This is a genomic window from Novosphingobium sp. BL-S-19 (genome assembly GCF_055521675.1).
This window is the reverse complement of sequence record NZ_CM145498.1, coordinates 568287-620179: the sequence shown is the minus strand read 5'-3', so window position 1 is coordinate 620179 and position 51893 is coordinate 568287. Positions and strand designations below refer to the sequence as shown.

Here is a 51893-nt window from a genome sequence, read left to right as displayed (position 1 = left end):
CCGTAACCGCGCCGCTCGTAATAGGCGATCAGCTCCAGCCGCCGGTCGATCACCGTCATTTCCATGGCCCGCGCGCCGAACACATCGCGCGCCAGGCTTTCCGCCGCGACAATCATCGCGCGGCCCATGCCGCCGGCCTGAAGCAGCGGATCGATGCAGAGCAGGCCGAGGTAGCACAGCCCCTCTCCCCGATTCGTAACCTGTACGCATCCGATCGGCGCGCCTTCGTCCGACAGCGCAACCAGCAAGCGATCGGCGGGGCTTTCGAGAACGGCAGTCAGTTCTTCCAGATCGGTGCGTTCGCCGTCCAGCAGATCGGATTCGAAGGTCCAGCCCGCCCTTGCGCTGTCCCCCCGATAGGCCCGCTCGATAACCGGGTGGAGCGCAGGCAGGTCGGCGGGAACGGCAACGCGGATTTGCATGACAGGCTCCTGAAGGGGGCGGATCGGACCGGATTGAATATGCGGGTGAGCAGTGGCCACCGCGCGGTCTGCGTGGCTCAGCGGCCCTTCCACTCGCGGCGTTCCTCGGCCGCGCGCAGCACTTCGTAGGCCAGCTGATAGGTCTGGAAGGCCTTGGCCGCTTCCGCATCGCCCGGCTTCACGTCCGGGTGGACTTCCTTGGCCTTCATGCGCCAGGCCTTGCGCACGGCGTCGAAGTCCGCATCGGGGTCGAGGCCCAGCGCTTCCAGCGCGCGAAGTTCGTCCCGGCTGCGCGTGCCGTCACCCGAACCGGCCCAGCCATAGTGCGCCGATTCCTTGTAACCTTCGGCTTCGGAGCGCTCCTCTGCCTCGCGCCGCGCGGCTTCCTCGGCATCGAGGCCGGCGAAATAGTCCCACCCAGCGTTGTATTCGGCGGCGTGCTTCTGGCAGAAATACCAGCGATCGGGGCTGTTCGGGCTCTTCGGCGCGGGGCAATCGCCCGGCTCATTGCAGCCGTGCCGGTCGCACAGGCGCACCTGCGCCGCCTCGCGCGAGCTGCCATAGCTGCGCCAGCGCGGAAATCCCCAATCCATGGAACGACCAGCCCGACTCATTCGACCGCCGATACCTGCCGACTCGAAACCATTGCAAGCCCCATGTGGGCGCACCGTAAAAGCGTCAGAAATGAAAAGGCCCGGCTCGCACTTGCGAACCGGGCCTTCTCGGAAATCATCGGATCGATCAGGATCAGTCGATCGTCACGGTCACCGCGCGGCGGTTCTGCGCCCATGCCGCCTCGTCCGAGCCAAGCGCGATCGGGCGTTCCTTGCCGTAGCTGACGGTGTTGATGCGCGCAGCATCGACGCCCAGGCTGACGAGGTAGTTCTTCGCCGCATTGGCGCGGCGCTCACCCAGCGCAAGGTTGTATTCGCGGGTGCCGCGTTCGTCGGCATGGCCTTCGATCGTGGCGCGCTTGTTCGGGTACTGCATCAGCCACTGCGCCTGCTTCGACAGCGCGGCCTGGTCTTCCGCGTCGATGTCATAGCGGTCGAGCGCGAAGTGGATGGTGTCCGAACCCATCATCTTCGACACGAAATCGGCCTGGCTGCCCGGAACCGGGCCGCTCGGCTGCTCGGGGCCCTGGGTGGTGGTGGCCGGGCCCGGCTCGGGCGGAAGCTGCTTGGGCGCCTTGGTGCCGCATGCCGACACGGCCAGCGCGCCGGCGACGAGGAGCATTGTCGTTCCGGTCTTCACGTATCCGGCTTTTCGCGGGAGGGGGGACATGAGGGCAGGCATGAGGCAATCTCCTGTGGTGCGCAGCCATTTAAATGGCCTGCGTCTGTTGAGGTTCCGTGTAATTTTAAACACTGTCAACCTGAACGGTTGCCGACCGGGGGCCGGCAGCGCTCAGGCTGCAGCGCAAGAAAGGCTCAGGGGCGAACGGGGCCCCAGGCCGGATCCGAAGCGCCGACGGGGGTCGGCAGCTTTCGCTCGTTCTTACCGGTAAGGTCCACCTGCCAGATCGACGACTTGCCCGTGCTCTTCTCGGTACGGAAGAACTGGACGATGCGGCCGTTGGGCGACCAGGTCGGCGCCTCGTCCTGCCAGGAATTGGTGAGGTAGCGCATACCACCGCCGCTGGGGGTCATCACCGCGATGCGCAAGTTGCCGGCGATGTGGGTGAAGGCGATCTGGTCCCCGCGCGGGCTCCATTCCGGCGTGGCCGAACGGCCGCCGAAGAAGCTGATGCGGCGCTGGTTCGAACCGTCCGCGTTCATCACATAGACCTGCTGCGAACCCGAACGGTCGCTTTCGAACACGATCTGGTTGCCGTCCGGCGAATAGGACCCGCCGATCGAGATGCCCGGCGTATTGGTCAGGCGCGAGGGCGTGCCGCCGCTGGACGAGATGCGATAGATGTCGGTGTTGCCGCCGGTGGACATCGAATAGAGGATCCACTTGCCGTCCGGCGACCAGCGCGGCGCCATCGTCGGCGCGCCGGTGCGGGCGATCAGCTTCTGCGAATCGCTGGCAAGGTCATAGACGTAGATGCTCGGCTGCCCGTTGAGGTAGGACAGGTAGAGGATCTTCGAATAATCCGGCGAATAGCGCGGCGTCAGCGCGGTGGCCTGCCCGCTGGTCAGGTAGCGGTGGTTGGCGCCGTCCGAATCCATGATCGCCAGCCGCTTCATGCGGTGGTCCTTCGGACCTGTCTCGGCGATGTAGGCGATCTTCGAATCGAAGAAGGGGCTTTCGCCCGAAAGGCGCGAATAGACCATGTCCGCGCACTTGTGCGCGGCGCGGCGCCAGTCCGCCGGGCCGACCTGCCAGCCGCCCTTGATCAGCTGCTGCTTGAGCTGCACGTCGTAGAGGTAGCAGCCGATCGTCAGGTTGCCGTCCGCACCGGCGCGGACGTAGCCCTGCACCAGCATGTTTGCGGCACGCGCGGACCAGGTGGGGTAGTCGGGCGCCTGCACTTGCGGATAGGCCGGCTGCGGCAGGCCATCGGGGCCCGAAGGCTTGAACAGGCCGTTGTTGCGAAGGTCCGATGCGACCACTTGCGAAAGCGCACGGCCCAGCGCGGCAGTCGATCCGGCGTTGGTGCTGGTCGGCACATCGTTGTCGGTCGCGAAATTGGTGATCGCGATGCCAAGGTCCTGCCAGGCGCCGTCGGCCGAAACCGAGCCGGTCAGGCCGCCATCATCCACATCAAGGCCCTGATCGCCCTGCGGTGCGGGCTGACCGGAGGCAGATTGGGCCGGGGCGGGTTGCGCCGGCGCCGGCTGCGATTGCGCATAAACTTCGTAGACGGGCGCGGCCGAAGCCAGGGCGAACGACAGGACGAACCTAAGAGGACGAGAAGTCATTGCGAAAGCCTCAAGTCGAAGCGGAAGGATGAAACGCGTTTCCACGAATCATAGTATTCCGAGGGGAGATTGAAAGGCGAAGCGAGTTGCACCGCCCGGATCGCCTGTTCGGCATGGCGCTGCGCCTGCGCGCGGTTGGCATCGGTGATGCCCATCTGTCGTACGACCGTGGGCTTGCCGGCAAGGCTGCCGTCCGGATTCAGGTTGAACGACAGGATCGTTACCAGCTGATCCGCATCGGCGCCGTCTGGCGGATTCCAGTGCGGCTTGAGCTGGCGGGTAATCGCGCCCGACAGGGCCGAGCGGACTTGTGGCCCCACCGCCGCGGCGGGCGCGCCCTTGCCCTGGGTGCTGGTCGCGCCCGAAACGCCGGCAAGGAAGTCCGAGCCGACCTTCGATCCGCCAGCTTTCGTCGGTTGCGTTGCCGGCTTGGTGGCGGTGTTGGCCGAACGTTCGGTGCCGGCCAGGATATTGTCGATCGGGCTCTTGCGCGGCTGCGTCTGCGCGGCGGGTTTGGTGGCAGGCTTGGGCGCCGGTTTCGGAGCGGGCTTGGCCGGCGGAACCGGCGCAGGCTTGGGCGCTGGCTTCTGGACCGGCCGAGGAGCAGGCTTGGGTGCCGGAGCCGGCGGAGCGGGCCGGGGCTGCGGGATCGGCTTGGGCGCCGGCGCAGGAATCGGTTCCGGCGCGGGTGCCGGTTGGGGCGCCGGTTCGGGAGCCGGGGCCGGCACCGCCTCACCCAGTTCCGGCGCGATATCGGGTGCGGCCTGCTCGTTGGGATTGGGCGAAGTGGACGTCAGGCCGACATCGTCGCTGAGCGTCACTTCGATCCGCTGCGGCGGGGTGATGACGGGCGGCCTGGGTGGATGCAGCACAAGCGCGGCCAGAACCGCCGCGTGCAGCGCAATCGCCACCGCGAGGCCCAGCCCCTCTTCCTTGCGTAGTCCCTGAGTTGCCATCGCGATCAGCCTAGCTCAGCCGCCTGAACCGCCGCTGACACCCGTCACCAGCGAGATCGACGTGAAACCGGCATGGTTCAGCTCACCCATGACTTCGATGACGCGGCCGTAGTCGAGCGACTTGTCCGCGCGCAGCGTAACCTGCGGCTTGCGGCCGTCGGAACCATTGGGAACGCCGGCAAGGCGTTCGGACAGTTCGCCCGGCGCCAGCGCCTCGGTCTCGTAATAGACGGTGCCGTCGCGCTTGATGGAGATCGTCAGCTGGTCGGTCTCGTCATTCATGGCCTGCGCGCGGCTGTCGGGCAGGTCCACCGGCACGGCCGCCTTCAGCAGCGGGGCGGTGACCATGAAGATGATCAGCAGCACCAGCATGACGTCGACCAGCGGCGTCACGTTGATTTCGGCCATCGGCGTGCGACCGCCGCCGCTGCGACGGCCCCCTCGCCTGCCTCCGCCGGAGACGCCCATGCCCATCAGCGCTGCTCCAGCTCACGCGTGAGCGCGGAGTGCAGCTTGTCGGCAAAGCGCTGCATGCGCGATTCGAACAGGTTCACGCGGTGCGAGAAACGGTTGTAGGCGATGACCGCCGGGATCGCCGCGAACAGGCCGATGGCAGTGGCGAACAGCGCTTCCGAAATGCCCGGCGCGACCACCGCGAGCGAGGAATTCTGCTGCTGGCCGATCTGGAAGAAGCTGTTCATGATGCCCCAGACGGTGCCGAACAGGCCCACGAACGGGGCAACCGAACCGACCGTCGCCAGGAAGTTCAGGCGGGCGGAAAGATTGTCCGCCTCTTCACCGACGGAGGAGCTCATGGCCAGGGCAATACGTTCGCGCGCGCCTTCCGGATCGATCTGCTTCATCGCGGCATTGCGGCGCCATTCGGCAAGGCCGGCACCGGCCACTTTGCCCATCGGCACGTCGCCGCGGCGGCGATCCTTCTGGTAGGCTTCGAAATTCTGGGCCTCCCAGAAGCCTTCCTCGTAATCTTCCGAGGCCCGCGAGACGCCGCCCATGCGCAGGGTGAAGCCGATGATGATCGTCCAGACCCAAAGGCTGGCCAGCAGCAGCCCGCCCATAATCGCCTGCACGACGATATCGGCGTGGAGGAAGAGTGCGATCGGGTTCAGGTGATTGGAATCGCTGCCGATGGAAATGGCGGAGGCGAGTATTTCGAAAGTCATTCTTGTCCTTCCGGGCCGGGCTGGAGGTCCTGCGAGGAGCTTTGGAGGATGGTCTTGAAGGCCTGTTGCCAAGCCTCGGGCTGTTTGCGCGGTCGTCCCTCAGGACTGATGAACCCGACCTTTACCATAGCTTCGGCAAGGCGGATTTTTCCGCGTCGGGCGGTCTGGCGCAGGGTGCAACTGACCCGGCCGACCTGCACGGCTTCGGTATCGATCACTACGGAATCGCCAAGGCGGGCGGGCGACAGGTAGCGGATATGGACCTCCGCCACGGTGTAGAGCCCCTCTCCCGATTCCAGCGCCGCGCGCTGGTCGATGTCGAGCAGGTCGAGCAGGTCCGACCGCGCACGTTCGAACCAGCGGATGTAATTGGCGTGATAGACCACCCCGCCCGCGTCAGTATCCTCATAGAACACACGCAGGGCATAGCGGTGGACCGGGCCGTCGAAGCTGCCGCTTTGGGGGCGCGGGTCCAAGGAAGGGGGATCGTCGCTCATTGCGGCGGTTGTGTAACGGCAGGGGCCCGGCCTGCAAACCCTGCGGGGGAGAATTGCCGACGTGATGGCAGATGACCGGGGCGAAAACCCCGGTTATCCCCCAAAAACCTCAATCCGCGATCATCTGGAAGAACTGGCGCCCACCGAAGATATGCACGTGCAGATGCGGCACTTCCTGATGGCCGTTAGTGCCCATGTTGACCATCAGGCGGTAGCCGGGGCCGTCCATTTCCAGCTGCCGGGTCACGTTGCCCACCGCACGCATGAAGCCGGCGATTTCCGCGTCATCGGCCTTGGCGGTAAAATCGTCCCACGACACATAGCGCGCCTTGGGGATGACCAGCACATGGACCGGCGCTTGCGGGCGGATGTCATTGAAAGCAAGCGCGAACTCGTCCTCATAGACCTTGGAGCACGGCAGTTCGCCGCGCAGGATCCGGGCGAAGATATTGTTGTCGTCGTAAGGCTCTCTGGGGTCGATCGGCATCGGTATCTCCGCTTATCAGTCTTGTGGACGCGCCGCCTTTTCGGCGATGCCCGAAACGCCTTCACGGCGGTCCAGCTCGGCCAGAACGGCACTGAACGGCACGTTGCGGGCACCTAGCAGCACCATGAGGTGAAAGATCAGGTCCGCCGCCTCGCCGGTCAGCGCCTTCTCGTCCTCGGTCAGCGCGGCGATCACCGTCTCGGTCGCCTCCTCACCCAGTTTCTGCGCGATCTTGCCCAGCCCCTTCGTGTGGAGCTTGGCGACATAGCTGCTTGCGGGATCGGCATCGCGGCGCGCGGCGATGGTCGCTTCGAGGCGAGCCAGTGTATCGGAAGTGCTCATCGCCAGCAGCCATGCGCAAGCCGGTGCCGTGGGTCAAGCGCGCTGGCGCTCAGTCCTCGCTCTTCCCGCGTGAGAAGCGCCGGCCGATCCACACGCCGGCCACGCCGATGCCGAACAGCACGAGGCCGCTGGGTTCGGGCAGCACCGTGGCGTCGGCCGCGAACGCGGGCACGGGCGCAAGCGTCGCGACCAGCAGGACCGGGATCCGGGGACCGGGAAGCCAGCGCGCGCGCGGCGATGGAAGCGTATCGATCAAACGGGGGAGCAAGGGGGGCGACTCCGGCAGTTTCGACTTGGTGTTCCCCCTTGTGGCCCACCCACCCGCAACGACAAGTTGCGAGGTGGGCGCGTCCCGATCCGGGGCAGGTTTTCGGCGAATATTACAGCAGCTTCATCCCCGCGCCGGCAGCCCCGCCGCGCGCAGCGCCGCATGGGCTTCGGCGATCGAGTGCTTGCCGAAGTGGAAGATCGATGCGGCCAGTACCGCACTGGCCTTGCCCTCGGTCACGCCGGCGACAAGATGGTCGAGATTGCCGACGCCGCCGCTGGCGACCACCGGAATCGACACCGATTCCGCAATCGCGCGGGTGAGCGCCAGGTCGTATCCGTTCTGCGTGCCATCGCCGTCCATCGAGGTGACGAGCAATTCGCCGGCGCCGTAATCGGCCAGCTTCACCGCGTGTTCCAGCGCGTCGATCCCGGTCGCCTTGCGGCCGCCGTGGGTGAAGATCTCCCACTTGCCGGGCGCCACCCGCCGCGCATCCACCGAAGCAACGATGCACTGCGATCCGAATTTCTCGGCAACGTCCGCCACTACTTCGGGGCGCGAGACGGCGGCGGAATTGACCGCCACTTTGTCCGCGCCGGCCAGCAACAGCGCGCGGGCGTCTTCTGCCGTGCGCACGCCGCCGCCCACGGTCAGCGGCATGAAGCAGACTTCCGCCGTGCGCTGCACCACGTCGAGCAGCGTGCCGCGCCCTTCGTGGCTGGCCGAAATGTCGAGGAAGCACAGTTCGTCCGCGCCGGCCTTGTCATAGGCGCGCGCCTGTTCGACCGGGTCGCCGGCGTCGATCAGGTCGACGAAGTTAACGCCCTTCACCACGCGCCCGTCGCGGACATCGAGGCAGGGGATGACGCGGATTCGAACGGTCATGACTTACTCTACCGGCTTGAAGAACAGCATCACGCACAATGCGCCCAGCGTCAGGCACACGGCAAGATTGAACGCCGAATAGCGCCAGAACTTGGTCGGATTGTCCGCCAGCGTGGTCTCGATCTTCGAGCGCGCACGGCTGAACAGCAAGAGCTTCGCCTTGCCCTCGCGGAAATCGCGCAGCGCCCAGAGCGCGCTCGGCACGAGAATGACCATCGCCAGCACGGCCATAAGACGGTTTTCGTTCATGGACGCACCGCCACGAAACGCATAGCAGCGACGCCGACAGCCGGAACCGGCGCGCCGCTCACCCTTCGCGCTCGGCCATCTGGATCGCGGCGGCGAGGTCGAGACGCCCATCGTAGAGCGCGCGCCCGGTGATGACGCCTTCGATCCCGTCGCGGGCATGAAGCGCCAGCAGGCGGATGTCGTCGAGGCCCTTCACGCCGCCCGATGCGATCACCGGCAGGTCGGTGCGGCGCGCCAGATCGACGGTGGCGTCGATATTCACGCCCTTCAGCAGCCCATCGCGGCCGATGTCAGTGAACAGTAGCGATGCCACGCCGGCATCCTCGAACCGGCGGGCCATGTCGACGATCGACACGTCGGAGACTTCGGCCCAGCCCTCGGTCGCGACCATGCCGTCGCGCGCATCCACGGCGACGACGATGCCGCCGGGGTATTCCTGGGCCATGTCCTTGACGAACTGCGGGTCCTTCAGCGCGGCCGTGCCCATGACGATGCGCGAGACGCCAAGCTCGAACCAGCCCGCCACGGCTTCGCGCGTGCGGATGCCGCCGCCGAGTTGCACGTGGCCGGGGAACACTTCGAGGATGGCTTCCACCGCCTCGCGGTTCTCGGCCTTGCCTGCGAAGGAGCCGTCGAGATCGACGACATGGAGGTATTGCGAGCCCGCTTCGGCAAACATCATGGCCTGCGCGGCGGGATTGTCGCCATAGACGGTGGCGCGATCCATGTCGCCTTCGGCGAGGCGGACGACCTGACCCTGCTTGAGGTCGATGGCGGGAAATACGATCATCTTGCGATCCTGACCTGTACTACTTCGTCGCCCCCGCGAAGGCGGGGGCCCCGCTGGCGGCAGGGCGGGACGAGAGCAGAAGAAAAGCGGGATCCCCGCCTGCGCGGGGATGACGAAGAAGGTGTTTGGTGCCGAAGCTCACGGCTTCCATTCCAGAAACCGCGACAGCAGCGAAAGGCCGTAAGCCTGGCTCTTTTCCGGGTGGAACTGCACGCCCACGACATTGTCCCTGGCCACCGCCGCGACAAGGCCGCCGCCATGGTCGGTCATCGCCGCCACATGTGCGCCGTCATCGGGCTGGAAGTGGTAGGAGTGCAGGAAGTAAGCCTCGCCTGCGTCGATCAGGCCCTGCGCCGGGTCCTTGCGGCCCAGCGACACATCGTTCCAGCCCATGTGCGGGATCTTGATCGCGGGATCGGTGCGCTCGATCAGCTGCACCTGCCCGCCGATCCAGTCCAGCCCGCGCGTCACGCCATGCTCCAGACCGCGCGTGGCCAGCAGCTGCATGCCCACGCAGATGCCCAGGAACGGCGCCCCGCCCACATGGACGCGCTCGTTCATCGCCTCCACCATGCCGGCAATGCCCCAGAGCCCTTCGGCGCAGGCGCGGAAAGAGCCGACGCCCGGCAGCACGATGCGGTCCGCCGCGCGCACGACATCGGGATTTGCAGTGATCGCCACGTCCTCGGCCCCGGCCGCGCGCAAGGCGTTCGCCACCGAGTGCAGATTGCCCGCGCCGTAGTCGATCAGCGCCAATGTCATCCGGCGAGACCGGCCACGCTGTCATCCAGGAAGCCCGGCGCCCATTCGATCACGTCCACTTCGGCAACCACGCCCGCCACGAAGGGATCGCTGGCGGCCAGCGCCACCATCGCCTCGCGGCTGTCGCCCTTGGCCAGGATGATCCCGCCATCGCGCGGCACCTTGCGGCCCCAGCCGACGAAGCGGCCGGCGGCATGGTTGGTGCGCAGCCACTCGACATGTTCGTCCAGCAGGGCATCGACCTGTTCGACCGGCGCGATATAGCGAAGCGAGAAGATGAAGAGTGCCATTAGAGAGTGTCTCCGCCGAGGATGCCCTTGGTCGAGGGGATTGCGCCGCCCTTGCGCGGGTCCAGTTCCACCGCCGTGCGCATGGCACGGGCAAAGCCCTTGAACAGGCCTTCGCAAATGTGGTGGTTGTTGGTGCCGTAAAGCAGTTCCATGTGCAGGGTGATGCCCACGGCCTGCGAGATCGAATGGAACCAGTGTTCGACCAGTTCGGTATCGAATTCGCCCAGCTTTTCCTGCGTGAAACCGGCCTTCCACACGAAGTAGGGGCGGCCCGAAATATCCAGCGAAACGCGGCTCAGCGCCTCGTCCATCGGCGAATGGACGTCGCCGTAGCGGCCGATGCCGGCCTTGTCGCCCAGCGCCTGGCTGATCGCCTGACCGATCGCGATGGCGCTGTCCTCCGCCGTGTGGTGCTGGTCCACATGGAGGTCGCCCTGGATATGGCAAGTGATGTCGATCAGCGAGTGGCGCGAGAACTGCTCGATCATATGATCGAGGAAGCCGATCCCGGTGGAGACGTCATAGGCCCCCGTGCCGTCGAGGTTCACCGAAACGGCGATCTGGGTCTCGTGGGTCTTGCGATTGATCGAGGCGGTACGCATGGCAAGGGCCTATAGACCTCTATCGCGCGGAATCAATTGTGCGCGTTGCCATGCGGGCGAGCAATCTTAGTACGCGCCGGGTACATGGCGGCCATCGGGATTTACACCTAGGGCGGCCACGCAGGAGTCGCGGTCCAGGCCGGGAATCAGGTGAAAATCGTGATTTCGACCGGTCCGGGCATCAAAACGACCTAGGGAAAACACGCCCGGTCATGCTATTTTATCGCCGAACCCGCTTGACCGGCAGGTCTTGCGCAAGCACCTAGGGCGCGATGAACGATACGCCTCAAGACAGCCTGATCCCCTACGACGAGATCGTCCAGGAGGCCCTGCGCGCCGTCGTCGGCCGCGTACTGGGCCAAGTGGAAGCATCCGGCGGCAACCTGCCGGGCGGCCACCACTTCTATATCACCTTCAAGACCGGAGCGCCCGGTGTGTCGATTCCCCCCGAATTGCGCACCCGCTTTCCGGACGAGATGACGATCGTGCTCCAGAACAAGTTCTGGGACCTTTCGGTGGGAGAGGATGGTTTTTCCGTCAGCCTCAGCTTCAACCAGCGTCCGTCGAATCTGGTGATCCCGTTCTCCGCGATTACCGCCTTCGTCGATCCGGCCGTGGACTTCGGCCTGCAGTTCCAGGCGATTTCGGACGACGAGCTGGAAGACGAGATCGCCGCCGAACCGGGCAACGATGCGGAACGCGACGTGGCCTCGCGCATTACTCCCAGTGAGGATGGATCGAACGTCGTTTCGGTCGACTTCGGCAAGAAGAAGTAGGCGGGCCCAGCTGCCCGGGAAAGCGTAACGGCTATGGCCCTGGGCAAGTTGCAACGGGCAATCAAGGACGAGCAGGGACGGTTAGCGGCCATGGCCGAAGCCGCCGTTCCTGCGCTTCCGGATGCCGACCCCGCTGACGAAAAGAAACCCAAGGGCCGCGCCGCCAAAGTGAAGGCGCGGATCAAGGGCAAGGCGGCCGACCTGCACGGCCCCAGCCCCAATTCCGCCACCAATCTGGTCATCGCCGACATTGCCCTGCGCGGCGGTGCCGCCATCGCGCGGCGCGCGGTGGAACACGCCCTGCTGGGCAAGGCCTATGCCCCGCGCAAGGCCACCGCGATCCTGAAGGGCCGCTCGCTGGGCGAATCGCTCGCTCACGGCGTGCTGGCGCGCGTGGCGCTGACTTCGGTGCCCGGCGCCATCATGGTGGTCGGCGGGCTGGCCGCAAAGACGCTCTACGACCGTTCGCGTGCGCGCAAGGCCAAGGCGCAGGGCAAGAAACAATTGAACGATATGGCCGAGGACGGCACGGATAGCTGGTAAGGGCCGGTGCCGCTTTCCCGCAATGCAGGCGGGGCAAACTAGGCACTTTCCCGCGATCTGCAGCTGCCCTCTTGATTTGCGCGCCATGCATCGGCATCGGGGCACATGGTCAATTCTCCCGAAAACCCCGCAGATGCGCTGGCCCGGCGCGGCCTGATGCTGATCATGTCCTCGCCATCTGGCGCGGGCAAGACGACGATCTCGCGCATGCTGCTGGAACACGATCCGCATATCCGCAACTCGGTTTCCTGCACCACCCGCGCGCCGCGCCCCGGCGAAGTGGACGGCAAGGACTACTTCTTCGTCAGCCAGGCCCAGTTCGACCGCATGGCGGAAGACGGTGAGTTCCTGGAATGGGCAACCGTCTTCGGCCATTCCTACGGCACCCCCAAGGCGCACGTGAAGGCGGGCCTGAAGGACGGTGAGGACTATCTGTTCGACATCGACTGGCAGGGCACCCAGCAGCTTTACCAGAAGCTGGAGCGTGACGTGGTGCGCGTGTTCCTGCTGCCGCCCAGCATCGACGAACTGCGCCGCCGCCTGACCGGGCGCGGGACCGACAGCGTGGACGTGATCGCCGCCCGCATGGAGCGCGCCCGCTCCGAAATCAGCCACTGGGACGGCTATGACTACGTGGTGGTCAACGACGATATTCAGGCCTGCTTCGAAAAAGTGAAGAAGATCCTGGCCGCCGAACGCATGCGCCGCGCCCGCCAGACCGGGTTGATCGGCTTCGTGCGCGAGCTGATGGCGCCCTGATCGCGGTTTTTTCGCCTCCTTGCGGGCACCGGCGCGCCGTTCGCGCGTAATTCTCCGCAAGGGGGCGGCCCCAGCCAGCCGCCTCCGCCAGAATCGGGGAGACGGGGATGACCAGACCTTTCGCTTATGCGCTGTCGGCCTTTGGGTTGCTTGCCATCGCGGCCTGCGGGCCCCGCGATCGCGAGAGCACGGGCGATTCCCCCTCCAGCCAGACGGCGGCGCAGCAGATCGCCAGCCAAGTGCCGACCCCGGCCCAGACCGATCCCGTACCGGCCTCCACCACTCCGCTGTCCTGCGCCGACGAGATCGGTGCCACCGCCGCGCAGAAGCGTGCGGATGTCTGCCGCAACGTCTCGCCCGCCACGCATCCGCCCTGCAATGTCGCCAACAGCTGCGCGATGATCGAGGACGAGATTGCCCGCAGTTGTGCGATGACCGGCCCGGATGAAAAGCCGATGGCCGGCTGCGCACTCGACCCGCGCAGCAAGGAAGCCGCAGCGGCAGTCGTCCAGCGTTACTACTCCGCGCTGAACGCCCGCGATTTCGACACCGCCTGGCAGCAATGGGGCGAGAACGGCCCGCCGAACCAGACACCGGAGAAGTTCCGCGCCGGCTTCGCGCATACGCGCGCCACGCATGTCGTGATCGGCACGCTGCAGCCGGGCGATGCCGGAGCGGGATCGATCTACCAGCCCGTGCCGGTGACCGTGGACGCCACGCTGGATGACGGCACCCACCAGCGCTTTCGCGGCACTTACGTCGTGCGGCGGGTGAACGACGTGGACGGCGCCTCGTCCGCGCAGCTGCGCTGGCACATCGATTCGGCCAAACTCGCCCCGGCCCCCTAATCGTTTCCGGACACGTCGCTTATAGCTCCTGCGCCCTTCCTGCTTGTCCTGCCCGCCCGCACCCTCTAGGCGCGCGGGCGACGATTTATACTAGCAGACTTTCTGGAGACGCGAACATGTCCGAACTCGAAACCGCGATCGAAGCCGCCTGGGATGCGCGCGACACCGTCACCCCCGCCAGCGCCGAGGTGCGCAAGCTGGTGGATGAAGCGCTTGGCCTGATCGAATCGGGCGCCGCCCGCGTTGCCGAGCCGGACGGCAACGGTGGCTGGAAGGTCAACCAGTGGCTGAAGAAGGCCGTGCTGCTCTCGTTCCGTCTGAACGACAATGCCCCCGTCGCCCACGGCGCCGGCGGCGCGCCCGCGTTCGACAAGGTGCCGGTGAAGTTCGACGGCTGGGCCGATGAAGACTTCCGCAAGGCCGGCTTCCGCGTGGTTCCGGGCGCCGTCGCCCGCCGCGGCACCTTCATCTCGAAGGGCGTGGTGCTGATGCCCAGCTTCGTGAACATCGGCGCCTATGTGGGCGAAGGCACCATGGTCGATACCTGGGCCACCGTCGGCTCCTGCGCGCAGATCGGCAAGAACGTGCACATCTCGGGCGGCGTCGGCATCGGCGGCGTGCTTGAGCCGCTGCAGGCCGGCCCGGTCATCATCGAGGACAACTGCTTCATCGGCGCCCGTTCGGAAGTGGCCGAAGGCGTCGTCGTCGGCGAAGGCGCGGTGATCTCCATGGGCGTGTTCCTGGGCGCATCGACCAAGATCGTCGACCGTGCGACCGGCGAAGTGCACATCGGCAAGGTTCCGCCTTACTCGGTGGTCGTCCCCGGCTCGCTGCCCGGCAAGCCGCTGCCCGACGGTACCCCCGGCCCGTCGCTCTACTGCGCCGTGATCGTCAAGACGGTCGACGCGCAGACGCGTTCGAAGACGGGCATCAACGAACTGCTGCGCGACTGATCGCCCGCATCGCGGAATTTCCAAGGGGTCGGATGCAGAGGCATCCGGCCCCTTTTTTCCGCGTGCCATCCCGCGGATAAAACGCCGCTTTATCCCGGGAACAGGCACCCCGCCCAAGCGTTCTCCCGCCGACAGGGTTTCCGATTCGAGACGCCCGTCACCGATCGGGAGTCGCGATCCGTGAACAATCGTAGCGAAGATGCACAACCGGCACGCGCCGCCCACCCCCGCTCGCCCGAGGCCATGCCTGCCGTGGTGCGCAAGGCTATCCTGATCAGCTTTATGGCATCGGTAGCCGTGCTGGGCATGCTGGGCATCGCCCATCGGCTGCAATTGTCCGATTCCTCGCCCCCGACGCAGACGGCGCGCGAGCCTCGCCCACAGCAGTCCGCCTTCCGCGCCGGACTCGGCTGATGCCGATGGATGGCCTCCAACGCTTCGTCGATGCGCAGGCGGCAATCTATCCCGATATCGTCGCCGAACTGGAAAGTGGCGCCAAGCGCAGCCACTGGATGTGGTTCGTGTTCCCCCAGATCGCCGGCCTGGGCCTCAGCCAGACCGCGCAGATCTACGCCATCGCAGGACTGGCCGAAGCCCGCGCATACCTTGCCCACCCCGTATTGGGCGCGCGGCTGGACGAATGCACGGACACCATGCTGGGCTGGGCGGGAGAGCGCAGCGCCGCCGCGATCCTGGGCGAGGTGGACGCAATGAAGTTCCGCAGTTCGATGACGCTTTTCGAGGCGGCCGGCGGCGGGCAGCGCTTTTCCCGCGCCCTCGACGGCTTTTGCGACGGCCGGCGCGATGCACGCACGCTGGACCTGATCGCGGCACCGGACTGACCGCGCAGGTCGCTGCCGGGAACTTCGCACCCCGAACGCGCGTTACCCGATTGGCCCGTGGTCTACTGTGGGCATTATCGCCCCCTTTGCCCGCGCGAATGCGGCCAGGAACGCCGCCGGCCTGCGGGAGAGCCCTGATGCAACGCGTTGGCGACGAAGTTCACCTTGACGACGATGAAGCCCGTTCGGGCAGCACCCCCCACGTGGTGCGATGGATGCTGGTTTTCGGCCTGCTTCTTGCCGTTCTGGCGATGTCCGCGATCTGGATCAGCCGGGCGGTCTACGAGCAACCGCGCCAAGGCGATCCGGTAACGGCCGAAGAACACGCGCTGGGCAACTGACCAGGCCCCACCATCGACGGCATTCGCGCAAGCGCTAAGGCCGCCTAAGCGTGGTGACTTCGGCTGCCATCGTAGCCGCTGAACAGGTTGGGCAATGGTGGAAAAAAGAGCCGCCGGCGAAGGCGGGGCACGTGAGGCGACCTCATGCTCGTGTCCGTTCTACCTTGCCGGAAATGGATCGCCCCCCGACGTCCAATCCCAGCCAAGCACCGACGGCTCCCGTAAAAATGGCGACGCATCGCCATCCCCCTATGGCTTGACGCATAGGTTCATTCACTTGCGCAATGGTTAAATGGGCTTGCGTATATCGCAAGATGTTAGAGAGATTAAATTCCGTTAATCCGGAACTTTATCCCGGGTTTGCCGTTCAGCCGTTCACCCCAACGATGTCTCGGGGCCCCGATTTCGATCGGCCCCGCCCCCAATCGCACCACAGAGCATCACCGAGCATCACCGAGCATCACCGTGCATCGCCGGGGCGGGTTTGCCTCCCCCCTCTCCCCTCCACCAGCTTGATCCCCCCTGCCATGCAGCCTAGCCCATGGGGAATGGGAGAGTTCGACTACATCGTGGTGGGCGGCGGCAGCGCCGGCTGCGTGCTGGCCAACCGGCTGAGCGCCGATCCGCGCAACCGCGTGCTGCTGCTGGAAGCGGGCGGCAAGGACGACTACGTCTGGATCCGCGTGCCGGTGGGCTATCTCTATTGCATCGGCAATCCGCGCACCGACTGGTGCTATGCCACGCAGGCCGAACAGGGCCTTGGCGGGCGCGCGCTGAAATATCCGCGCGGCCGGGTGCTGGGGGGCTGCTCCTCGATCAACGGCATGATCTACATGCGCGGGCAGGCGGCCGATTACGACCAGTGGCGACAGGCGGGCAATCCCGGCTGGGGCTGGGACGACGTGCTGCCCTATTTCACCCGCGCCGAAGACCATTACGACGGCGCCAGCAGCTTCCACGGCACCGGGGGAGAGATCCGGGTGGAACGCCAGCGACTGCGGTGGGACATCCTCGAAGCGTTCCGCGATGCCTGCGAGGAGCAGGGCATTCCCCATAGCCACGACTTCAACACGGGCGACAACGACGGCGCCGGCTTCTTCCAGGTGACCCAGCGGCGTGGCTGGCGCTGGAGCGCATCCGACGCCTTTCTGAAACCGGTGCGCACGCGCGCCAATCTCAAGGTCGAAACCGGCGCGCTGGTGGACCGTGTGGTGTTTGAGGGGACGCGCGCGGTGAGCGTGGCCTATTCGGTGGGCAACGAACCACGCGAAGCCCGCGCACGCGGCGAAGTGGTGCTGGCAGCAGGCGCCATCGGCTCTCCCGCGATCCTCGAACGCAGCGGCGTGGGCGATGCGGCGCATTTGTCCGCGCTGGGGATCACCACGCGACTGGACCGGCCCGAGGTCGGCGCCAACCTGCAGGACCATCTGCAATTGCGCTGCGCCTGGCGCGTCACTGGCGTCTCCACCCTGAACCAGCGGGCCGCGACTCTGTTCGGCAAGGCGCTGATCGGCATGGAATATGCGCTTCGCCGCAGCGGACCGATGGCGATGGCGCCCAGCCAGCTGGGGGTCTTTACGCGCAGCGATCCGCACTATGCGACGCCCAATCTGGAATACCACGTCCAGCCGCTGAGCCTGGAGGCGTTCGGCGGGGCGCTCGACCCCTTCCCCGCCTTCACCGCCAGCGTCTGCAACTTGCGGCCCGAAAGCCGGGGCACCACGCGGATCGCCGCCGTGGACCCGGCGGCGCCACCGGCGATCCGGCCCAACTATCTTTCGACCGAGGAGGACTTGCGCGTCGCCGCGCAGGCGATCCGGCTGACGCGCGCGATCGCCGCGCGGCCTGCCCTTGCCCGTTATGCGCCGCAGGAACTGCGCCCCGGCCCGGCGTTCGAAAGCGAGGCGGACTTGCGCCGCGCGGCGGGGGAGATCGGCACCACCATCTTCCACCCGGTGGGCACGGCAGCGATGGGCCGCGTGGTCGATGCACGCCTGCGCGTGACCGGGCTGGACGGCTTGCGCGTGATCGATGCCTCGGTGATGCCCACGATCACTTCCGGCAACACCAATGCGCCAACGATGATGATCGCGGAAAAAGGGGCGGAGATGCTGCTGGCTAACGCCCGCAGCTGACGCGTCAGGCCAGCAGGGCCCGGGTCCGCGCGACGATCTCGCCCACGTAGTCCCGCGCCGCCTCCACGCCGATCGCGGCTTGCGGCAGGGTCACGTCTATGCCCAGCGTCTTGCCGCGCGGCAGGGCATCGACGAATTCGCGCAGCGGCAGTTCGCCCTCCCCCGGGATCAGGCGTGGGCTGCGGGTGTCGCTCTCGCCATCGCCCAGCGCCCCGTCGCAGATTCGCACATGGCCGACTAGCGCCGAATCCAGCTCCGCGATCTGCCGCACCGATCCGCCGGTGCGGAAGAAATAGAGCGAATCGATCGTCAGGCTGGCTTTGTCTTCCCCGATCTCCCGCACGAGGGTGAGCGCATCGCCAAGGCTGCGGGTGGTCAGCACCGGCGCGAAGATGATCGACAGGTCCATGCCGCGCGCCTGCGCCATCGTCGCCAGTTCGGCCAGTTGATCGCGTGCACGGTCGCGCTCCAGCCCGTTGTCATGCGCGCCCAGACGCTTGGCGCCAAGCTCTGCAAACAGGTCGAAGTCGCCCGCGCGGTCGGCCGGGGCGATCATGTCGGACGCGGCCAGCCCTTCGCCCAGCTTGATGCAGATGCCGGTATCGGCCAGCGCAGCCTTGACCTCCCGCCGCAGCGCCGCGTCCTCCCGCAACGACCATGCGGGGTAGCCGGCGTGGCTGTCGCGCAACTGCTCCAGCCCCAGCGAAACGCGGGTGCAGCCCAGTTCGGCCGCCAGCCGAATGTGCTGGACCGGCCCCATTCCGGCGAGCGTGCGCGATTCGATACCGAGCGGATGGGGCATGATGGGATCCTCTCGTCTCTGAAAGCTTGGGATTTGCGCACTTGTAGACAGTCTGCGAATGCCTCCAATATCGCGCCCGCATTGCCAATGCACGCGCGAAAGCCGCGCCTAAGGTTGAAAGGACAGCATGACCGATCCCGCCGCAATCATCTCCCGCCTCGATCTTGCCCCGCATCCCGAGGGTGGCTGGTATCGCCAGACTTGGCGGGCCGAGACCGGCATGGGGCGGGCCGAGGCGGCAGACAGCGAGCGGCCCACGGCCACGATGATCCATTTCCTGCTCGAAGCCCACCAGCGATCGCACTGGCACCGGGTGGACGCGGCGGAGCTGTGGTTCTGGCACGCCGGCGCACCGATCGCGCTGTCTATCGCGCCGGACGATGCCGGCCCCGTCACCCGCATCGTGCTGGGCGGACGGGTTCTGGAGGGAGAAGCGGCGCAGGCACTGGTACCCACCGGCCACTGGCAGGCGGCCGAGCCGCTGGGAGGCTGGGCGCTGGTGAGCTGCGTGGTGTCCCCGGGCTTCCATTTCGGCGGGTTCGAACTGGCCGCGCCCGACTGGTCCCCCGGGGCTCCTTGCTGATCAGCCGATCGAACAGCCGTCGCCTTCGCTGGTCTTGGTGCCGTCGGGCTTGAACCAGGTGGCGATCGGCCCTGCCTTTTCGTCATAATAGCAGACCGAGGAAACGCGGTTGGTCACCGCGTCGACATGCACGGCATAGTTGTGTGCGCCGCAGTTGTGCAGTTCGCAGCGCGACGCGGCGATATCGCCGCCCACCTTCTTTACCGGGCCGACCGGGCCCTTCATCGCAGCGATGGCGGCGGCGGCTTTGGGATCGGTGACGGCGGCGGCGACGCCGGAAACGACGACCGGATGATCGAAGAAGGCGTAGTTGCCTACTTTATCCAGCGGGTACTTGCCGACATAGACAGAGAAATCGGGCGTTGCGCCCGGTGCCGGGGCGCCGGTGCCATTATCCGAACTCACCATGCCGGTCTCCACCACCACCGGGGCGACCGTTTCGGTGGCGACGGCCGTGGTTTCGATGACGGTCGGCTGCTTGCTGCCGCAACCTGCGGCCAGCAGGAGCATGGCCAGCCCCGCCCAGTTCCGCCTGTCGAGGCGGCGACGACGAAGAGGGAAATCACGCAGTTGGGGATCATGCATCGCATCGTCTCCTGTCCGGAAGGCTTCAGCCTCTCCCGTGAAAGTCGCGAGCCCCCATATCGGCTCCCATCCGGAGCCCGCCCCGACGCGCGGACTATGCCCATGCGCCCTCTTCGGTGTCCAGCACCCTTGGCCAGCCAAAGGCACGGACCGGAAAATCACCCCCGGATCGCGGGCTTCCAGCGCAGGGCCAACATGATCACCGTCGGCCAGAACAGCGTGGCGATGAAATCGCGGATCGTGTCGGGCCAGTTCCACGAACCATGGGCCAGCCGATCGACGCACTCGTTGGCCACTTCGCACAGCAGCACCACCATGACCGGCCAGCGCGAACTGAGTTTCCGCTTCAGCAGGATCGCGGAGACCAGCCAGATCGTCAGGCCGGCATAAGTATGCGCGAACTTGTCGGGCTGGGGACATAGGGAGACGATCCAGTCGATCGCCTGCTCGTAATAATGAACGAAAGCCATGGCGCGGGGTTATGCTGCAAGGCAGCATGGCGGTCCAGACCACCTCGTCTCAGGCCTGTGTAATCCCGCCCGCAAGAGCGCCCATCCGCAACAGGACGCGGCGGCTGACCTGCATCCGTGCACGGCCGCCCGTCAGGCAACCTTGCGCTGAAGCTTCGCCAGAGCGCGGTCGATCGCATCGCGCGCGGCGGCGTTCACCGTGCCCGATACGACGCGGTAGACGATCCGCCGCCCCTCCAGGGAATAGGCCACCGTCGCCATCCCATCGTTGAAACTGGACACGTAGAGCGCCGGCTTGCGCTGGATCAGCGCCACGTCGTCCGCCCGGGGCACCAGACTGTCGCGCATGAAATAGGCGCCCGTCATCGCCTGGACATCCGTAGCTGAGGCGTCGGGTGCCGCGGCGGCATCCGGGGCGCCAAGGCCTTCCGTCGATCCGGGTAGTTCGCGGGAATCCAGCCCCGCGCCCTGCGCCAGCGCATAACCGGGGCAAAGCAGAAGGAAGGCTGCAAAACATGCCTGAAGTGCTGTCAGGAATCGCTTCATGACACCGCCTTTCGATGGCCTCTTCCATGGGCGGGACCGTCTGCGCGGCACGCCTTACTTGTTGGGAAACCATATCAGTCGATCAGGGAAATCGAAAGCGCTCGTTGGAATTTCCGCAGCGTTCCGGCGATGTTCGCTCGGCACCCGATGGACGGCTGGCTCAACCTTAGGTATTGCTAATGAGACGCGATATTGCAAAAATGCTGACGTACTTGTGCGTTCACCTGACGGTGGGCTTCACGGTGGCTTATGTGATGACCGGCTCGCTGGCACTGGCGGGCGGCATCGCCTTGATCGAACCTTGCATCAATGCGGTGGCCTTCTGGTTCCACGAACGCGCATGGAAGCGTCTGGACACCTCGGAACCGTCCGACAGGCGGGCGAGCGCGTCGTTGAATGCGCTGCATCCGGCCTGAAGACCGGCGGCCGGCGCCTCCGGATCGCCCGGGAATCATCCTGTCATGACTCGGTCCAGTTTATGTGCGAGGAATTGCCCGCGCGCCGGATCCGGTGCGTTTCCGGAACCCGTGCACCAGGCGGCGGCGCCGAATGTCCCATGGCCCGCCCGCGTGAAGGCAGCACCGAAAGGACCATCCCGATGACCACCAATTCCGCTTCCGCCCGTTACGAAGGCTTCGGCAAGGAAGGCAAGGGTTCGATCACCACGCGTTCGGGCGTGCTTTCCGGCCAGCCTTACGGCTTCGGCACGCGGTTCGAAGGGCAGCCCGGCACCAATCCGGAAGAACTGATCGCTGCCGCCCATGCCGCCTGCTTCACCATGGCCACCAGCTTTGGCCTTGCCCGCGCGGGCCACGCGGATGGCACGTTGGACACCCAGTGCACCATCACCCTCGATCAGGCCGATGGCGGGTTCAAGGTGTCCAAGTCTGCCCTGGTCCTGAAGGGCAATATCCCCGGTATTTCGGCCGAAGAGTTCGCCAGCATTGCCGAGGATGCGGAGAAGAACTGCCCGATTTCCAAGCTGCTCAATTGCGAAATCACCTTGGACAAGTCACTGGAAAGCTGAGGGAACAGCCCCAGACCCGACGCGTTGAACGATGAGGAGGGGCAAGCGGAGGCCGCTTTGCCAAGATACAAGCCGATATCCATCAACGTGATCGGGGCCGTGGCCGGCGCTGTCGCCATCGGCGTGCTGGCCGGTGCCTGCCTGCCCGCAGGAAGCGAGGGCGACAGCGACAATCGCGGTACGTCGCCCGCGGTTACAACCACGCGGGCCCGCACCATCGCCTCGCGCGATTGGGTGCCGCCGATCGGCGACGGCGGCAATCAGGGGGTCGGCGATGCAGGATCGGGCTCGCCCGTCCCCATGGCCCCGTAAGTCTCCACGATCCCCGATTCGGCGGCCGACTGGGTCGCCGACTGATCGGCATTTCGGCCTTCGATCATCCGGGCGGGCCGACGGTCACTCCAGGCGCAGCCCTTGCGCACCTCTGCGCCGATCTTGAGCAACGCGTTATAGGGATAGTGGCGGTCCGACATTCCTTCCGTGCAAGGTCCCGGCCCGATCGCCAGCGTAAAGTCGCGCCCGGCCAGCGTGCCGCTGAACGATACGCCGCCCCGCCCCGCGAAGCGCCGCACGGTCGCCTGATCGCCGGCCGGCCGCTCCGGCGTGCGATAGGTGATCAGGCCATCGCGCACTTCCGCGTTCCAGAACGGCTCGGTTCCCGAAACGCGAATCCGTTCCGCAACCGAGATCTCACCCCACGGCTGATTGTCGTCGCGATCGCCCGGCACGTCATTGCCGGCATCGTTCCGGCCATGGCATGCTGCAAGTGCGAGAATCGGCAATGCGATCGCGGCAGATCGCATCCGAAGGCGGCGGGACGTGCAAGTCACGGAATGCATTGGCATCTTGGCAGGGTAACCGGGGTCAACACCCCCCGCAAGATGGCTGAATTGCGCCCCCCGCACCTCGTTCGGATGGCCAGATGGCTCATTTGCAAGGCGCAAATTTATCCGAAATAGGGAGAATCTGGCAGCTTTAGCGCTAACTACTTACCTTGCTGAGCTTTTTGGATGTGGTTGCAGTTTCTGCAACACCGGTGGCATCTATTGCCATTGCGAACGCAGCGCCCTGACCTCATGTTGCAATGCAACAAGATAAGAGATGCCCCGAGGCAATCTCCTGCTTCTTGAAAAAGGATATTGCCATGTTCAAGACTGTCTTTGCCGGTGCCGCCGCTCTTGCTGCCGTTTTCGCCACCTCCGCCCAGGCTGAGGATGCCCGCAGCTTCCAGCATGACGGCGTCCACTACAACTACACCACTGCCCAGAAGGGCAAGGTTACCGTGATCCAGGGCACCGCTTCGGGCCAGGTTCCGTTCCGCCTCTACGTCAGCGGCAACCGCGTGACCGGTACCTACAACTCGCGCAACGTCGACTTCCGTCTGGCCGATGCGCGCAACGCGCTGGCCGTCGAACAGGCTGTCGACGCCAAGTAATCCGATTTCGGCCGGGCTTCGGTCCGGTCGTACGCACACGAAAAGGGCGCCGCTCCACTGGGAACGGCGCCCTTTTTCGTGTGTGTGTACGGGGTTGGTTTGAAAATTCGCGGCATGCGAATTTTGCGGCACCGGCCCACTCCCCCACCCTGCCACCCGCAGGATACTACCGTTGGGTGGCAGGGTGGGGGAGTGGGCCGGTGCCGCGTTAAAATGCCCGCCTGAACATTTTCAAACGACCTCTCAGTGCCGTTTGTCCTGCATCGCCTCATGGCTGATCAGGCGGACTTCTAGATCGTCGCCCGGCACAATGCCGTGCTTTTCGATGATGCGATCGCGCAGCGCGGCAATGTCATCCTCGTCCGCCCCTTCGGGTAGCGGATAGCGGGCGATCACCATGTCGCCGATCGCATCGACCACGCTGAAATGGCTGGACATGCACGATGCCGCCAGCGCGTCGAGGTCCAGCCCCTCCGCCAGCCGCCAGGTCTTGCCCTCGCGCGATCGGATCTCCTTGCGGCAATGCCGGCAAGTGCAGAGGATCGTGCCGTCTTCCTCACGGCGCCGCCGACCGGCCGGTTGATGGTCGCCCCGATACCAACAGGGCGTCATCGCAAAGGAATCGCGGCGCGTATACATCTGCTAAAATAGCCTCATGGATCAGGCTTAACCGTCTCACAATCCTGATTGCTGAATGGTTGCCGGCCGACCTCGTAGAAATGCGTAGGACCGGGCGAGCAACCTTCCGTTCACCGCCCCGACAGGGCGGTCCACCTAGGCGGCGCGCGGGAAGCGGCGGAATCGATTCGGGATGTGAGTAACGATGGGTGCTGGTAAGTGGATGGTGTTCATGCTGGTGGCGGGCGTGGGGATCGGCGTGGGTGCGGCCAACCTGGCCAACGGCGGAATGCGCCAGTGGGCGGAACGCTTCGATCAGCACCAGGGTGCCGCCGATCAGGGCCTTGTCGCGCTTGAGGGGGCCGACATGCCGCTGCGCGGTGCCGCGCGCCATCACGAATACAATGACGAGGAAGGCTACCCGCTCGAAGGCGGTGACGGCGGCGAGTTCGCCTATGCGCCCGAACCCGCCTTCCGCCCTGCCCCTCCCGGACAAGTCGTGATCCTGCGCGCGCCCGATTGGGGCTATGACGAGGGCCACAGCGATGCGGATGATGGCAACTATGCGCAGGCCGCGCCGCGTGCCCGCGCTTATGCCCCGACACCGCAATATGCGCCCGCCGCGCCGCCGCGCACCGCTTCGCCGCCCCCGCAGGACGCCGCTGCTGCCGCTGCCGAGCGTGCCCGCGCTGCCGCAGCCGACGTCGCGGCGGCGGAACGCGGGACGATCTGAACGGTAGGCCCGGCCCTCAGGCCAGCGTCAGGAACACTTCCGCCTCGATCACCCAGTCGCCGCCAAGGTCGCGCCACTTGGCGACATAGCTGCCGGATGCCAGCATGGCGCCTTGGCTGTCGAGGCCTTGCCACGCGCCATATTCCATGGCGATCGGCTCTACCGGAGAGGTTTCGATACGCTCCGGTTTGCGCAAGTAGACCATGCGCGCGGGCGCGGCGAATTCGCGCTTCCACACTTTCACTTGCGCCATGCGGCCGGCGATCACCGCGCTGTCGGTGCCGGTCACCATCACGCAATCACGCGCCAGAACCGGGCCGATCGCCGCGGCATCTCCTTCGGCAATCGCACGGTTGAATTCGGCACGGCGGGCACGGACCGCCAGTTCGGCGCCGGCGTCCGCCCCGCTCACGGATGCACCGGATTGGCCGCCAGCGGACCAACCACGGTGTTCCACGGTCGCACCGTCCAGCGCTCGACCAGCCCCTCCATCACATAGGGATCGGCCTTGGCGAAGGCTTCCGCAACCTCGCGCCCCTCCCCCGCGAACAGCAGGCAGGCGGTGTCCACCGGGTCCTCCAGCGCGCCTGCCAGTATAAGTTCGCCGCGCTCGGCGGCTTCCAAGGCCAGCGCCAGATGGGCGCCCCGAAATTCCGGCCGCCGGTCGAGATAGTCGGCACCGAGGTGATAAGTGAGCAGAAAATGAGCCATTCACCGCTTGTGCCATCAGCCCGGCCGGGTTTCCAGTGCGGCGAATTTCCAGGGTCTCGCAGGGTTCCCAGGAAATCCTGACAGGGCCCGTTAAGCGCGGGTTACAAAACCCGCGTCCATGGGGTAGAGAGCGCTCGGACCGTCCGGTCCGCATAAGGGATCTGCACCTAGAAAATGGCCAAGAATACCGGCCGGAGCCGCTCGTCCGGCGGGCCTTCCTCCTCGAAACCGAAAGAATCATCGTTCCTCGGTCGCCTTGCGCGGCGCGTACTCATTTGGGGCGGCGCGCTGACATTGCTGGCCGCCATCGGCCTGGGCACTGCCGTGGCCGTGACGATGAGCGAGCTGCCCGCCTATGACGCGCTGAAGAGCAGCCAGAACGGCCAGATGATCGTCGTGCGCGCGCGCGACGGCAGCGAGCTTGTCTCGCTCGGGCCCAGCTATGGCCGGTGGCTTTCGTACAACGAGATTCCGCCCGTCATGCGCGGCGCCATGGTTTCCGTCGAGGATCGCCGCTTCCGCGAGCACATCGGCGTGGATGCGCTGGGTCTGTTCCGCGCGGTCTATGTCTCGCTGACCACCGGCGGCCGCGCCAAGGCGACCTCCACGATCACCCAGCAGCTGGCCCGCAACGTGTTCCTGAACAACAGCCGCTCGATGGGCCGCAAGGCGCGCGAAGCCGTGCTGGCACTGGCGCTGGAACGCAAGTTCACCAAGGACCAGATCCTCGAACTCTACCTGAACAAGGTCTATTTCGGCGGCGGCGCCTATGGCATCGACGCGGCCAGCCGCAAGTTCTTCGGCCATCCGGCTACCGAGCTTTCGACGGCCGAGGCCGCGATCATCGCCGGCCTGGTGAAGGCGCCTTCGAACTATTCGCCCACCGCCGACCTCGACGCTGCCAAGGGCCGCGGCGAAGTGGTTCTGGGCCTGATGGTCAAGAACGGCGCGATCACGCAGGAAGAGGCCGACCGGGCCGACATCGCCGATGTCGCCGTGACGCATGAGAAGGGCCAGAACTCGGTCCGCTACTTCACCGACTGGGCGCTGCCCCAGCTGGACATGCTGCTGCCCGACACCAACGAGCCGATCGAGGTCTGGACCACGCTCGACCCGAAGATGCAGCAGGCCGCGACCAATTCGATCGCCGCCAATGCCCCCAAGGGCGCACAGGGCGCGCTGGTCAGCCTTGACCGCGACGGCGCCGTGCTGGCCATGGTCGGCGGCACCGATTACGTGAATTCGAACTATAACCGCGCCACCAACGCCGTGCGTCAGCCCGGTTCGGCGTGGAAGCTGTTCGTCTATCTCTCCGCGCTGGAAGCCGGCTACACGCCTGACGACCGCGTGATGGACGAACCCGTCACCATCGACGGGTGGAGCCCGCAGAACGACGGCCGCAACTTCGCCGGCCAGATCGACGTGCGCACCGCCTTTGCCTATTCGAAGAACACCGTGGCCGCGCAGCTCGGCAACGAAGTGGGCTTCGGCACGGTCGCCTCGATGGCGCGCCGCTTCGGCATCAGCACCCCGATCAACACCAAGCCGGCGATGGTGCTGGGCACGTCCGAAGTGCGCGTGATCGACATGACGCGCGCCTTCGCCGCGATCTCCGCAGGCGGCACCTCGGTCGAGCCCTATGGCATCGTCAAGGTCACCACCTCGTCCGGCAAGACGCTCTATGAGCACAAGTCCACGCGTGGTCAGGTGCTGGTGCCGCCTAATGTCGCCGCCGGCATTACCGACCTGCTGCAGACGACCGTCGCCACCGGCACCGGCCGCGCCGCGCAGATCGGCCGCCCGGTCGCGGGCAAGACCGGCACCACCAGCTCCAACAAGGATGGCTGGTTCCTGGGCTTCTCCAGCGGCATCACCACCGGCGTGTGGATGGGCCGCGACGATGCCAAGCCGGTCCCTGGCCTTTCCGGCGGCCACGCCCCGGCGCGCGCCTTTGCGGATTACATGAAGGTCGCCGTCTCCACTCGCCCGGTCGAACAGTTCCAGACCGAAGTGAAGCTGCCCGAATGGCAGCTGGAACCGGACGACGAAGCGATGCAGGGCAGCCCCGACGACTATTACTACGTCGACGAGAACGGCAACGTGGTCCACCCCGGCGCGGGCGATCAGGGCGATGGCCAGCCGCGCTACGACGATGGCAGCGTCGGCCCCGGACCGGGCCCCGGCGCGCCGCAGATGCCGGATTACGGCCCCGGCGGTTCGCCCGCCGGTTCCCCGGGTGGTGGTGCCCCGGCACCGCGCGCACCGGGCAATGGCGCCCCGCCGGCCGCGAGCGACGACTTCCTCAATCGCGCCACCGGCCGCACTTCCAATGATGATGGTCAGCAGCGCGGCAGGCAAGGCGCGGCCAATGGACCCACGCAGCGCCCCAATGCGCAGAGGACGCCCGCCCCGGTGCAAACGCCGGGGAACTGAGGATAGGCAGATACGAGAAAGGGACCGGATTTCCGGTCCCTTTTTTATTTATTGCCGCACGCATCGATTGTGCCGTCTCCGCCATACGGGTGCAGTCTGGCCGTGTTAGAAGGCCTGGAAATACATTCGCGGACTGGAATACATTCGGGGAATTGCCAATGCGGCAAGCGCAGGAACAAACGCCGGCTCTGGGTCCGGGGCTGATCTGGGGCTTCGAATTCACCGCCGAGGGAAGCCGGCCGGTAGAGGATTGCGACAGCCCGCATGGCGATCGGCTGCGCTGGTTGCATCTGAACCTGGCCGATCACGGCACGCGCAAATGGGTGGAAGCCACCCCGGAACTGCCCGCCGCCGCGCGCGAAGTGCTGCTTTCGCAAGACCGGCACCAACGCGCGCTGGTCGATCCCACCACCGTCGCCTGGGTGCTCCACGATCTTGAGCGAGACTTCGACAAGGATGATACCGGCCGGATCGGCGCGCTGCACATGGCGCTGACGCGCAACCTGATCGTTTCCGCCCGCCACCACCCGATCGGTTCGGCCGATATCGTCTATCGCCGGCTGAGCGCGGGCGGGATGATCATCACGCCGCCGCGCGCGGTGGACCTGATGGCCAGCGCCCTGCTTGAAAACTTCGGCCGCGTGATCGCCCGCCTCTCCAGCGAAGTGCAAGGGGCCGAGGATGCCCTGGTGGAGGATCGGCAGGCACCCGACAGCCACCGGCTGATGGACGTCCGCCGCCGCCTGGCCCAGCTTCACCGCATGCTGGACGGGATGAAGAGCGTGTTCCGCCGTCTTGAGCTCGACAGCGACCTGCCGGCCGACCTGCTGCCGACGATCGAGAAACTCTCGCAGCGCGTACAGGGCGTCGATGGCGATATCGTCAGCGTGCTCAACCAGTTGCGATCGGTGCGGGACGAGATCAACGACCAGTCGAACCAGCGGATCAACCAGAACCTCTACCTGCTTTCGGTCATGACCGCGCTGATGCTGCCCACCACGCTGGTGACCGGTATCTTCGGCATGAACACCGGCGATCTGCCGCTGACGGGCCACGGCGGCACCATCGGCGCCACCGTGATCGCGGCCGGCTGCGCGCTGGCGACATTCGTGTTTCTACGCGGACGCGGGTTCTTCCGCTGACGCAAGGGGGAGCTTTCCCCTGCCCTTACCTCGTCATTGCGAGCGCAGCGAAGCAATCCAGGGGCGGTTTACACCGCACTGGATTGCTTCGCTGCGCTCGCAATGACGAAACGAGGGTGCCGTGCCGCAGCGTAAGCGGGATCCCCGCCTTCGCGGGGATGACGGCATTAGAGCTATGCCTGAACCCTAAAGCCCCGCGTAAAGCGCCAGCATCCGCTGCCACGCCTTGTCCGCCGAATCCGGATCCCACGAAGGCGAATCGGGTACGCACCAGCCGTGATCGGCGGGATAGACTTCCACCTCGGCCGGACGGGCGGCAGCTTCGGCCGCCTTTTTCAGCTCCGTCTTCTGCTCGGGCTGCTTGGCATCGTCGTTACGGGCGATGGCGAAGAGGAAAGAAGCCTGCGTCTTGGCGATCAGGCGGTGCGGGCTATCGGGATCGTCGGTGACAAGGCCGGCGCCGTGCAGTGCCGCCGCCGCGCGCACATGGTCCGGCTCGGCCGCCGCCGCGCGCACGGTGAACGGGCCGCCCATGCAATAGCCGTGGCTGCCGATGCCGCGCTTACCGTCCACCGCCGGATCACCGCGCAGAAAGGCAACATAGGCGCGGGCATCGCGGGTGATCGCATCGGGCGTCAGCGCACCGCGCAGCGGGCCGACCTTGGCCTGCCCTTCCGGCGTGCGGTAATCGGAAAAGCTCTCGAACGTCGGGGCCGGGCCGCCGCGATAATAGGGGTTCACGCATAGCACCGCGTAGCCTTCGGCGGCGAGCGAGCGGGCCATGATCTTCATCGCTTCGCGCAAGCCGGCAATATCGGGCCACATGATAATGCCGGGATGCGCGCCCTTGGCGGGATGGACGAAGAAGGCATCGGCCACGCCATCAGCCGTGGTGATGGAGATCATCTTCTCCTTCACGTCGCTGCCCCCGCTCTTGGGCGCGAAGCTGCCCGCGCAGCCGGCCAGCGCGGCGCTAGCACCCAGCGCGGCAAAAGTCCGGCGGTCAAGCCCGCGACGGGCGAGGTTCGCGTCTTCGGTCAGAGCCGTGAAGTCGTCACACATCGAACGGATGCTCCATTGTTGCCGGCCCGCTGTTGTTTTGGAGGCGAAATTCAGGCTAGCGAGGAGGCGGGCTCATGAACAGTCCCCTCCGTACAGGAAAGGCACATGATCGTATGGCCGACCCGGAACAGATCGCCTGCTGGCAGCGCATCGACGCGCGCCTGACGACATCCGGCAAGCTGGTTGCTGGCGATCCGCAGCGACTTGCCGCGCTGGGCGTGCACCGGGTGATCAACCTTGCGCTCGCCAGCCATCCAGAGGCTCTGCCTGACGAAGCCGGCCAGTTTGCGGGCCTGGGGATCGACTATTTGCACATCCCGGTGCCGTTCGACGCGCCGGACGAGAGCCACTTCGCCGCCTTCGAAAGCGCCCTGGCCGAGGCTGGCGAAGCATCGGTCCATATCCACTGCATCCTGAACTGGCGCGTTTCCGCCTTCGTCTATCGCTGGAATCGCACACACGGCATGGCGGAAGCCGACGCCCGCGCATTGATGCGCCAACAGTGGGAACCGGAAACCAGCGACAACAAGGATGCCCCTGCCTGGGCCCGCTTTATCGCCGTCTGAATCAAACCTCGCCGTTGAAGTTCAGTTCGAGGTTCACGGCGTTGGGATCGACCAGGAAAATCTGCGCGAGGCCAAGCTGCGGGTGCTCCATCGCGCGGTGCGGCAGCCCCAGTTCTTCGATCCGCGCAAGGGTTTCGGCATAGCCGGAACAGCGAAACGCGAAATGGTGCAGCGCGTTGGTCGGTTCGCCCGGATGATAGGCGTCATAGCGGCCCGGCGCGGTCGTGCGGTCCACCAGATGGACGATCGCATTGCCCTCACCGTCGCGCATCCAATAGCCGGCGATATGCGTGGCCACGGTGGAATTGGGGCTGCGGGTAAGGCCCAGCACGCTTTCGTAGAAACGCGCCGTGGCCTCCAGATCGTCGGTCAGGACATTGACGTGATCGATACCGCTGACCTTCATGACACCCTCTCTCTTATCCTCTAAACACCACCGTGCGCGCGCCGTTCAGCAGCACGCGGTCCTCCAGATGCAGCCGCACCGCCTCTGCCAGCACGCGCCGTTCGATATCGCGGCCCTTGCGCACCATATCCTCGGGCGTGTCGGCGTGAGTCACGGCTTCCACATCCTGATGGATGATCGGCCCTTCGTCGAGGTCCGCCGTCACATAGTGCGCCGTCGCACCGATCATCTTCACCCCGCGCGCATGCGCCTGATGATAGGGCTTGGCGCCCTTGAAGCCCGGCAGGAACGAGTGGTGGATGTTGATGCAGCGGCCCGAAAGGAACGCGGCCATCTCGTCCGAGAGGATCTGCATGTATCGCGCCAGCACCACCAGTTCGGCGCGCGTCTCATCCACCAGCGCGCGGATCTGCGCTTCCTGCGCAGCCTTGGTATCCCTGGTCACTGGCAAGTGATGGAACGGCAGATCGCCGATCATCGCCGAATCGATCGCCTCGCGCGGATGGTTGGAGACGATGCCGACGACGTCCATCGGCAGTTCGCCGATGCGCAGGCGATAAAGCAGATCGGCCAGGCAGTGATCGAACTTGCTGACCAGCAGCAGCACGCGGCGCGGGCGGTCGCGGCGCGTCATCGACCAGGCCATGCCGTATTCGTGCGCGATCGGCCCGAAGCCCTCGCGAATTTCCTCGCGATCTGCACTGCCCGGATCGAAAGCGACGCGCATGAAGAACTTGTCTTCATCCAGATCGTTGAACTGCTGCGCCTCGATGATGTTGCCCCCGGCTTGCGCGAGGTAGCCGGTCACCCGGGCGACGATGCCCGGGCGATCGGCGCAGGACAGCGCGAGGATCAGCGGTTCTGCCATAGGATCAGGCCTCAGGCAGCAGCACGGTTGGACAGCGCGGCCTCGGATTCGGCCATGAGCGCGGCGATGATCTCCGTCACCGGCTCTTCCTTGCTGACCATGCCGACCGACTGGCCCGCCATGATCGAGCCGTTCTCAACGTCGCCCTCGATCACCGCACGGCGCAGGGCTCCGGCCCAGAAGTGCTCGATCTTGAGCTGCGCTTCGCCCATGTCGACCTCACCGGCGTCCAGCAGGCGCGCCACTTCGATCTGCTTGGCGGTGAATTCTTCGGTGCCCTTGTTCTTCAGCGCGCGCACCGGGATCACCGGCAAGCGCGGATCGACCTGCACCGACGCCACGGCGTCGCGGGCATTGGCGCGGAAGAAGGCCTTCTTGAAGTCCGGGTGCGCGATCGATTCGCTGGCGCAAGCAAAGCGCGTGCCGAGCTGCACGCCCGCCGCGCCCATTTCCAGATAACCGGCCATCGCCTCACCGCGGCCGATACCGCCGGCGACGAACACGAGGTGCTCTTCGGCCAGCGCGGGCAGGATTTCCTGCGCCAGCACCGAGGTCGAAACCGGGCCGATGTGGCCGCCGGCTTCCATGCCCTCGATCACCAGGGCGTCCGCGCCGGAGCGCAGCAGCTTCTTGCCCAGCGCCAGCGTCGGCGCGAAGCAGATCACCTTGGCGCCTGATTCCTTGATCGCTTCCACGCTGCCCTTGGGCGGAATGCCGCCGGCCAGCACGACATGGCTGACATTGTGCTTCGCGCAGACTTCGATCAGATCGAACAGCTGCGGGTGCATGGTGATCAGGTTCACGCCGAAAGGCTTGCTGGTCAGCGCCTTGGTCGCGGCGATTTCGGTGTCGAGCAGCGCGGGCGTCATCGCCCCGCAGGCGATCACGCCGAAGCCGCCGGCATTGCTGATGGCCGAAACGAGGTTACGCTCGGACACCCAGGACATGGCGCCGCACAGGATCGCATATTCGCTGCCGAGGAATTCACGTCCCCGCGCCATCAGCGCGGAGGTCTTAGTGGTGGCGGCCATTGATGCTCCCATAGCCCGCAGTCATAAATCAGCCTGCGCCATAGGATGCCCGCACGCGCGGCACAAGCGGCGGCTTTACGGCCCCGGCTCCGCGGCAGTTCGGCGATTCGGCAACATCCGGAAACTTGATCTCCGCTGCGGAGGATGAGACCCATGGGATGATGGATGCCAAAGCCCTATACCAAGCCAAGCTGACCACTGCCGACAAGGCGGTGCAGGCAATCGACAGCAACAGCGACCTTGCCCTGGGCATGGCCGTCGCAGAGCCCCCCGCGATCCTGGCCGCCATTGCCCGGCGGGCGGAGGCAGGCGCGCTGGCCGACTTGCGCGTCTGGTATCTACTTTCGCAGGCCCACGCCGGATCGACGATCTTCCGGCGCGAGTTGCTGGGCCGCATTCGCCCGCAATGCCTGTTCGTGAGCGGGGTGGAGCGCGCGCTCATCAAGGCCGACCCTGCTGCCGAGGCCCTGATCGACTTCGTGCCCACCGCGTTCAGCGGCTCGCCCCGCGTCATGCGCGACGAAGTGGGCATGGACGCCTGCGTGCTCACCGTATCGCCGATGGATGCGGATGGCTATTTCAGCTTCGGCGCCGCCAACGACTACACCTCGCTGGTCGCACATAGCGCGAAGATCGTGATCGTCGAGGTCAACCCCGCCATGCCGCGCGTCGCCTGCCCGGCCCCGCTTCATGTCTCGCAAGTTTCCGCGATCGTCGAGAACCACGTGCCGCTGCTCAGCTTCGGGGAGGCCGACGCCGCGCCGGAGGACGAGGCCATCGCCGCGCTGATCGCGGAGATGATCGATGATGGCGCCTGTCTGCAAATGGGCATCGGCAACCTGCCTGGCGCAGTCTGCCGCCGCATCGCCGATCGGCGCGACATGGGCATCCACACCGAACTGCTCACCCCCGCGCTCGCCCGCCTGGCGCAGCAGGGGCCGGTGAACAATCGCCTGAAGGCAACCCAGCCGGGCCTCAGCGTCTATTCCTTCGCCATGGGGGACGAGCCGTTCTACCGCTGGATGGACGCCAATCCGCATGTCTATTCGATGCCGGTGGACGTGGTGAACGATCCCGCCGTGATCGCGCAGAACGACAAGGTCGTCTCCGTCAACGCGACGATTCAGGTGGACCTGCAAGGCGCCTGCAATTCCGAATTCATGGGCGGACACCAGCATTCGGCGGCGGGTGGCCAGCTCGATTTCGTGCGCGGGGCCTATGGATCGAAGGGCGGGCTTTCGGTGATCGCCTGCCGCTCTACGGCAAAGGGCGGCACCGTCAGCCGCATCGTCCCGAAGCTGGATGGACCGGTTACGACGCCGCGCAACGACGTGCAGTGGATCGTTACCGAACACGGCGCTGCCAATTTGCGCGGCAAGACCTTGCGCCAACGGGCGGAACTGCTGATCGGGCTGGCCGATCCGAAGTTCCGGGATGAACTGGCCAAGGCGCTCTGACGGGACCGGCCTTTCCACCGTCCGCAACGACGACGACGCCCCCAACACTCACCTTACCAAACTGCCTTTACCTCAAACCACTTCGTCGCCCTCGCGAAGGCGGGGGCCCCGCTTCCTTTTCGCCACGCCCGAAGAACAAGCGGGATCCCCGCCTACGCGGGGATGACGAGGGTGTGGTTGGGCTGTGGTGCGTAGGGATCAGATCGCCGTCGCGCTCAGCCTCTCGCACCAATCCGAATAGCGCTTCTTGAGTTCGCGCTCCCAGCCGAGGCCGATCTTCTCGACATCCAGCACTTCCAGCACATCGAAGACGAAGGCATCCGCCCCATGCGCGTTCCATGCCTCCTGCAACGAACGTTGCGGCGTCGAGCCCAGGCGCAGGGTGAAGAATATCCGGTTGCGGATCGCCGGAAGGTTCGGCGCCCGGCCCACCCACACCTCCCCGCTGGCGTTGCAGCGCAGGGCATAGATGCCCGGCTCGGGTTTGCGTTCGCGATATTCGGCAAGGGCTGCCTTGCGATCGGCACGATCCATGATTCGATTCCCTGAAGTCATTTTTACCCGGATAAATTGACTCGCCTACAATTTCAATTTACCCGGACAAAAATACTTCAGGACCCCTTCCATGACGCAGACCTGCACCGCCTTCCTCGGCACCACCCGCGTCGGGCGTGGAACGCCCGCCGAACTGATCGCCGCACTCTCGGGAGAGGAACAGGGCCTGTTGGTGTTCGACGACGCCACCGGAAGGCCCGTCGATCTCGATTGGCGGGGCATCACCCCGATCTCGGAGGAAAGCGAGGCACCGCGCCGTCGCGGCCGCCCAAAACTGGGCGTCACTGCCCGCGAAGTGACCTTGCTGCCCCGCCAGTGGGACTGGCTCGCCCAGCAACCCGGCGGCGCCTCGCAAGCCCTGCGCCGCCTTGTCGACGAAGCGCGCAGGGCCGATGGCGGACGCACCGCGAAACGCACAGCCCACGAACGCGCCTATCGCGTTATGTCCGCGCTCGGTGGCGATCTGCCCGGTTTCGAGGAAGCGAGCCGCCTGCTCTTTGCAGACAAGCTGGAAGAATTCGCCGCCGCCGTGGCCGCATGGCCGGTAGACTTGCGCGATCACGTCCTCGAACTCGCGCAGCCGTCTCTGGACGAGTGATACGAAAAAGGCGACGCTCCCGCGCCGCCTTTCCCTAATTCACGCTATCCCGCCGAATTACGCAGCAGCGTCGAGGCCGTAAGCCGTGTGCAGCACGCGCACCGCCAGTTCGGTCTCGTCGGTGTCGATCAGGACCGAAACCTTGATCTCGCTGGTGGAGATGGCGATGATGTTGATGCCGCGATCGGCCAGCGTCTTGAACATGGTGGAGGCAACACCGGCGTGGCTACGCATGCCGACGCCAACGACGCTGACCTTGGCCACGTTGCTGTCGGCGATCATGCGGTAGTAGCCGATCGATTCCTTGCGCTCTTCCAGCAGCGCCTGCGCGCGGACGAGATCGGCCTGCGGCACCGTGAAGGTGACGTCGGTCTCGCCCTTATCCTTGGCGACGTTCTGGATGATCATGTCGACGTTGATGTTCTGCTCGGCCAGCGGCGCGAAGATCGCGGCCACGGCGCCCGGACGGTCCGGCACGCGGGTAAGGGTAACCTTGGCTTCGTTCTTGTCAGCGGCGATGCCGGTGATCAGCTGGCGTTCCATATCGCTTCCTTCAAGTTCTTCGTCGCTGACGATCATCGTTCCGGGGAGGGTGTCTGCCGCAGGGGCATTCTCGTCGATGAACGAGGACAGCACCTGCACGCGCACGTTCTCCTTCATCGCGAGGGAGACCGAACGGGTCTGCAACACCTTCGAGCCGACCGAGGCCAGTTCGAGCATTTCTTCATAGGTCACCAGCGGCAGCTTGCGCGCCTTGGCAACGATGCGCGGGTCGGTGGTGTAGACGCCGTCGACATCGGTGTAGATGTCGCAGCGATCGGCCTTGACCGCCGCCGCCACGGCCACGGCCGAAGTGTCCGAACCGCCACGGCCCAGCGTGGTGATGCGATTGTCGGGCGAAACGCCCTGGAAACCGGGGATCACGGCGATTTCGCCGGACGCCATCGATGCCAGCAGCGCTTCCGAATCGAAGTCCTCGATGCGGGCCTTGGCATGGGCGTCGTCGGTCTTGATCGGCAGCTGCCAGCCCAGCCAGGAACGCGCCTTGCAGCCCATCGCCTGCAGCGTCAGCGCCAGCAGGCCGGACGTGACCTGCTCACCCGAAGCGACGACGACGTCGTATTCGGCGGGATCGTAAAGGGCATTGGCCTCACGGCAGAAGTTGACGAGCCGGTCCGTCTCGCCCGCCATCGCCGAAACGACGACCGCGACTTCGTGGCCGGCTTCCTGCTGACGTTTGACGATACCCGCCACGCGCCGGATTCGCTCGGTCCCGGCCATGGAAGTGCCGCCGAATTTCATCACGATACGTGCCAAGGTGCCGTTGCTCCCCGTGAGTTTGCGCGCATGAACGATGCGCGTGTGGATAAGAGTTCGGCGGGCTGTTAGGGGGGAGTCATGGATAATGCAACTGCTTCGAACACGCCTTTCCGCGCAACAATCGATCCGAAGGAAGCCGCCCACTTCGGCGCGCTGGCGGCCGAGTGGTGGGATCCCAAGGGCACTTCGGCGATGCTCCACCAGCTCAACCCGGTGCGCCTGGGCTTCATCCGCGCCGAGATCGATCGGTATTTCGGCAGCGATTCCCGTACCTTGAAGCCGCTGGCCGGCAAGCGTGCGCTCGATGCCGGCTGCGGCGCCGGGCTGCTCTGCGAACCCCTCGCCCGCCTTGGCGCGGCGGTGACGGGCGTGGATGCGGCGGCGGAGAACGTTGCGGCGGCCCGTGCCCATGCCGAGGCGATGGGGCTGCCCATCGATTACAAGCACGGCGAACTGGGCGCGCTGGGCCTCTCGGGCTACGACCTCGTCTGCTCGCTGGAAGTGATCGAGCACGTGACCGACAAGGCGCTGTTCATCGGCCAGCTTGCCGCCGCGCTGGCGGACGACGGGCTGATGATCCTCTCCTGCCCCAACCGCACTCCCGCCTCGCGCCTGCTGCTGGTCGAGGCGGCCGAGCGGCTGGGCAAAGTGCCACGCGGTACGCATGACTGGCACCAGTTCGCCACGCCCGAGGAACTGCGTGAACTGGCCGAAGGCGCGGGCCTGACGCTGGGCGAGCCCAAAGGCATCGCCTGGTCGCCGACGAGCGGGCTGCACTTGTCGGACGATCTCTCGCTGAACTTCATCGTGACGGCGCGGAAGGGCTGAGCCTCAAAGCTCCTCCCCCACCGGGGGAGGGGGACCACCCCCGCTCATCCTGAGCTTGTCGAAGGAAGGGTGGTGGAGGGGGCAGGCGCAGCGCTGCCGAAAGCCCCCTCCGTCAGCGCTGCGCGCTGCCACCTCCCCCGATGGGGGAGGATCTCAATCGTTCAATCGCCTCGCGGACTTGTGCCTCGCGCTCATCCCAAAAGCCGCCGATCCGCGTGAACGGCACTCCGGCCCGCACAAGCATTTCCTCCGCCAGCGCCGCGAACCGGGCACGCGCATCGTCGGCCCCGAAGAACCGCGTCCCATCATCGCGCCAAGGCACATCGGGCGAGAACAGGAGGTAGTGATCGGCCTTGGGATAGCCCATCAACACTTCGGGCACTTCCCCGAACAGCATCTGAGCCCAGGCCGCCGTCATCAGCTGATCGGTATCGAGCAACAGCACCGCCGGTGCCGCCGCCATGGCCTTGCGGTTCTCGTCCGCCTGCCCCTCGGCAATCGCCAGCAGGTCCGCCATCGTCAGGTCGGTGCCGTGTTCCTCGCAATAGGTGCGGCCATATTCCGGCACCCACGGCAGCCCCAGCCGCGCGGCCAGCACCGACTTGCCCGTACTTTCCGCACCGTGAAGGCAGACCGTGATCACGCGATCTTGAGTTCCCGCTGCTGCGCCCGCTCCGCCGCCGCCCATTCGATCAGGCCCAGCACCGACATCACCAGAAACACCACATAAAGCGCCGCCGTCGGCCACAGGTCCTTGTAGGCATAGACCCCGATCGAGGCGACATCGATGGCGATCCAAAGCACCCAGTTCTCGATCCGGCGGAACGCCAGCAGGATCTGCGCGGCGATCGAGGCGCCGGCGATGGCGGCATCGGCATAAGGCAGCGAGGCATCGGTGAACTTGTGCATCACCCAGCCGAGGTTCAGCGTCAGCGCCGCCGTCGCCACCAGCCAGAGTGCACGGCTGAACCCGCCCAGCCGCCGCACCGGCACCCGGCTCTCACCCCCGCCGGCACGCACCCAGAGCACCCAGCCCCAGGCCTGCGCCGCGAAGAAGAAGATCTGCAGGCCCGCCTCGCCGTAGAGCTTGGCCTGCCAGAACACCACGAAGTACAGCGCCACCATGGCCATGCCGAACGGGTAGTTCCACACGCTGCGCCGCACCAGCAGCGCGATATTGGCGAGCCCCAGTGCCGCCGCGATCCATTCTACCGGATCCATTGTCGCCCCTGTAAATTGTGCGGATCAGCCCAGAGCTGCTTCCCACTCCGGCTCCTTGAAGCCCACCAGCAGTCCGCCCGGATACTCGACGACCGGACGTTTGATGGTGCTCGGTTGCGCAACCATGATCGCCACGGCCTTGGCGGCATCGAGGTCCTGCTTGTCCGCATCCGGCAGCTTCTTGAACGTGGTGCCCGCACGGTTCAGCAGCTTTTCCCAGCCCGCCAAGCCGATCCACTTTTCAAGCCGCGCGGCATCGGCGCCTTCCTTCTTGTAGTCGTGGAAGGTGTACTCGCTTCCCTTCGCTTCCAGCCACTTACGCGCCTTCTTCACGGTGTCGCAGTTGGGGATGCCGTAGAATTCAAGGCTCACGATTCGCTTTCCCTTTCGAAATGGCGCACGCGCGGTTCGTTGCAGGCGAAGAGGGTGTAGTTCTGATAGTAGTTCTCACGCCCCTTGCCCTGCACTTCGGCATGGGCGGCCACCCGGCGCCAGGCCAGCGCGGCAGCTTCGTCGGCCCATTCGGACAGCGCAATCACTTCGCCGTCCTCGCTGGTATAGCTCTTGAAGGCGAGGAAACCCGGCTGCGCGCGGGCGAGCCTCTCCATCGCCTGCGCATCGGCGGAATAGGCGGCCGCGTCGATGTCGGCGCGCTTGCGATTGCGGAAGACTACCAGGAACATGGCCGCGCTCATGGGCCTTCGCGGACCATTCCGCAAGCATCTGACTCGCACCCCATGCTGGACAATCCGAAGATTGCGCGCCAAGGCGCGGGGCATGAGCGTGAACACTTTCGGCCGTCTTCTGCGATTCACCACCTGGGGCGAGAGCCATGGCCCTGCCATCGGCGCCGTCGTCGACGGGTGCCCGCCAGGCCTTGCCATCGACGAGAGCGTGATCCAGCCCTTCCTCGACGCGCGCCGCCCCGGCCAGTCGAAGTTCACCACCCAGCGGCAGGAACCGGATCAGGTCCGCATCCTGTCCGGCGTGTTCGAAGGCAAGACCACGGGCACGCCCATCTCGCTGATGATCGAGAACGTCGACCAGCGCTCGAAGGACTATTCGGACGTCGCCAAGGCCTATCGCCCCGGCCATGCCGACTATGCCTATGACGCCAAGTACGGCTTCCGCGACTACCGCGGCGGCGGCCGCAGCTCGGCGCGAGAGACGGCCAGCCGCGTGGCGGCGGGCGGCGTGGCGCGACTGGTGATCCCGGAAGTGACGATCCTGGCCTATGTCTCGGAGATCGGCGGCGACGCCATCGACATGGCCAACTTCGATCCTGCCGAGATCGGCAACAACCCGTTCTTCTGCCCCGACGCACAAGCCGCGAAGCGCTGGGAGAAGATCGTCGACGATGCGCGCTTGGCCGGGTCCTCGGTCGGTGCGGTTGTCGAATGCGTCGCCACGGGCGTTCCTGCCGGCTGGGGGGCGCCGCTCTATGGCAAGCTCGATGCCGATCTGGCCGCCGCGATGATGGGAATCAACGCGGTGAAGGGCGTGGAGATCGGTGACGGTTTCGCCGCCGCGCGCCTGACCGGTGAGCAGAACGCCGATCCGATGCATCCGGGCACCGCAGGGCCCGAGTTCAGCGCGAACCACGCAGGCGGCATCGCCGGCGGTATCTCCACCGGCCAGCCGGTTGTGGTGCGCGTGGCCTTCAAGCCGACCAGTTCGATCCTTACCCCCCAGCCCACGATCACTCGCGAAGGTGAGGCAACCGAGCTGTTCACCAAAGGCCGCCACGACCCCTGCGTCGGCATTCGCGGCGTGCCGGTGGTCGAGGCGATGATGGCGCTGGTGCTGGCCGATCACAAACTGCTCCATCGCGGCCAATGCGGCTGACGGCAGACTGACGTGATCGCCCTCCGCCCCGAGCAAGCCGGTGACGCCGCAGCCATCCGCGCCATCGTCACCGCCGCCTTCCTCGGCGCCGAGCATTCGAGCGGCACCGAAGGCGCCATCGTCGATGCCCTGCGCGCAGCCGACATGCTCACCGTATCGCTGGTGGCGGAGGAAGACGGCGTGATCGTCGGCCATGTCGCCTTCTCGCCTGTCACCATCGATGGCACGGATCTGGGCTGGTTCGGCCTCGGCCCGGTGGCGGTCAGCCCGGATCACCAGCGACGCGGCATCGGCGCACGGTTGATCGAGGCCGGCCTTGCGCAGTTGCGCGACGCCGGTGCCCAAGGCTGCGTGGTGCTGGGCGATCCGGCCTACTACGCCCGCTTCGGGTTCGAGAGCGATCCCTCCCTCGCCTATCCCGGCGTGCCGGCCGAATACTTCCAGCGCCTTGTCCTCGCCGGCTCGTCGCCCGTCGGCGAAGTCGCCTATCATCAGAGCTTCGCCGCAAGCTGACAGGTTGACACACTTGACACGGTCCAGGGCGAAAACCGCCGCCTTGGGGCCGGATAGTGTCACCTTGCGGGTGAAAAGCGTCATCTTGCGGCCGACAAGTGTCACCTTGCGCGGCGATGTGTCACCTTGTGCCGCCACAAGGTGACAGGTTGGGCGTTTTCGCAATGGTTTGAAGTTCGATGACATGCTGCGAAAGTACGCGCGGCGGGCCAGGTAGGAAAACGCGCGGGCAGTACGCCAATCCCCCTGCCGAAAAGGTGGCGCGTTCTCGATGGCAGGACACCCCTGCGTCACCGCCTCGCACCGCGCCTAGAGCAGTTTCCGATCCGATTGCATCGGATCAACTGCTCTAAGCTTCTGGTTTGACGCATTTTCCGAGTCATCAGATGATTCCATCTGATTGGAAAATGCTCTAAGCCATAGGCGCAACCAATCGCAGCCAGTGCCCTCACCACCTTGCCCCGATCGGCAGGCCCGCGCATCACTCCGTCATGGCGACATATGTCCTCGTTCACGGTGGCGGACACGGCGGTTGGTGCTTCCGCTTCGTGGCGGAGCTATTGCAACGTGCCGGGCACGAGGTTCACGCGCCGACGCTAAGCGGCCTTGCCGAGCGGGCCCATCTACTGACGCGCGGAACCGGGCTGGAAACCCACATCGGCGACATTGCAGCGCTGCTCGAAGCCGAAGACCTGCGCGATGTCGTGCTGGTGGGCCACAGCTACGGCGGCATGGTGATAACCGGCGCTGCCGACCGTGCCCCGGGGCGCATTGGCCATCTCGTCTATCTGGACGCGGCGATCCCGCATCAGGACGAAGCGTTGGTGGACGTCTCTCCGGGGCTGCTGGCACTGGGCCCGACCAACCGGGTGCGATCGGGCATCGAACTCTGCCTCTGGCCGGACAGCCCCGCCGTCGCGCTCTACGGACTGGCCGGATGTGTGCACGAGGATTGGGCCAAGGCGCGCCTTACGCCGCATCCTTGGCGCTGTTTCACCGACCGGCTGCACCTTGCCGATCCCGAAACGGTCGCAAGGCTGCCGCGCACGATCGTCAATTGCACCGGTACCTTGGCCTTGCGACCGGTGGAGCTGAAATCCCGCTGGCTGGACGCGCCCCGCGTATGGGAAATCGATACCGGCCACGACCTTATGCTGACCGCGCCGGAATGGGTGGCGGAAAGGCTTGCCAGCTTGTCGCTCCTCTCGCGATCTCGCTGACCCGAACGTCTCGTCGCGATGCCTTGGTCGTCCGTCGTTCCGCCCCTTCGGCAGGGCGGTAGGGCGGCCGCTAGCGATAGACCGGGTATCCCGCTTTTCCTGTTCCAGCCGCAAGGCAGCGGGGCCCCCGCCTTCGCGGGGGCGACGAAGGTGTTTTGGGATGATGTCCCTCAGCCCCAACCGCTCAGGCTGAGCTTGTCGAAGCCCCCTGCGGGCGTGGCGCGAGGCCTCCCATCCTTCGACAGGCTCAGGATGAGCGGGGCGGGAGACGTGGATTTGAAAGGGCGGGCTTGGAAAAGGCGGGCTTGGCGCAAATCACGCGCTCCGCTCCGTCAATCCAGCTTCGCGTCCGGCAGTGGCGCCTTGCGTGCCTCCAGCTTGCCCTCACCGCGATAGACCAGCACACAGCTGGCGCTGCCGGCGCAGAACTGCTGCACCGGTGCCAGCGCGCGGGTGCCGTAGCGATAGGTCAGCTTGCCCTCGGTGATCTCGAACCCGGAAATGTCACGGATGCGGTGTTCGTGCGCGAACATCACCGCGCGGCCCTGCTGTACCGGCGCCCAGAACGACCACTGATCGTAAAGGCGGTGGTGATAGCGGAACTTCATGTCGCCATCCGCCCGGTTATCGAGCGAGGTAGGCCAGCTGTTGCAGGCGGCCAGCGATGCGCAGGCGGCTGCCAGCAGCGCAAGTCTGCCAAGTCGGATCGTTTTCATCGCTCCCCTCTGCCCCACTTGCCGCAGCGCCGCACGGATTTTCGCACGCGCGAGCATTTTATCGACAGAATCGTTCAGTCTGTCGTGACTTATCGAGCAATCCGATCAACCCAATCGGATCAAGCCCCTACACATCGTCACACGGGCGGCCTATCTCCGGCTCGTCAGTTTCAACACCCATCGAGGGAGAATACACCATGGGTATCATCGGCAGCACCATCAAGCCGTTCAAGAACACCGCTTTCCAGGCCGGCAAGGACTTCTTCGACGTCACCGACGCCGACATCGCCGGCAAGTGGGCCGTGTTCTTCTTCTACCCCGCCGACTTCACCTTCGTCTGCCCGACCGAGCTGGAAGACCTGGGTGAACAGTATGCCGCACTGCAGGGCATGGGCGTGGAAGTGTACGGCGTTTCGACCGACACGCACTTCAGCCACAAGGCCTGGCACGACACCTCGGACAAGATCGGCAAGATCCAGTACGCGTTCCTGGGCGACCAGAACCACGCGCTGACCGAAGCCTTCGGCGTTCTGCGCGAAGATTCGGGCCTGGCCGACCGCGCCACTTTCGTCGTCGATCCCGAAGGCGTCATCCAGATCATGGAAATCACCTGCGAAGGCGTTGGCCGTAACGCTGTCGAACTGGTCCGCAAGATCAAGGCTGCCCAGTACGTCCGCGCCAACCCCGGCCAGGTTTGCCCGGCCAAGTGGGAAGAAGGTTCGGAAACCCTCGCTCCCTCGCTTGACCTCGTCGGCAAGCTCTAAAAACCACGCGACCAGGCCGTAAGGCTATCCGGGTCGCGTGCCGAAGGTGTGCGGCCCGGGGCTTCCCTCCCCCGGAGCCGCACCCTCGTGCGCTTCGCGGCTGATGGACCCCCGGGCCGCCTCTTTCTCTCCCCACGCATTTCATAAGGACCTGTGACTCATGCTCGACCCCGCTCTGAAGCAACAGCTCTCGCAATATCTCGCCATGCTGCGCGAGCCGATCGAGCTCGTCGCCTCGCTGGGTGACGATGCCAAGTCGACCGAAACGCGCGAGCTGCTGACCACCATCGCCTCGCTCTCGGACAAGGTTACCGCCACTTTCGACGGCGACGACGCGCGCCGCCCCAGCTTCATCGTGCGCCGCGCTTCGGACGCCAGCGCCTGGGTGCGCTTCGCCGGTCTGCCGCTCGGCCACGAATTCACCTCGCTCGTACTCGCCCTGCTGTGGACCGGCGGCCATCCGCCCAAGGTTTCTGACGAGACGCTGGAGCAGATCCGCAATCTGGAAGGCAGCTACGAGTTCGAGATGTACTTCTCGCTCTCCTGCCACAACTGCCCGGATGTGGTGCAGGCGCTGACGCTGATCGCGCTCAACAACCCGCACGTGAACGCCACCCTGATCGAAGGCGGCGCGTTCAAGGACGAGGTGGAAGGTCGCGGCGTCATGGCCGTGCCCGCCGTGTTCCTGAACGGCGAGATGTGGGGTTCGGGCAAGATGGGCGTCGAGGAGATCCTCGCCAAGCTCGACACCGGCGCCGACGCCAAGGCCGCTGCCAAGCTGGCCGAGAAGAAGCCGTTCGAAGTGCTGGTGGTTGGCGGTGGCCCCGCCGGTGCCTCGGCCGCGATCTACACCGCGCGCAAGGGTTTCAGCACCGGCATCGCGGCGGAACGCTTCGGCGGGCAGGTGCAGGATACGATGGGCATCGAGAACTTCATCTCGGTCCCCTACACCGAAGGCCCGAAGCTGGCCGCCGCGCTGGAAACGCACGTTGGTGAATACGACATCGACGTGATGAACCTGCAGCGCGCCGAAAAGCTGATCCCGGCCAAGGAACTGGGTGGCTATCACGAGGTAGTCTTCGCCAACGGCGCATCGCTGAAGGCGCGTTCGCTGGTGCTGACGACCGGTGCCCGCTGGCGCAACCTGGGCGTGCCCGGTGAGGCCGAGTACAAGAACAAGGGCGTGGCCTACTGCCCGCACTGCGACGGCCCGCTGTTCAAGGGCAAGCGCGTGGCGGTGATCGGCGGCGGCAACTCCGGCGTGGAAGCGGCGATCGACCTTGCGGGGATCGTCGGCCACGTCACCCTGATCGAGTTCGACGACAAGCTGCGCGCCGACCAGGTGCTGGTGGACAAGCTGCGTTCGATGAAGAACGTGGACATCCTCACCAGCGCCCAGACCACCGAAGTCACCGGCGACGGTGAGAAGGTGAGCGGCCTGCACTACAAGGACCGTGCAAGCGGCGCGGAGCACAAGGTCGAACTGGAAGGCGTGTTCGTCCAGATCGGTCTGGTGCCGAATACCGAGTGGCTGAAGGACAGCGGCGTTGCGCTCTCGCCGCGCGGCGAGATCGTGATCGACGACAAGGCGGCGACCAACCTGCCCGGCATTTTCGCGGCGGGTGACGTGACCACCGTGCCGTACAAGCAGATCATCATCGCCATGGGCGAAGGATCGAAGGCGGCACTCTCCGCGTTCGACTACCTGATCCGCAATGAAGCTCCGGTGGCCGCTCTCGAACCGGCGTGAGCCTGCTTTTGAAAATGCCCTGAAAAGGGCATTTTCGGGGCGGCACCGGCCCTCTCCCCCACCCGACCACCCGACGACAGTACCCTATGGGTGGTCGGCCCCCTCAGCGAAAAGGTCCCCCGGACCTTTTCGTCTCCTTCGGGACGGGAGAGGGCCGGTGCCGCCAAAATCCGCCCACGGCGGATTTTCAAAAAGCTTCCCCGAGCGAAGCGGGCGGGTGCTGCGAAGCTCCCGCCCGTTTTCGTATCAGGCCACGTCCGCCGTAAGGTCGGTCGCCACCCATTCGTCCAGATCCGGCGACTGGCCGATCAGCGCAAGGCCGTGCGCGATCGAGGTCAGTTCGTTGCCGCTGGCGATGCGGCCTTCGCCGAAGCGTTCCGCGAACAGCGCGCGCACGGCGGGGATCAGCGAGGAGCCGCCGGTCAGGAACACATGGTCGATCTGGTCCGGCCGCAGCCCGGCCTTGGCCAGCGCGCCGTCCACCGTTTCGCCGATGCGGTGCAGGTCCGGCGCGATCCAGCGTTCGAAATCGGCGCGGCTGACTTCGGCTTCGATCTGCAATTCCTCGCTCTCGAAGCGCAAGGCGCCGTGGTCGCTGGAGGAAAGCGTGCGCTTCAGCTGGCCCACCGCTTCGTAGAGGCCGAAGCCCAGTTCGTGCTCCACCACCGCGATCATGCGGTCGATGGCAGCCTGATCGGTGGCCGAATGGCGCAGCTTCGCCAGTTGTTCCAGCGTGCGCCGGTTGCGCATCATCGCCAGCCGCGACCAGTCGCCGAAGTCCTTGAAGTGTCCCGGCGGGATCTCCAGCACTTTGTCGAACGAGCGATAGGTGCCGCCCTTGCCCAGCAGCGGCAGCACCAGATGGTCCATGATGCGATAGTCGAAGCGGTCGCCGGCGATGCCGATACCCGCCGACCCCAGCGGCACGCAGCGCCGCGCCGCGCCGGGCGCTTCCACCCGCACGATCGAAAAGTCGCTGGTGCCGCCGCCGAAGTCCGCCACCAGCAGCGTCGCCGGGTCGGACAGGCGCGAAGCGAAGCTGAACGCCGCGCCCACCGGCTCGTAGACGTAGTGGACCGGCCGCTTCAGCAGCGCGAACATCGCATCGTACCGCTTGCGCGCCAACGCCTCGTCCGGCCGCGCTCCGACGTAGCGGACGGGCCGCCCGATCACGATCCGCTCCGGCAAGTCGCTCAGCGCCGTGCTGGCATGGTCCAGCAGGTGGGTGAGGAAGACCTGCCCCAGTTCCTCGAACCGCATGCGCTTTTCGAACAGCGTGGCATGTTCGAAGGCCGGGTTGGCCGCGACCGACTTGAACGACTGCAGGAACCGCGATCCTTGCGGAAACTCCAGGAATTCGGAGATCGCCCAGGGCCCGGCCTCATGCGCCAGGCCGCCGCGCACGCCCTCGTCCTGCCAGAAACACAGCGCGGACCGGAACACCGAACCGCTGCCGCCCGGCGCCGCGAAGTCCACGAGATCGGCTTCACCCGCCGCGCCGGACAGCGCGATCACCGAATTGGTGGTGCCAAAGTCGATGCCGATGGAACCGGCGGTGACCGTGGAGGACGGCATCTCAGTACTCCCTGTTGAAGGCGGCGTTGAAAGCGGCCGGCGCCTATCGCAGTGCAGCAGGCTTTGCGCAACCACCGTAATCGAGCAGGCGGTCGCATTCGAAATTCCCGTTCGCCCCGTTCGAAAAAGTCGCGCACCCTACGAACAAATCGTTGTATTTTTACATCAATTTTGCAGTTTTATTGCTGAAATTATACAATATTTCAAAATCATGTTGCACGGCAAAAAGGTGCGCACGACCCTCTCAAGTGCCCGTTTCAGGGTGATTTCATGAGGGGTCGTTACATGAATATACGTAACTTCCATTTGCACTGCAGCATTGCGGCACTCACGTTCGGGGCTCTGGCCATGCCCGCCATCGCACAGGCGCAAGACGCCGATTCCGGTGCTTCCGCCCCGGGCGATGCGATCATCGTCACCGGATCGCGCATCCGCCAGAACCCGCTGGACAATCCCAGCCCCGTCGTCACCCTCAGCAACGAGGATATTGCCAAGACCGGTCTGTCCTCGGTGGCGGACGTGCTGCAGCGCCTGCCCAGTGCGGCGGGCGGCCTCAACACCAAGGTCAACAACTCCGGCAATATCGGTAACCCGCAGGACGGCGGCGGCGTCGGCGCCGGCACCAGCGAGATCGACTTGCGCTACCTCCTGGCCAAGCGCACGCTCGTGCTGGTGGATGGCATGCGCTACGTCAACGCCACGGCGGCCAGCGGCATCCCTTCGACGGTCGACCTCAACACCATTCCCGCCAGCCAGATCGAGCGGATCGAGGTCCTGCAATCGGGCCAGTCGCCGCTCTACGGGTCGGACGCGATCGCCGGCGTCGTCAACATCATCACCAAGTCCGAACAGGAGGGCCTGCGCGCATCGGCCCAGTTCGGAACCTTCCGGCAGGGCGACGGGCATACGCAGGACTACAACGCCAGCTACGGCGTGAAAGGCCCGACGACCTCGGTCGTGTTCGGCGCCAGCTATGTGAAGCAGGACAAGGTCAGCACGGCGGACCGTTCGATCTCGCAGTTCCCCAACCCCGGCCAGACCACGTGCCTCGATCCGCGCGGCGGCTGTTCGTCGGCGGCAGTGAACGGGCGCATCGTGTTCAATCCAGGCAACCCCTCGCTTCCGGCGGGCGGCAGCATCACCCCGCGCAATCCCCCGCTCACCACGCAGGGCGTCTATGATCCGACGCTGCAGGGCGGCGATTTCCGCGCCTTCACCGATGCGGACCGCTTCAACTTCTCCCCCTACAACTATTTCCTGACGCCGCAGGAACGCTATGGCCTGTGGGTCAGCGCCAAGCAGGAACTGACCTCCAACATCACGTTCCGCGCGAAGATGGTCTACAACCACCGCAATTCGCAGAACCAGGCCGCCTTCCTGCCGCTGTTCGTCGGGCCGGACGCGGGCAACGGCAACTTGCTCGATACCGTCTCGATCGATGCCACCAACCCGTACAACCCCTTCGGCATCACGCTGAATTCGGGCGCCAACGGAGAGCCGGCGACCTATAGCTTCATCGCCCGCCGTCTGGTCGAGGCCGGGCAGCGTACCTATACCCAGCATGTCGACACGATGACGGCCAATGCCTCGCTGGACGGCAGCTTCCAGATCGGATCGCGCAAGTTCTACTGGGATGCCAACGCCGCCTTCGGCTGGAACGATGCCAAGCAGACCTTCACCGGCAACGTCAACGCCGCCAAGGTGGCGCAGGCACTGGGCCCACTGGCGGACTGCACCGGCGCCTGCGTGCCGCTGAACATCTTCGGCGGCGAGGGATCGATCACGCCGGAGATGCTGAACTTCATCAGCTTCACCGAGCATGACCGGTCCAGCCAGCGCATGCAGGACTATACCGCCAACGTCAGCGGCGACCTGTTCGACCTGCCGGCCGGTCCGGTCAGCATGGCGGTGGGCTATGAACACCGCTTCCAGCACGGATCATTCACGCCCGATCCGATCATCCAGGCGGGCCTAGGCGCGGATATTCCCGCTCAGGCGGCCGAAGGCGGCTACAATTCGGACGAGTTCTACGGCGAATTGCGCGTGCCGATCCTGAAGGACACGCCGTTCTTCCAGATGCTGGAGGGCGATGGCGCGGTGCGCCACGCCAATTACTCGACCAGCGGATCGAGCACGACCTTCACGGCCACCGGCCTGTGGAAGCCCGTTTCGGACCTGCTGCTGCGTGCCAACTATGCCGAAGGCTTCCGCGCCCCGGCGATCGGCGAACTGTTCGGCGCCCAATCCCGCGCCGACGCGCCGATCAACGACCCCTGCACCAACGTGACGGGGTCGCTGTGGCAAAGCTCCGCCACGGTGCGCACGAACTGCATCGCCAACGGCGTGCCCGCCAGCGGCAGCTATCAGGAACCGCAGGGCGGCCAGATCGGCACCCTGACCGGCGGCAACGACACGCTGAAGCCCGAAACCAGCAAGACCTGGCTGTTCGGCGGCGTCTACAGCCCGTCCTGGGCGCGCGGCGGCTTTGCCCGCAACCTCAGCCTTGAGGTCAACTACTACGACATCAAGGTGAAGGACGCGATTTCCGCCATCAACCCGCAAGTCACCCTGTCACGCTGCGCCGAACTGGGCGATCCCACGGCCTGCGCCAATGTGATCCGTACGCCCAGCGGCATCATCTCGCGTGTCGTCGGCCTGCTGCAGAACATCGGCGGCATCCGCACGCAGGGCATCGACATCAGCCTGAACTATGCATCGCCCGATACCGGCGTGGGCATGTTCGGCCTGTCGTTCAACGCCAACCGGCTGCTCAAGTATGCCGAAACCTTCCCCACCGCGGACGGTTCGGCCACGATCAGCTACAAGGGCACCACGCGCGGCTTCCCGGATCAGTCCTATCCGAAGTTCAAGGGCACCGGCATCCTCTCGTGGTCCTATTCGGGCATCGATGCCTCGTTCACCGGCCGATATATCGACAGCGTGACCGAGAGCGACGGCCACAAGATGAACAGCCGGTTCTACGGTGACGTGCAGCTGAGCTACACGCCCAGCTTCATGGACAGCGGCCTGACCTTCACGCTGGGCGTGATCAACGTGTTCAACACCGATCCGCCGCCGTGCAACACCTGCACCGGCCCCAACTATGACCCGACTACTTACGACGTGCCCGGCCAGTTCGGCTACCTGCGCGTCTCGGTGAAGATGTAAGGGCAGCCACGGGCGGCCCTTATAGGCCCGGCGCGGATGTCCCTTCCGCGTCGGGCCGCCGGGTGGTGGCTCGGGGGCTCCGCCTCCTTGCTCCGTCAGCCCCAACCCTTCGTCATTGCGAGCGTAGCGAAGCAATCCAGAGCGGAGTGGGCCCGGCTCTGGATTGCTTCGCTACGCTCGCAATGACGATGAGAGGTGATCGGAGAGGCGTGGTGGCGTGAGGCAGGATGGCGGGACGACTCCTACGCCCCTCGCTCTATCGGCGTTTCTTCAGCACCACGTAAAGCGCACCCTGCCCGCCGTGGCGGCGGTGGGCGCCGCGAATGGCGACGATGTCGTGCGAGTGCTCGCTGGCCGCCAGCCAGTCGGTGATCTTGGCGCGGATGGCGCCGCGCGCGGTGCCGCGATCCATGGCGTCGACCGGGCGCGACTTGCCGGTCACCACCAGCACCACGCGCGCGCCCATCGATTTGGCCTGCGTCAGCCCGTGCATCAGCCGGACATAGGCCTGATCGAGACTCGATCCGTGCAGGTCCAGGCTGAAATCGGGCGCCAGCGTGCCCTTGGAAATGCGCTTCTCCCACGACCCATCGAGCTGAAGCTGCGCCTCTGTCTGCGGCTTGGCGGGGGCAGGTTTTGGGGGCAACGGCGGGGGCATGCGGCCCTTCACCTTCTTCGCCGGAGGGGGCGGAGGAGAGACGACGATCTGGGCCGGAACCGGCTCGGGTGCCACTGCCTTGGGCCGGCGCTTTTCAAGCGGTGTCACCGTCCGGGCGACTTGCGCCCAGACTTGTGCCTCTTCCGCCGTCAGTCGCCGTCCCGGTCTTCTCATGGCTGCAGACGCGAAAGCGTGCCCTTGGGGACGAGCACCAGCGCCTCGCCGCGTCCACTCATGCCGCCGGCCGTCAGCCGCGCCTGATCGCCCGCGCCCCAGAAGGTGTCGAAACGGTTGGCGCCCTTGATCGCGCCGCCGGTGTCCTGCGCGATCCACACGCCGGAGGCCTCGCTGCGGTCCAGCGAGAGCCAGACCGGCGCGCCCAGCGGCACGAACTTGGGATCGGCGGCGACCGAGGCGTGCGCGCGCACCGGCACGCCCAGCGCGCCGAGCGGACCGTCGCCGGTCAGTTCGCGGAAGAATACCCAGGACTGGTTCTGGCGCATCAGCACATCACCCTCGACCGGATGGTCATGGATATACTGCATGATGCCCTGCATCGAGCCGGGATATTGCCCCGGCCCGGTGCCGACCAGCCCCTGATCGCGCATGACCGCGCCGATGCCGGTGTAAGGCAGTCCGTTCTGCCCGGCATAGCCGATGCGCATCACCGTACCGTCCGGCGCGCGCAACCGGCCGGAGCCTTGCACTTGCAGGAAGAACACCTCCACTGCGTCGCGCGCCCAGGCGATCTCCAGCCCGCGATTGGCCAGCGCGCCATCCTCGATCGCGCCGCGATCGTAATAGGGTACGAAAATACCGGACTGGTCATAGCGGCCCAGCGGCATCTGGCCCTTGGCATTGGGCGCTGCATCGCCCGGCTGTGCGCGCA

At 65.8% G+C, this 51893-nt stretch carries 67 protein-coding genes (2 of these 67 cut by a window edge); 28 read left to right on the top strand and 39 right to left on the bottom strand.

Going from position 1 to position 51893, the window contains the following annotated elements; all coding sequences use genetic code 11:
- The 17 genes from ACZ1JV_RS11335 to hisB all read right to left on the bottom strand — a co-directional run.
- Positions 1-422, bottom strand: the 5' portion of a protein-coding gene (locus tag ACZ1JV_RS11335; RefSeq protein WP_465151639.1) for a GNAT family N-acetyltransferase. Its footprint begins 100 nt before the window's first position; only the first 422 of its 522 coding nucleotides appear in the window; it begins with the start codon at positions 420-422; its stop codon lies off the left edge, out of view.
- Between the two features lie 77 nt (positions 423-499).
- Positions 500-1036: a J domain-containing protein gene (locus tag ACZ1JV_RS11330; RefSeq protein ID WP_395391636.1), complete on the bottom strand. Its 537-nt coding sequence runs from the start codon at positions 1034-1036 to the stop codon at positions 500-502.
- A gap of 133 nt (positions 1037-1169) precedes the next feature.
- Positions 1170-1658: a peptidoglycan-associated lipoprotein Pal gene (gene pal, locus ACZ1JV_RS11325; protein ID WP_465138596.1), complete on the bottom strand. Its 489-nt coding sequence runs from the start codon at positions 1656-1658 to the stop codon at positions 1170-1172.
- Between the two features lie 194 nt (positions 1659-1852).
- Positions 1853-3289, bottom strand: coding sequence for a Tol-Pal system beta propeller repeat protein TolB (tolB, locus tag ACZ1JV_RS11320; RefSeq protein ID WP_465151638.1), 1437 nt, complete (start codon positions 3287-3289; stop codon positions 1853-1855).
- Positions 3286-4245, bottom strand: a complete 960-nt coding sequence (locus tag ACZ1JV_RS11315) for a hypothetical protein (protein ID WP_465151637.1) — start codon at positions 4243-4245, stop codon at positions 3286-3288. The genes tolB and ACZ1JV_RS11315 overlap by 4 nt, the downstream gene beginning before the upstream one ends.
- A gap of 15 nt (positions 4246-4260) precedes the next feature.
- Positions 4261-4719 (bottom strand): ExbD/TolR family protein, encoded by a 459-nt coding sequence (locus ACZ1JV_RS11310; protein WP_465136278.1) that lies wholly within the window; start codon positions 4717-4719, stop codon positions 4261-4263.
- Positions 4719-5429, bottom strand: a complete 711-nt coding sequence (gene tolQ / locus ACZ1JV_RS11305; RefSeq protein WP_465151636.1) for a protein TolQ — start codon at positions 5427-5429, stop codon at positions 4719-4721. The genes ACZ1JV_RS11310 and tolQ overlap by 1 nt, the downstream gene beginning before the upstream one ends.
- Positions 5426-5926, bottom strand: a complete 501-nt coding sequence (locus ACZ1JV_RS11300; protein ID WP_465151635.1) for a YbgC/FadM family acyl-CoA thioesterase — start codon at positions 5924-5926, stop codon at positions 5426-5428. The genes tolQ and ACZ1JV_RS11300 overlap by 4 nt, the downstream gene beginning before the upstream one ends.
- Before the next feature lie 109 nt (positions 5927-6035).
- Positions 6036-6413 (bottom strand): histidine triad nucleotide-binding protein, encoded by a 378-nt coding sequence (locus ACZ1JV_RS11295; RefSeq protein WP_465136281.1) that lies wholly within the window; start codon positions 6411-6413, stop codon positions 6036-6038.
- A 15-nt stretch (positions 6414-6428) separates the two neighbouring features.
- A complete protein-coding gene (locus ACZ1JV_RS11290) occupies positions 6429-6755 on the bottom strand; it encodes a phosphoribosyl-ATP diphosphatase (RefSeq protein ID WP_465151634.1) in 327 nt (108 codons plus the stop codon).
- Positions 6756-6804: 49 nt separating this feature from the next.
- Positions 6805-7023, bottom strand: coding sequence for a PEP-CTERM sorting domain-containing protein (locus ACZ1JV_RS11285; RefSeq protein ID WP_465151633.1), 219 nt, complete (start codon positions 7021-7023; stop codon positions 6805-6807).
- A gap of 123 nt (positions 7024-7146) precedes the next feature.
- A complete protein-coding gene (hisF, locus tag ACZ1JV_RS11280; protein WP_465151632.1) occupies positions 7147-7908 on the bottom strand; it encodes an imidazole glycerol phosphate synthase subunit HisF in 762 nt (253 codons plus the stop codon).
- A 3-nt stretch (positions 7909-7911) separates the two neighbouring features.
- On the bottom strand, positions 7912-8157 hold the full coding sequence (locus ACZ1JV_RS11275; RefSeq protein ID WP_465136284.1) for a hypothetical protein: 246 nt from the start codon (positions 8155-8157) through the stop codon (positions 7912-7914).
- A 58-nt stretch (positions 8158-8215) separates the two neighbouring features.
- On the bottom strand, positions 8216-8947 hold the full coding sequence (gene hisA, locus ACZ1JV_RS11270) for a 1-(5-phosphoribosyl)-5-[(5-phosphoribosylamino)methylideneamino]imidazole-4-carboxamide isomerase (RefSeq protein ID WP_465151631.1): 732 nt from the start codon (positions 8945-8947) through the stop codon (positions 8216-8218).
- Between the two features lie 138 nt (positions 8948-9085).
- Positions 9086-9709: an imidazole glycerol phosphate synthase subunit HisH gene (gene hisH, locus ACZ1JV_RS11265; RefSeq protein ID WP_465151630.1), complete on the bottom strand. Its 624-nt coding sequence runs from the start codon at positions 9707-9709 to the stop codon at positions 9086-9088.
- On the bottom strand, positions 9706-9999 hold the full coding sequence (locus ACZ1JV_RS11260; protein WP_465151629.1) for a YciI family protein: 294 nt from the start codon (positions 9997-9999) through the stop codon (positions 9706-9708). Before ACZ1JV_RS11260 ends, hisH begins: the two co-directional genes overlap by 4 nt.
- Positions 9999-10601: an imidazoleglycerol-phosphate dehydratase HisB gene (hisB, locus tag ACZ1JV_RS11255; protein ID WP_465151628.1), complete on the bottom strand. Its 603-nt coding sequence runs from the start codon at positions 10599-10601 to the stop codon at positions 9999-10001. The genes ACZ1JV_RS11260 and hisB overlap by 1 nt, the downstream gene beginning before the upstream one ends.
- 272 nt (positions 10602-10873) lie before the next feature.
- On the opposite strand from hisB, the gene ACZ1JV_RS11250 reads away from it, so the two are divergent.
- The 9 genes from ACZ1JV_RS11250 to ACZ1JV_RS11210 all read left to right on the top strand — a co-directional run bounded on the left by ACZ1JV_RS11250 (position 10874) and on the right by ACZ1JV_RS11210 (position 17798).
- Positions 10874-11377: an SspB family protein gene (locus ACZ1JV_RS11250; protein ID WP_465151627.1), complete on the top strand. Its 504-nt coding sequence runs from the start codon at positions 10874-10876 to the stop codon at positions 11375-11377.
- 33 nt (positions 11378-11410) lie between these two features.
- Positions 11411-11920 (top strand): hypothetical protein, encoded by a 510-nt coding sequence (locus tag ACZ1JV_RS11245; RefSeq protein WP_465136290.1) that lies wholly within the window; start codon positions 11411-11413, stop codon positions 11918-11920.
- A gap of 105 nt (positions 11921-12025) precedes the next feature.
- Entirely contained in the window at positions 12026-12679 is a 654-nt protein-coding gene (gene gmk / locus ACZ1JV_RS11240; protein WP_465151626.1) for a guanylate kinase, read from the top strand.
- 107 nt (positions 12680-12786) lie between these two features.
- Positions 12787-13527 (top strand): hypothetical protein, encoded by a 741-nt coding sequence (locus tag ACZ1JV_RS11235; RefSeq protein WP_465151625.1) that lies wholly within the window; start codon positions 12787-12789, stop codon positions 13525-13527.
- Between the two features lie 116 nt (positions 13528-13643).
- Positions 13644-14480, top strand: a complete 837-nt coding sequence (gene dapD / locus ACZ1JV_RS11230) for a 2,3,4,5-tetrahydropyridine-2,6-dicarboxylate N-succinyltransferase (RefSeq protein WP_465151624.1) — start codon at positions 13644-13646, stop codon at positions 14478-14480.
- 180 nt (positions 14481-14660) lie between these two features.
- Positions 14661-14894 (top strand): hypothetical protein, encoded by a 234-nt coding sequence (locus ACZ1JV_RS11225; protein ID WP_465151623.1) that lies wholly within the window; start codon positions 14661-14663, stop codon positions 14892-14894.
- Positions 14895-14899: 5 nt separating this feature from the next.
- Complete coding sequence (locus tag ACZ1JV_RS11220; protein ID WP_465152549.1) at positions 14900-15322, top strand: DUF1810 domain-containing protein; 423 nt, start codon at positions 14900-14902, stop codon at positions 15320-15322.
- A 137-nt stretch (positions 15323-15459) separates the two neighbouring features.
- Complete coding sequence (locus ACZ1JV_RS11215) at positions 15460-15663, top strand: hypothetical protein (RefSeq protein WP_465136295.1); 204 nt, start codon at positions 15460-15462, stop codon at positions 15661-15663.
- Between the two features lie 548 nt (positions 15664-16211).
- Positions 16212-17798, top strand: a complete 1587-nt coding sequence (locus tag ACZ1JV_RS11210) for a GMC family oxidoreductase (protein ID WP_465151622.1) — start codon at positions 16212-16214, stop codon at positions 17796-17798.
- Positions 17799-17802: 4 nt separating this feature from the next.
- Here the strand turns inward: ACZ1JV_RS11210 and ACZ1JV_RS11205 are convergent, their stop codons facing one another.
- Positions 17803-18600, bottom strand: coding sequence for a sugar phosphate isomerase/epimerase family protein (locus ACZ1JV_RS11205; protein WP_465151621.1), 798 nt, complete (start codon positions 18598-18600; stop codon positions 17803-17805).
- A gap of 127 nt (positions 18601-18727) precedes the next feature.
- Here ACZ1JV_RS11205 and ACZ1JV_RS11200 point away from each other — a divergent pair, with 127 nt between their 5' ends.
- A complete protein-coding gene (locus ACZ1JV_RS11200; RefSeq protein WP_465151620.1) occupies positions 18728-19183 on the top strand; it encodes a cupin domain-containing protein in 456 nt (151 codons plus the stop codon).
- Here the strand turns inward: ACZ1JV_RS11200 and ACZ1JV_RS11195 are convergent, their stop codons facing one another.
- From ACZ1JV_RS11195 to ACZ1JV_RS11185, 3 genes are all read right to left on the bottom strand, one after another.
- Positions 19184-19768, bottom strand: coding sequence for a hypothetical protein (locus ACZ1JV_RS11195; protein ID WP_465151619.1), 585 nt, complete (start codon positions 19766-19768; stop codon positions 19184-19186). It lies immediately after the preceding gene.
- Between the two features lie 158 nt (positions 19769-19926).
- Complete coding sequence (locus ACZ1JV_RS11190) at positions 19927-20238, bottom strand: hypothetical protein (protein WP_465136300.1); 312 nt, start codon at positions 20236-20238, stop codon at positions 19927-19929.
- 132 nt (positions 20239-20370) lie between these two features.
- On the bottom strand, positions 20371-20784 hold the full coding sequence (locus ACZ1JV_RS11185) for a hypothetical protein (protein WP_465151618.1): 414 nt from the start codon (positions 20782-20784) through the stop codon (positions 20371-20373).
- 179 nt (positions 20785-20963) lie between these two features.
- On the opposite strand from ACZ1JV_RS11185, the gene ACZ1JV_RS11180 reads away from it, so the two are divergent.
- The 3 genes from ACZ1JV_RS11180 (at position 20964) to ACZ1JV_RS11170 (ending at position 22123) form a co-directional block, all read left to right on the top strand.
- Entirely contained in the window at positions 20964-21200 is a 237-nt protein-coding gene (locus ACZ1JV_RS11180; protein ID WP_465151617.1) for a DUF2061 domain-containing protein, read from the top strand.
- A 182-nt stretch (positions 21201-21382) separates the two neighbouring features.
- Positions 21383-21811, top strand: coding sequence for an OsmC family protein (locus ACZ1JV_RS11175; protein WP_465136303.1), 429 nt, complete (start codon positions 21383-21385; stop codon positions 21809-21811).
- 57 nt (positions 21812-21868) lie between these two features.
- A complete protein-coding gene (locus tag ACZ1JV_RS11170) occupies positions 21869-22123 on the top strand; it encodes a hypothetical protein (RefSeq protein WP_465151616.1) in 255 nt (84 codons plus the stop codon).
- Here the strand turns inward: ACZ1JV_RS11170 and ACZ1JV_RS11165 are convergent.
- The gene (locus ACZ1JV_RS11165; protein WP_465151615.1) at positions 22072-22593 is read right to left on the bottom strand and encodes a COG3650 family protein; all 522 of its coding nucleotides are present in this window, start codon (positions 22591-22593) and stop codon (positions 22072-22074) included. The two genes, ACZ1JV_RS11170 and ACZ1JV_RS11165, sit on opposite strands and share 52 nt — an antisense overlap.
- Before the next feature lie 362 nt (positions 22594-22955).
- Between ACZ1JV_RS11165 and ACZ1JV_RS11160 the strand changes: the two genes are divergently transcribed.
- Positions 22956-23246 (top strand): hypothetical protein, encoded by a 291-nt coding sequence (locus ACZ1JV_RS11160; protein WP_465136306.1) that lies wholly within the window; start codon positions 22956-22958, stop codon positions 23244-23246.
- A gap of 243 nt (positions 23247-23489) precedes the next feature.
- Here ACZ1JV_RS11160 and ACZ1JV_RS11155 read toward each other — a convergent pair whose 3' ends face one another.
- A complete protein-coding gene (locus ACZ1JV_RS11155; protein ID WP_465136307.1) occupies positions 23490-23885 on the bottom strand; it encodes a hypothetical protein in 396 nt (131 codons plus the stop codon).
- 184 nt (positions 23886-24069) lie between these two features.
- Between ACZ1JV_RS11155 and ACZ1JV_RS11150 the strand changes: the two genes are divergently transcribed.
- Positions 24070-24597 (top strand): hypothetical protein, encoded by a 528-nt coding sequence (locus ACZ1JV_RS11150; protein ID WP_465151614.1) that lies wholly within the window; start codon positions 24070-24072, stop codon positions 24595-24597.
- A gap of 16 nt (positions 24598-24613) precedes the next feature.
- On the opposite strand, the gene ACZ1JV_RS11145 is transcribed toward ACZ1JV_RS11150, so the two are convergent.
- Together ACZ1JV_RS11145 and ACZ1JV_RS11140 are read right to left on the bottom strand one after the other, a co-directional pair.
- Entirely contained in the window at positions 24614-25009 is a 396-nt protein-coding gene (locus ACZ1JV_RS11145; protein WP_465151613.1) for a DUF4440 domain-containing protein, read from the bottom strand.
- A complete protein-coding gene (locus ACZ1JV_RS11140) occupies positions 25006-25308 on the bottom strand; it encodes a YciI-like protein (protein ID WP_465151612.1) in 303 nt (100 codons plus the stop codon). The genes ACZ1JV_RS11145 and ACZ1JV_RS11140 overlap by 4 nt, the downstream gene beginning before the upstream one ends.
- Before the next feature lie 174 nt (positions 25309-25482).
- Here ACZ1JV_RS11140 and ACZ1JV_RS11135 point away from each other — a divergent pair, with 174 nt between their 5' ends.
- A complete protein-coding gene (locus tag ACZ1JV_RS11135) occupies positions 25483-27741 on the top strand; it encodes a transglycosylase domain-containing protein (protein WP_465151611.1) in 2259 nt (752 codons plus the stop codon).
- A 158-nt stretch (positions 27742-27899) separates the two neighbouring features.
- Positions 27900-28883 (top strand): CorA family divalent cation transporter, encoded by a 984-nt coding sequence (locus ACZ1JV_RS11130; RefSeq protein ID WP_465151610.1) that lies wholly within the window; start codon positions 27900-27902, stop codon positions 28881-28883.
- A gap of 186 nt (positions 28884-29069) precedes the next feature.
- Here the strand turns inward: ACZ1JV_RS11130 and ACZ1JV_RS11125 are convergent, their stop codons facing one another.
- Positions 29070-29945 (bottom strand): dienelactone hydrolase family protein, encoded by an 876-nt coding sequence (locus ACZ1JV_RS11125; protein ID WP_465151609.1) that lies wholly within the window; start codon positions 29943-29945, stop codon positions 29070-29072.
- A 74-nt stretch (positions 29946-30019) separates the two neighbouring features.
- Between ACZ1JV_RS11125 and ACZ1JV_RS11120 the strand changes: the two genes are divergently transcribed.
- Complete coding sequence (locus ACZ1JV_RS11120) at positions 30020-30511, top strand: protein tyrosine phosphatase family protein (protein ID WP_465151608.1); 492 nt, start codon at positions 30020-30022, stop codon at positions 30509-30511.
- Position 30512: 1 nt separating this feature from the next.
- Here the strand turns inward: ACZ1JV_RS11120 and ACZ1JV_RS11115 are convergent, their stop codons facing one another.
- From ACZ1JV_RS11115 to ACZ1JV_RS11105, 3 genes are read right to left on the bottom strand one after another with little or no spacing between them, the layout of a single operon-like run.
- Entirely contained in the window at positions 30513-30917 is a 405-nt protein-coding gene (locus ACZ1JV_RS11115; protein ID WP_465136315.1) for a VOC family protein, read from the bottom strand.
- A gap of 13 nt (positions 30918-30930) precedes the next feature.
- Positions 30931-31785 carry a formyltetrahydrofolate deformylase gene (gene purU, locus ACZ1JV_RS11110; protein ID WP_465151607.1) on the bottom strand — a complete coding sequence of 285 codons (855 nt, stop codon included), beginning with the start codon at positions 31783-31785 and terminating at the stop codon, positions 30931-30933.
- 11 nt (positions 31786-31796) lie between these two features.
- Entirely contained in the window at positions 31797-32816 is a 1020-nt protein-coding gene (locus ACZ1JV_RS11105; protein ID WP_465151606.1) for an NAD(P)H-dependent flavin oxidoreductase, read from the bottom strand.
- 158 nt (positions 32817-32974) lie between these two features.
- On the opposite strand from ACZ1JV_RS11105, the gene ACZ1JV_RS11100 reads away from it, so the two are divergent.
- The gene (locus ACZ1JV_RS11100) at positions 32975-34273 is read left to right on the top strand and encodes an acetyl-CoA hydrolase/transferase family protein (protein ID WP_465151605.1); all 1299 of its coding nucleotides are present in this window, start codon (positions 32975-32977) and stop codon (positions 34271-34273) included.
- A gap of 198 nt (positions 34274-34471) precedes the next feature.
- Here ACZ1JV_RS11100 and ACZ1JV_RS11095 read toward each other — a convergent pair whose 3' ends face one another.
- Positions 34472-34807 carry a GIY-YIG nuclease family protein gene (locus tag ACZ1JV_RS11095; RefSeq protein ID WP_465151604.1) on the bottom strand — a complete coding sequence of 112 codons (336 nt, stop codon included), beginning with the start codon at positions 34805-34807 and terminating at the stop codon, positions 34472-34474.
- A gap of 91 nt (positions 34808-34898) precedes the next feature.
- On the opposite strand from ACZ1JV_RS11095, the gene ACZ1JV_RS11090 reads away from it, so the two are divergent.
- Positions 34899-35426: a DUF2239 family protein gene (locus ACZ1JV_RS11090; RefSeq protein WP_465151603.1), complete on the top strand. Its 528-nt coding sequence runs from the start codon at positions 34899-34901 to the stop codon at positions 35424-35426.
- 57 nt (positions 35427-35483) lie between these two features.
- On the opposite strand, the gene ACZ1JV_RS11085 is transcribed toward ACZ1JV_RS11090, so the two are convergent.
- Positions 35484-36743 (bottom strand): aspartate kinase, encoded by a 1260-nt coding sequence (locus ACZ1JV_RS11085; protein WP_465151602.1) that lies wholly within the window; start codon positions 36741-36743, stop codon positions 35484-35486.
- 81 nt (positions 36744-36824) lie between these two features.
- Here ACZ1JV_RS11085 and ubiG point away from each other — a divergent pair, with 81 nt between their 5' ends.
- Positions 36825-37574 (top strand): bifunctional 2-polyprenyl-6-hydroxyphenol methylase/3-demethylubiquinol 3-O-methyltransferase UbiG, encoded by a 750-nt coding sequence (gene ubiG, locus ACZ1JV_RS11080; RefSeq protein ID WP_465151601.1) that lies wholly within the window; start codon positions 36825-36827, stop codon positions 37572-37574.
- A 112-nt stretch (positions 37575-37686) separates the two neighbouring features.
- Here the strand turns inward: ubiG and ACZ1JV_RS11075 are convergent, their stop codons facing one another.
- From ACZ1JV_RS11075 to ACZ1JV_RS11060, 4 genes are read right to left on the bottom strand one after another with little or no spacing between them, the layout of a single operon-like run.
- Entirely contained in the window at positions 37687-38217 is a 531-nt protein-coding gene (locus tag ACZ1JV_RS11075) for an AAA family ATPase (protein WP_465151600.1), read from the bottom strand.
- Positions 38214-38795, bottom strand: coding sequence for a nicotinamide riboside transporter PnuC (pnuC, locus tag ACZ1JV_RS11070; protein WP_465151599.1), 582 nt, complete (start codon positions 38793-38795; stop codon positions 38214-38216). The genes ACZ1JV_RS11075 and pnuC overlap by 4 nt, the downstream gene beginning before the upstream one ends.
- Positions 38796-38819: 24 nt before the next feature.
- Complete coding sequence (locus tag ACZ1JV_RS11065; RefSeq protein WP_465151598.1) at positions 38820-39167, bottom strand: arsenate reductase; 348 nt, start codon at positions 39165-39167, stop codon at positions 38820-38822.
- Complete coding sequence (locus tag ACZ1JV_RS11060; RefSeq protein ID WP_465151597.1) at positions 39164-39478, bottom strand: antibiotic biosynthesis monooxygenase family protein; 315 nt, start codon at positions 39476-39478, stop codon at positions 39164-39166. Before ACZ1JV_RS11060 ends, ACZ1JV_RS11065 begins: the two co-directional genes overlap by 4 nt.
- 94 nt (positions 39479-39572) lie before the next feature.
- On the opposite strand from ACZ1JV_RS11060, the gene aroC reads away from it, so the two are divergent.
- From aroC to ACZ1JV_RS11045, 3 genes are all read left to right on the top strand, one after another.
- Positions 39573-40640 carry a chorismate synthase gene (aroC, locus tag ACZ1JV_RS11055; protein ID WP_465151596.1) on the top strand — a complete coding sequence of 356 codons (1068 nt, stop codon included), beginning with the start codon at positions 39573-39575 and terminating at the stop codon, positions 40638-40640.
- A gap of 12 nt (positions 40641-40652) precedes the next feature.
- Positions 40653-41153: a GNAT family N-acetyltransferase gene (locus tag ACZ1JV_RS11050; protein WP_465151595.1), complete on the top strand. Its 501-nt coding sequence runs from the start codon at positions 40653-40655 to the stop codon at positions 41151-41153.
- 491 nt (positions 41154-41644) lie between these two features.
- Positions 41645-42373, top strand: coding sequence for an alpha/beta fold hydrolase (locus tag ACZ1JV_RS11045; protein WP_465151594.1), 729 nt, complete (start codon positions 41645-41647; stop codon positions 42371-42373).
- A 332-nt stretch (positions 42374-42705) separates the two neighbouring features.
- On the opposite strand, the gene ACZ1JV_RS11040 is transcribed toward ACZ1JV_RS11045, so the two are convergent.
- On the bottom strand, positions 42706-43089 hold the full coding sequence (locus ACZ1JV_RS11040) for a hypothetical protein (RefSeq protein ID WP_465136330.1): 384 nt from the start codon (positions 43087-43089) through the stop codon (positions 42706-42708).
- Positions 43090-43286: 197 nt separating this feature from the next.
- Here ACZ1JV_RS11040 and ahpC point away from each other — a divergent pair, with 197 nt between their 5' ends.
- Complete coding sequence (gene ahpC, locus ACZ1JV_RS11035; protein WP_395391735.1) at positions 43287-43853, top strand: alkyl hydroperoxide reductase subunit C; 567 nt, start codon at positions 43287-43289, stop codon at positions 43851-43853.
- Positions 43854-44013: 160 nt separating this feature from the next.
- Positions 44014-45603 (top strand): alkyl hydroperoxide reductase subunit F, encoded by a 1590-nt coding sequence (gene ahpF, locus ACZ1JV_RS11030; RefSeq protein WP_465151593.1) that lies wholly within the window; start codon positions 44014-44016, stop codon positions 45601-45603.
- 246 nt (positions 45604-45849) lie between these two features.
- Here the strand turns inward: ahpF and ACZ1JV_RS11025 are convergent, their stop codons facing one another.
- Positions 45850-47178: an Hsp70 family protein gene (locus ACZ1JV_RS11025; RefSeq protein WP_465151592.1), complete on the bottom strand. Its 1329-nt coding sequence runs from the start codon at positions 47176-47178 to the stop codon at positions 45850-45852.
- On the opposite strand from ACZ1JV_RS11025, the gene ACZ1JV_RS11020 reads away from it, so the two are divergent.
- Entirely contained in the window at positions 47159-47452 is a 294-nt protein-coding gene (locus tag ACZ1JV_RS11020) for a hypothetical protein (protein WP_465151591.1), read from the top strand. The genes ACZ1JV_RS11025 and ACZ1JV_RS11020 overlap by 20 nt on opposite strands.
- 11 nt (positions 47453-47463) lie before the next feature.
- A complete protein-coding gene (locus tag ACZ1JV_RS11015; protein WP_465151590.1) occupies positions 47464-50346 on the top strand; it encodes a TonB-dependent receptor domain-containing protein in 2883 nt (960 codons plus the stop codon).
- A 256-nt stretch (positions 50347-50602) separates the two neighbouring features.
- Here ACZ1JV_RS11015 and ACZ1JV_RS11010 read toward each other — a convergent pair whose 3' ends face one another.
- Positions 50603-51178, bottom strand: a complete 576-nt coding sequence (locus tag ACZ1JV_RS11010) for a Smr/MutS family protein (RefSeq protein WP_465151589.1) — start codon at positions 51176-51178, stop codon at positions 50603-50605.
- Positions 51175-51893, bottom strand: the 3' portion of a protein-coding gene (gene mltA / locus ACZ1JV_RS11005) for a murein transglycosylase A (RefSeq protein ID WP_465152548.1). It continues 487 nt past the right edge of the window; only the last 719 of its 1206 coding nucleotides appear in the window; its start codon lies beyond the right edge, outside the window; the stop codon is at positions 51175-51177. Before mltA ends, ACZ1JV_RS11010 begins: the two co-directional genes overlap by 4 nt.

Excerpts from the sequence above, each read along its gene's own strand:
- ACZ1JV_RS11330 (WP_395391636.1), bottom strand. The coding sequence starts at position 1,036 with ATGAGTCGGGCTGGTCGTTCCATGGATTGGGGATTTCCGCGCTGGCGC.
- pal (WP_465138596.1), bottom strand. The coding sequence starts at position 1,658 with ATGCTCCTCGTCGCCGGCGCGCTGGCCGTGTCGGCATGCGGCACCAAG.
- tolB (WP_465151638.1), bottom strand. The coding sequence starts at position 3,289 with ATGACTTCTCGTCCTCTTAGGTTCGTCCTGTCGTTCGCCCTGGCTTCG.
- ACZ1JV_RS11315 (WP_465151637.1), bottom strand. The coding sequence starts at position 4,245 with ATGGCAACTCAGGGACTACGCAAGGAAGAGGGGCTGGGCCTCGCGGTG.
- ACZ1JV_RS11310 (WP_465136278.1), bottom strand. The coding sequence starts at position 4,719 with ATGGGCATGGGCGTCTCCGGCGGAGGCAGGCGAGGGGGCCGTCGCAGC.
- tolQ (WP_465151636.1), bottom strand. The coding sequence starts at position 5,429 with ATGACTTTCGAAATACTCGCCTCCGCCATTTCCATCGGCAGCGATTCC.
- ACZ1JV_RS11300 (WP_465151635.1), bottom strand. The coding sequence starts at position 5,926 with ATGAGCGACGATCCCCCTTCCTTGGACCCGCGCCCCCAAAGCGGCAGC.
- ACZ1JV_RS11295 (WP_465136281.1), bottom strand. The coding sequence starts at position 6,413 with ATGCCGATCGACCCCAGAGAGCCTTACGACGACAACAATATCTTCGCC.
- ACZ1JV_RS11290 (WP_465151634.1), bottom strand. The coding sequence starts at position 6,755 with ATGAGCACTTCCGATACACTGGCTCGCCTCGAAGCGACCATCGCCGCG.
- hisF (WP_465151632.1), bottom strand. The coding sequence starts at position 7,908 with ATGACCGTTCGAATCCGCGTCATCCCCTGCCTCGATGTCCGCGACGGG.
- ACZ1JV_RS11275 (WP_465136284.1), bottom strand. The coding sequence starts at position 8,157 with ATGAACGAAAACCGTCTTATGGCCGTGCTGGCGATGGTCATTCTCGTG.
- hisA (WP_465151631.1), bottom strand. The coding sequence starts at position 8,947 with ATGATCGTATTTCCCGCCATCGACCTCAAGCAGGGTCAGGTCGTCCGC.
- hisH (WP_465151630.1), bottom strand. The coding sequence starts at position 9,709 with ATGACATTGGCGCTGATCGACTACGGCGCGGGCAATCTGCACTCGGTG.
- ACZ1JV_RS11260 (WP_465151629.1), bottom strand. The coding sequence starts at position 9,999 with ATGGCACTCTTCATCTTCTCGCTTCGCTATATCGCGCCGGTCGAACAG.
- hisB (WP_465151628.1), bottom strand. The coding sequence starts at position 10,601 with ATGCGTACCGCCTCGATCAATCGCAAGACCCACGAGACCCAGATCGCC.
- ACZ1JV_RS11250 (WP_465151627.1), top strand. The coding sequence starts at position 10,874 with ATGAACGATACGCCTCAAGACAGCCTGATCCCCTACGACGAGATCGTC.
- ACZ1JV_RS11245 (WP_465136290.1), top strand. The coding sequence starts at position 11,411 with ATGGCCCTGGGCAAGTTGCAACGGGCAATCAAGGACGAGCAGGGACGG.
- gmk (WP_465151626.1), top strand. The coding sequence starts at position 12,026 with ATGGTCAATTCTCCCGAAAACCCCGCAGATGCGCTGGCCCGGCGCGGC.
- ACZ1JV_RS11235 (WP_465151625.1), top strand. The coding sequence starts at position 12,787 with ATGACCAGACCTTTCGCTTATGCGCTGTCGGCCTTTGGGTTGCTTGCC.
- dapD (WP_465151624.1), top strand. The coding sequence starts at position 13,644 with ATGTCCGAACTCGAAACCGCGATCGAAGCCGCCTGGGATGCGCGCGAC.
- ACZ1JV_RS11220 (WP_465152549.1), top strand. The coding sequence starts at position 14,900 with ATGGATGGCCTCCAACGCTTCGTCGATGCGCAGGCGGCAATCTATCCC.
- ACZ1JV_RS11215 (WP_465136295.1), top strand. The coding sequence starts at position 15,460 with ATGCAACGCGTTGGCGACGAAGTTCACCTTGACGACGATGAAGCCCGT.
- ACZ1JV_RS11210 (WP_465151622.1), top strand. The coding sequence starts at position 16,212 with ATGGGAGAGTTCGACTACATCGTGGTGGGCGGCGGCAGCGCCGGCTGC.
- ACZ1JV_RS11205 (WP_465151621.1), bottom strand. The coding sequence starts at position 18,600 with ATGCCCCATCCGCTCGGTATCGAATCGCGCACGCTCGCCGGAATGGGG.
- ACZ1JV_RS11200 (WP_465151620.1), top strand. The coding sequence starts at position 18,728 with ATGACCGATCCCGCCGCAATCATCTCCCGCCTCGATCTTGCCCCGCAT.
- ACZ1JV_RS11195 (WP_465151619.1), bottom strand. The coding sequence starts at position 19,768 with ATGCATGATCCCCAACTGCGTGATTTCCCTCTTCGTCGTCGCCGCCTC.
- ACZ1JV_RS11190 (WP_465136300.1), bottom strand. The coding sequence starts at position 20,238 with ATGGCTTTCGTTCATTATTACGAGCAGGCGATCGACTGGATCGTCTCC.
- ACZ1JV_RS11185 (WP_465151618.1), bottom strand. The coding sequence starts at position 20,784 with ATGAAGCGATTCCTGACAGCACTTCAGGCATGTTTTGCAGCCTTCCTT.
- ACZ1JV_RS11180 (WP_465151617.1), top strand. The coding sequence starts at position 20,964 with ATGAGACGCGATATTGCAAAAATGCTGACGTACTTGTGCGTTCACCTG.
- ACZ1JV_RS11175 (WP_465136303.1), top strand. The coding sequence starts at position 21,383 with ATGACCACCAATTCCGCTTCCGCCCGTTACGAAGGCTTCGGCAAGGAA.
- ACZ1JV_RS11160 (WP_465136306.1), top strand. The coding sequence starts at position 22,956 with ATGTTCAAGACTGTCTTTGCCGGTGCCGCCGCTCTTGCTGCCGTTTTC.
- ACZ1JV_RS11155 (WP_465136307.1), bottom strand. The coding sequence starts at position 23,885 with ATGTATACGCGCCGCGATTCCTTTGCGATGACGCCCTGTTGGTATCGG.
- ACZ1JV_RS11150 (WP_465151614.1), top strand. The coding sequence starts at position 24,070 with ATGGGTGCTGGTAAGTGGATGGTGTTCATGCTGGTGGCGGGCGTGGGG.
- ACZ1JV_RS11140 (WP_465151612.1), bottom strand. The coding sequence starts at position 25,308 with ATGGCTCATTTTCTGCTCACTTATCACCTCGGTGCCGACTATCTCGAC.
- ACZ1JV_RS11135 (WP_465151611.1), top strand. The coding sequence starts at position 25,483 with ATGGCCAAGAATACCGGCCGGAGCCGCTCGTCCGGCGGGCCTTCCTCC.
- ACZ1JV_RS11130 (WP_465151610.1), top strand. The coding sequence starts at position 27,900 with ATGCGGCAAGCGCAGGAACAAACGCCGGCTCTGGGTCCGGGGCTGATC.
- ACZ1JV_RS11125 (WP_465151609.1), bottom strand. The coding sequence starts at position 29,945 with ATGTGTGACGACTTCACGGCTCTGACCGAAGACGCGAACCTCGCCCGT.
- ACZ1JV_RS11120 (WP_465151608.1), top strand. The coding sequence starts at position 30,020 with ATGAACAGTCCCCTCCGTACAGGAAAGGCACATGATCGTATGGCCGAC.
- ACZ1JV_RS11115 (WP_465136315.1), bottom strand. The coding sequence starts at position 30,917 with ATGAAGGTCAGCGGTATCGATCACGTCAATGTCCTGACCGACGATCTG.
- purU (WP_465151607.1), bottom strand. The coding sequence starts at position 31,785 with ATGGCAGAACCGCTGATCCTCGCGCTGTCCTGCGCCGATCGCCCGGGC.
- ACZ1JV_RS11105 (WP_465151606.1), bottom strand. The coding sequence starts at position 32,816 with ATGGCCGCCACCACTAAGACCTCCGCGCTGATGGCGCGGGGACGTGAA.
- ACZ1JV_RS11100 (WP_465151605.1), top strand. The coding sequence starts at position 32,975 with ATGATGGATGCCAAAGCCCTATACCAAGCCAAGCTGACCACTGCCGAC.
- ACZ1JV_RS11095 (WP_465151604.1), bottom strand. The coding sequence starts at position 34,807 with ATGGATCGTGCCGATCGCAAGGCAGCCCTTGCCGAATATCGCGAACGC.
- ACZ1JV_RS11090 (WP_465151603.1), top strand. The coding sequence starts at position 34,899 with ATGACGCAGACCTGCACCGCCTTCCTCGGCACCACCCGCGTCGGGCGT.
- ubiG (WP_465151601.1), top strand. The coding sequence starts at position 36,825 with ATGGATAATGCAACTGCTTCGAACACGCCTTTCCGCGCAACAATCGAT.
- pnuC (WP_465151599.1), bottom strand. The coding sequence starts at position 38,795 with ATGGATCCGGTAGAATGGATCGCGGCGGCACTGGGGCTCGCCAATATC.
- ACZ1JV_RS11060 (WP_465151597.1), bottom strand. The coding sequence starts at position 39,478 with ATGTTCCTGGTAGTCTTCCGCAATCGCAAGCGCGCCGACATCGACGCG.
- aroC (WP_465151596.1), top strand. The coding sequence starts at position 39,573 with ATGAGCGTGAACACTTTCGGCCGTCTTCTGCGATTCACCACCTGGGGC.
- ACZ1JV_RS11045 (WP_465151594.1), top strand. The coding sequence starts at position 41,645 with ATGGCGACATATGTCCTCGTTCACGGTGGCGGACACGGCGGTTGGTGC.
- ACZ1JV_RS11040 (WP_465136330.1), bottom strand. The coding sequence starts at position 43,089 with ATGAAAACGATCCGACTTGGCAGACTTGCGCTGCTGGCAGCCGCCTGC.
- ahpC (WP_395391735.1), top strand. The coding sequence starts at position 43,287 with ATGGGTATCATCGGCAGCACCATCAAGCCGTTCAAGAACACCGCTTTC.
- ahpF (WP_465151593.1), top strand. The coding sequence starts at position 44,014 with ATGCTCGACCCCGCTCTGAAGCAACAGCTCTCGCAATATCTCGCCATG.
- ACZ1JV_RS11025 (WP_465151592.1), bottom strand. The coding sequence starts at position 47,178 with ATGCCGTCCTCCACGGTCACCGCCGGTTCCATCGGCATCGACTTTGGC.
- ACZ1JV_RS11015 (WP_465151590.1), top strand. The coding sequence starts at position 47,464 with ATGAATATACGTAACTTCCATTTGCACTGCAGCATTGCGGCACTCACG.
- ACZ1JV_RS11010 (WP_465151589.1), bottom strand. The coding sequence starts at position 51,178 with ATGAGAAGACCGGGACGGCGACTGACGGCGGAAGAGGCACAAGTCTGG.